Origin of the sequence: Ammoniphilus sp. YIM 78166, from assembly GCF_004522215.1 — a bacterium.
GTDB lineage: Bacteria > Bacillota > Bacilli > Aneurinibacillales > RAOX-1 > YIM-78166.
Genome location: NZ_SDLR01000008.1, coordinates 1 through 55963 on the forward strand (window position 1 = coordinate 1; position 55963 = coordinate 55963).

Annotated in this window: 59 protein-coding genes and 7 tRNA genes (1 of these 66 cut by a window edge); 58 read left to right on the top strand and 8 right to left on the bottom strand. The window is 44.6% G+C overall.

All coding sequences use genetic code 11. From position 1 onward, the window contains the following. Positions 1 to 96 precede the first annotated feature (96 nt). The 7 genes from EIZ58_RS27140 to EIZ58_RS27170 all read left to right on the top strand — a co-directional run bounded on the left by EIZ58_RS27140 (position 97) and on the right by EIZ58_RS27170 (position 720). Positions 97 to 172: transfer RNA gene (locus EIZ58_RS27140), tRNA-Ala, on the top strand. Between the two features lie 13 nt (positions 173 to 185). Continuing rightward, a tRNA-Asn gene (locus EIZ58_RS27145) sits at positions 186 to 260 on the top strand. 5 nt (positions 261 to 265) lie between these two features. Further along, positions 266 to 356: transfer RNA gene (locus EIZ58_RS27150), tRNA-Ser, on the top strand. Between the two features lie 5 nt (positions 357 to 361). Beyond that, positions 362 to 452, top strand: a tRNA-Ser gene (locus EIZ58_RS27155). 7 nt (positions 453 to 459) lie between these two features. Further along, positions 460 to 535: transfer RNA gene (locus EIZ58_RS27160), tRNA-Thr, on the top strand. Between the two features lie 31 nt (positions 536 to 566). Then, positions 567 to 643, top strand: a tRNA-Met gene (locus tag EIZ58_RS27165). A 3-nt stretch (positions 644 to 646) separates the two neighbouring features. Further along, positions 647 to 720 (top strand) — tRNA-Trp (locus tag EIZ58_RS27170). Positions 721 to 1614: 894 nt separating this feature from the next. Here EIZ58_RS27170 and EIZ58_RS27175 read toward each other — a convergent pair. Beyond that, positions 1615 to 1836 (bottom strand): hypothetical protein, encoded by a 222-nt coding sequence (locus tag EIZ58_RS27175; protein WP_134704123.1) that lies wholly within the window; start codon positions 1834 to 1836, stop codon positions 1615 to 1617. Between the two features lie 137 nt (positions 1837 to 1973). On the opposite strand from EIZ58_RS27175, the gene EIZ58_RS34605 reads away from it, so the two are divergent. Further along, positions 1974 to 4352: a DNA translocase FtsK gene (locus tag EIZ58_RS34605; RefSeq protein WP_370297820.1), complete on the top strand. Its 2379-nt coding sequence runs from the start codon at positions 1974 to 1976 to the stop codon at positions 4350 to 4352. Here EIZ58_RS34605 and EIZ58_RS27185 read toward each other — a convergent pair. Further along, the gene (locus EIZ58_RS27185) at positions 4349 to 4807 is read right to left on the bottom strand and encodes a L,D-transpeptidase (protein WP_240689434.1); all 459 of its coding nucleotides are present in this window, start codon (positions 4805 to 4807) and stop codon (positions 4349 to 4351) included. The two genes, EIZ58_RS34605 and EIZ58_RS27185, sit on opposite strands and share 4 nt — an antisense overlap. Positions 4808 to 4895: 88 nt before the next feature. On the opposite strand from EIZ58_RS27185, the gene EIZ58_RS27190 reads away from it, so the two are divergent. The 10 genes from EIZ58_RS27190 (at position 4896) to EIZ58_RS27235 (ending at position 13453) form a co-directional block, all read left to right on the top strand. After that, the gene (locus tag EIZ58_RS27190; protein WP_134704126.1) at positions 4896 to 5933 is read left to right on the top strand and encodes a TAXI family TRAP transporter solute-binding subunit; all 1038 of its coding nucleotides are present in this window, start codon (positions 4896 to 4898) and stop codon (positions 5931 to 5933) included. A 51-nt stretch (positions 5934 to 5984) separates the two neighbouring features. Further along, a complete protein-coding gene (locus tag EIZ58_RS27195; RefSeq protein ID WP_167577998.1) occupies positions 5985 to 6494 on the top strand; it encodes a DUF1850 domain-containing protein in 510 nt (169 codons plus the stop codon). Beyond that, entirely contained in the window at positions 6484 to 8439 is a 1956-nt protein-coding gene (locus EIZ58_RS27200) for a TRAP transporter permease (protein ID WP_134704128.1), read from the top strand. Before EIZ58_RS27195 ends, EIZ58_RS27200 begins: the two co-directional genes overlap by 11 nt. Before the next feature lie 109 nt (positions 8440 to 8548). After that, positions 8549 to 9043 carry a cyclic pyranopterin monophosphate synthase MoaC gene (moaC, locus tag EIZ58_RS27205; RefSeq protein ID WP_205672368.1) on the top strand — a complete coding sequence of 165 codons (495 nt, stop codon included), beginning with the start codon at positions 8549 to 8551 and terminating at the stop codon, positions 9041 to 9043. 3 nt (positions 9044 to 9046) lie between these two features. Then, positions 9047 to 9532 carry a MogA/MoaB family molybdenum cofactor biosynthesis protein gene (locus EIZ58_RS27210; RefSeq protein WP_134704130.1) on the top strand — a complete coding sequence of 162 codons (486 nt, stop codon included), beginning with the start codon at positions 9047 to 9049 and terminating at the stop codon, positions 9530 to 9532. A 25-nt stretch (positions 9533 to 9557) separates the two neighbouring features. Beyond that, positions 9558 to 9932, top strand: a complete 375-nt coding sequence (locus EIZ58_RS27215; RefSeq protein WP_134704131.1) for a molybdopterin-dependent oxidoreductase — start codon at positions 9558 to 9560, stop codon at positions 9930 to 9932. A 2-nt stretch (positions 9933 to 9934) separates the two neighbouring features. Continuing rightward, the gene (locus tag EIZ58_RS27220; protein WP_134704299.1) at positions 9935 to 10666 is read left to right on the top strand and encodes a (Fe-S)-binding protein; all 732 of its coding nucleotides are present in this window, start codon (positions 9935 to 9937) and stop codon (positions 10664 to 10666) included. Beyond that, entirely contained in the window at positions 10663 to 12069 is a 1407-nt protein-coding gene (locus EIZ58_RS27225; protein ID WP_134704132.1) for a LutB/LldF family L-lactate oxidation iron-sulfur protein, read from the top strand. The genes EIZ58_RS27220 and EIZ58_RS27225 overlap by 4 nt, the downstream gene beginning before the upstream one ends. A 5-nt stretch (positions 12070 to 12074) precedes the next feature. After that, positions 12075 to 12758: a LutC/YkgG family protein gene (locus EIZ58_RS27230; protein WP_134704133.1), complete on the top strand. Its 684-nt coding sequence runs from the start codon at positions 12075 to 12077 to the stop codon at positions 12756 to 12758. A 221-nt stretch (positions 12759 to 12979) separates the two neighbouring features. After that, positions 12980 to 13453: a hypothetical protein gene (locus EIZ58_RS27235; protein ID WP_134704134.1), complete on the top strand. Its 474-nt coding sequence runs from the start codon at positions 12980 to 12982 to the stop codon at positions 13451 to 13453. Positions 13454 to 13490: 37 nt separating this feature from the next. On the opposite strand, the gene EIZ58_RS27240 is transcribed toward EIZ58_RS27235, so the two are convergent. Together EIZ58_RS27240 and EIZ58_RS27245 are read right to left on the bottom strand one after the other, a co-directional pair. Continuing rightward, entirely contained in the window at positions 13491 to 14336 is an 846-nt protein-coding gene (locus tag EIZ58_RS27240) for a family 1 encapsulin nanocompartment shell protein (RefSeq protein WP_134704135.1), read from the bottom strand. A 16-nt stretch (positions 14337 to 14352) separates the two neighbouring features. Further along, entirely contained in the window at positions 14353 to 14880 is a 528-nt protein-coding gene (locus EIZ58_RS27245; protein ID WP_134704136.1) for an IMEF encapsulin system ferritin-like cargo protein, read from the bottom strand. 185 nt (positions 14881 to 15065) lie between these two features. On the opposite strand from EIZ58_RS27245, the gene EIZ58_RS33895 reads away from it, so the two are divergent. The 4 genes from EIZ58_RS33895 to EIZ58_RS27260 all read left to right on the top strand — a co-directional run bounded on the left by EIZ58_RS33895 (position 15066) and on the right by EIZ58_RS27260 (position 19027). Beyond that, positions 15066 to 15203, top strand: a complete 138-nt coding sequence (locus EIZ58_RS33895; protein WP_167577999.1) for a hypothetical protein — start codon at positions 15066 to 15068, stop codon at positions 15201 to 15203. 87 nt (positions 15204 to 15290) lie between these two features. Continuing rightward, the gene (thiM, locus tag EIZ58_RS27250) at positions 15291 to 16112 is read left to right on the top strand and encodes a hydroxyethylthiazole kinase (RefSeq protein ID WP_134704137.1); all 822 of its coding nucleotides are present in this window, start codon (positions 15291 to 15293) and stop codon (positions 16110 to 16112) included. Positions 16113 to 16269: 157 nt separating this feature from the next. After that, positions 16270 to 16578, top strand: a complete 309-nt coding sequence (locus EIZ58_RS27255; RefSeq protein ID WP_134704138.1) for a winged helix-turn-helix transcriptional regulator — start codon at positions 16270 to 16272, stop codon at positions 16576 to 16578. 127 nt (positions 16579 to 16705) lie between these two features. Next, the gene (locus EIZ58_RS27260) at positions 16706 to 19027 is read left to right on the top strand and encodes an S-layer homology domain-containing protein (protein WP_134704139.1); all 2322 of its coding nucleotides are present in this window, start codon (positions 16706 to 16708) and stop codon (positions 19025 to 19027) included. 46 nt (positions 19028 to 19073) lie between these two features. Here the strand turns inward: EIZ58_RS27260 and EIZ58_RS27265 are convergent, their stop codons facing one another. Next, on the bottom strand, positions 19074 to 19790 hold the full coding sequence (locus EIZ58_RS27265) for a S1C family serine protease (protein WP_134704140.1): 717 nt from the start codon (positions 19788 to 19790) through the stop codon (positions 19074 to 19076). A gap of 236 nt (positions 19791 to 20026) precedes the next feature. Here EIZ58_RS27265 and EIZ58_RS27270 point away from each other — a divergent pair, with 236 nt between their 5' ends. The 23 genes from EIZ58_RS27270 (at position 20027) to EIZ58_RS27380 (ending at position 42437) form a co-directional block, all read left to right on the top strand. Continuing rightward, positions 20027 to 21652, top strand: a complete 1626-nt coding sequence (locus EIZ58_RS27270) for an ABC transporter substrate-binding protein (RefSeq protein WP_134704141.1) — start codon at positions 20027 to 20029, stop codon at positions 21650 to 21652. Continuing rightward, the gene (locus EIZ58_RS27275) at positions 21645 to 22631 is read left to right on the top strand and encodes an ABC transporter permease (RefSeq protein ID WP_134704142.1); all 987 of its coding nucleotides are present in this window, start codon (positions 21645 to 21647) and stop codon (positions 22629 to 22631) included. Before EIZ58_RS27270 ends, EIZ58_RS27275 begins: the two co-directional genes overlap by 8 nt. 101 nt (positions 22632 to 22732) lie before the next feature. After that, the gene (locus EIZ58_RS27280) at positions 22733 to 23497 is read left to right on the top strand and encodes an ABC transporter permease (RefSeq protein ID WP_370297825.1); all 765 of its coding nucleotides are present in this window, start codon (positions 22733 to 22735) and stop codon (positions 23495 to 23497) included. 21 nt (positions 23498 to 23518) lie between these two features. Beyond that, on the top strand, positions 23519 to 24442 hold the full coding sequence (locus EIZ58_RS27285; protein WP_134704143.1) for an ABC transporter ATP-binding protein: 924 nt from the start codon (positions 23519 to 23521) through the stop codon (positions 24440 to 24442). Then, the gene (locus EIZ58_RS27290; RefSeq protein ID WP_134704144.1) at positions 24432 to 25058 is read left to right on the top strand and encodes an ABC transporter ATP-binding protein; all 627 of its coding nucleotides are present in this window, start codon (positions 24432 to 24434) and stop codon (positions 25056 to 25058) included. The genes EIZ58_RS27285 and EIZ58_RS27290 overlap by 11 nt, the downstream gene beginning before the upstream one ends. Positions 25059 to 25194: 136 nt before the next feature. Then, positions 25195 to 26367, top strand: coding sequence for an MFS transporter (locus tag EIZ58_RS27295; protein ID WP_134704145.1), 1173 nt, complete (start codon positions 25195 to 25197; stop codon positions 26365 to 26367). A 1-nt stretch (position 26368) separates the two neighbouring features. After that, positions 26369 to 27553, top strand: coding sequence for an MFS transporter (locus EIZ58_RS27300; protein WP_134704146.1), 1185 nt, complete (start codon positions 26369 to 26371; stop codon positions 27551 to 27553). A 97-nt stretch (positions 27554 to 27650) separates the two neighbouring features. Continuing rightward, positions 27651 to 28643, top strand: a complete 993-nt coding sequence (locus EIZ58_RS27305; RefSeq protein ID WP_134704147.1) for a PhnD/SsuA/transferrin family substrate-binding protein — start codon at positions 27651 to 27653, stop codon at positions 28641 to 28643. 37 nt (positions 28644 to 28680) lie between these two features. Continuing rightward, entirely contained in the window at positions 28681 to 29772 is a 1092-nt protein-coding gene (locus tag EIZ58_RS27310) for a zinc-dependent alcohol dehydrogenase (RefSeq protein ID WP_134704148.1), read from the top strand. Positions 29773 to 29782: 10 nt separating this feature from the next. After that, positions 29783 to 29965, top strand: a complete 183-nt coding sequence (locus EIZ58_RS27315; protein ID WP_134704149.1) for a hypothetical protein — start codon at positions 29783 to 29785, stop codon at positions 29963 to 29965. Between the two features lie 37 nt (positions 29966 to 30002). Then, entirely contained in the window at positions 30003 to 30488 is a 486-nt protein-coding gene (locus tag EIZ58_RS27320; RefSeq protein WP_134704150.1) for a rhodanese-like domain-containing protein, read from the top strand. 201 nt (positions 30489 to 30689) lie between these two features. After that, positions 30690 to 31451, top strand: a complete 762-nt coding sequence (locus tag EIZ58_RS27325; protein ID WP_167578000.1) for an IclR family transcriptional regulator — start codon at positions 30690 to 30692, stop codon at positions 31449 to 31451. A gap of 169 nt (positions 31452 to 31620) precedes the next feature. Continuing rightward, complete coding sequence (locus EIZ58_RS27330) at positions 31621 to 32661, top strand: Bug family tripartite tricarboxylate transporter substrate binding protein (RefSeq protein WP_134704152.1); 1041 nt, start codon at positions 31621 to 31623, stop codon at positions 32659 to 32661. 22 nt (positions 32662 to 32683) lie between these two features. Further along, entirely contained in the window at positions 32684 to 34186 is a 1503-nt protein-coding gene (locus EIZ58_RS27335; RefSeq protein ID WP_134704153.1) for a tripartite tricarboxylate transporter permease, read from the top strand. Then, positions 34183 to 34638 (top strand): tripartite tricarboxylate transporter TctB family protein, encoded by a 456-nt coding sequence (locus tag EIZ58_RS27340; protein ID WP_134704154.1) that lies wholly within the window; start codon positions 34183 to 34185, stop codon positions 34636 to 34638. Before EIZ58_RS27335 ends, EIZ58_RS27340 begins: the two co-directional genes overlap by 4 nt. Before the next feature lie 123 nt (positions 34639 to 34761). After that, positions 34762 to 36036, top strand: coding sequence for a Rieske 2Fe-2S domain-containing protein (locus EIZ58_RS27345; protein WP_134704155.1), 1275 nt, complete (start codon positions 34762 to 34764; stop codon positions 36034 to 36036). A 33-nt stretch (positions 36037 to 36069) separates the two neighbouring features. Beyond that, positions 36070 to 36609 (top strand): cupin domain-containing protein, encoded by a 540-nt coding sequence (locus EIZ58_RS27350; RefSeq protein ID WP_134704156.1) that lies wholly within the window; start codon positions 36070 to 36072, stop codon positions 36607 to 36609. Positions 36610 to 36635: 26 nt separating this feature from the next. Next, complete coding sequence (locus tag EIZ58_RS27355) at positions 36636 to 37247, top strand: cupin domain-containing protein (RefSeq protein ID WP_134704157.1); 612 nt, start codon at positions 36636 to 36638, stop codon at positions 37245 to 37247. Positions 37248 to 37377: 130 nt separating this feature from the next. Continuing rightward, positions 37378 to 38427, top strand: a complete 1050-nt coding sequence (locus EIZ58_RS27360) for a tripartite tricarboxylate transporter substrate binding protein (RefSeq protein WP_134704158.1) — start codon at positions 37378 to 37380, stop codon at positions 38425 to 38427. 29 nt (positions 38428 to 38456) lie between these two features. Then, complete coding sequence (locus EIZ58_RS27365; RefSeq protein ID WP_134704159.1) at positions 38457 to 39950, top strand: tripartite tricarboxylate transporter permease; 1494 nt, start codon at positions 38457 to 38459, stop codon at positions 39948 to 39950. Beyond that, a complete protein-coding gene (locus EIZ58_RS27370; RefSeq protein ID WP_167578001.1) occupies positions 39947 to 40435 on the top strand; it encodes a tripartite tricarboxylate transporter TctB family protein in 489 nt (162 codons plus the stop codon). Before EIZ58_RS27365 ends, EIZ58_RS27370 begins: the two co-directional genes overlap by 4 nt. 105 nt (positions 40436 to 40540) lie before the next feature. Then, the gene (locus EIZ58_RS27375) at positions 40541 to 41485 is read left to right on the top strand and encodes a LysR family transcriptional regulator (protein WP_134704161.1); all 945 of its coding nucleotides are present in this window, start codon (positions 40541 to 40543) and stop codon (positions 41483 to 41485) included. 22 nt (positions 41486 to 41507) lie between these two features. Further along, positions 41508 to 42437, top strand: coding sequence for a LysR family transcriptional regulator (locus tag EIZ58_RS27380; protein WP_134704162.1), 930 nt, complete (start codon positions 41508 to 41510; stop codon positions 42435 to 42437). Between the two features lie 130 nt (positions 42438 to 42567). On the opposite strand, the gene EIZ58_RS27385 is transcribed toward EIZ58_RS27380, so the two are convergent. Then, on the bottom strand, positions 42568 to 42813 hold the full coding sequence (locus EIZ58_RS27385) for a hypothetical protein (RefSeq protein ID WP_134704163.1): 246 nt from the start codon (positions 42811 to 42813) through the stop codon (positions 42568 to 42570). 219 nt (positions 42814 to 43032) lie between these two features. On the opposite strand from EIZ58_RS27385, the gene EIZ58_RS27390 reads away from it, so the two are divergent. The 12 genes from EIZ58_RS27390 to EIZ58_RS27445 all read left to right on the top strand — a co-directional run bounded on the left by EIZ58_RS27390 (position 43033) and on the right by EIZ58_RS27445 (position 54290). Next, positions 43033 to 44766, top strand: coding sequence for an ABC transporter permease (locus EIZ58_RS27390; protein ID WP_134704164.1), 1734 nt, complete (start codon positions 43033 to 43035; stop codon positions 44764 to 44766). A gap of 18 nt (positions 44767 to 44784) precedes the next feature. After that, on the top strand, positions 44785 to 45927 hold the full coding sequence (locus EIZ58_RS27395; protein ID WP_134704165.1) for an ABC transporter ATP-binding protein: 1143 nt from the start codon (positions 44785 to 44787) through the stop codon (positions 45925 to 45927). A 76-nt stretch (positions 45928 to 46003) separates the two neighbouring features. After that, complete coding sequence (locus EIZ58_RS27400; protein ID WP_205672370.1) at positions 46004 to 47152, top strand: ABC transporter substrate-binding protein; 1149 nt, start codon at positions 46004 to 46006, stop codon at positions 47150 to 47152. Between the two features lie 72 nt (positions 47153 to 47224). Further along, entirely contained in the window at positions 47225 to 48352 is a 1128-nt protein-coding gene (locus tag EIZ58_RS27405) for a cupin domain-containing protein (RefSeq protein WP_134704166.1), read from the top strand. Positions 48353 to 48514: 162 nt separating this feature from the next. Further along, a complete protein-coding gene (locus tag EIZ58_RS27410) occupies positions 48515 to 48742 on the top strand; it encodes a hypothetical protein (protein ID WP_134704167.1) in 228 nt (75 codons plus the stop codon). Positions 48743 to 48746: 4 nt separating this feature from the next. Beyond that, positions 48747 to 49706 carry a DMT family transporter gene (locus tag EIZ58_RS27415; RefSeq protein ID WP_167578002.1) on the top strand — a complete coding sequence of 320 codons (960 nt, stop codon included), beginning with the start codon at positions 48747 to 48749 and terminating at the stop codon, positions 49704 to 49706. 28 nt (positions 49707 to 49734) lie between these two features. Continuing rightward, positions 49735 to 50403, top strand: a complete 669-nt coding sequence (locus EIZ58_RS27420; RefSeq protein ID WP_134704169.1) for a class II aldolase/adducin family protein — start codon at positions 49735 to 49737, stop codon at positions 50401 to 50403. Positions 50404 to 50440: 37 nt separating this feature from the next. Continuing rightward, entirely contained in the window at positions 50441 to 51667 is a 1227-nt protein-coding gene (locus tag EIZ58_RS27425; protein WP_240689439.1) for an MFS transporter, read from the top strand. Between the two features lie 148 nt (positions 51668 to 51815). Further along, complete coding sequence (locus EIZ58_RS27430) at positions 51816 to 52451, top strand: energy-coupling factor ABC transporter permease (protein ID WP_134704171.1); 636 nt, start codon at positions 51816 to 51818, stop codon at positions 52449 to 52451. 1 nt (position 52452) lies between these two features. After that, entirely contained in the window at positions 52453 to 52731 is a 279-nt protein-coding gene (locus EIZ58_RS27435; protein WP_134704172.1) for a PDGLE domain-containing protein, read from the top strand. Beyond that, positions 52728 to 53456, top strand: a complete 729-nt coding sequence (gene cbiQ, locus EIZ58_RS27440) for a cobalt ECF transporter T component CbiQ (RefSeq protein WP_167578003.1) — start codon at positions 52728 to 52730, stop codon at positions 53454 to 53456. Before EIZ58_RS27435 ends, cbiQ begins: the two co-directional genes overlap by 4 nt. Before the next feature lie 21 nt (positions 53457 to 53477). After that, positions 53478 to 54290, top strand: coding sequence for an energy-coupling factor ABC transporter ATP-binding protein (locus EIZ58_RS27445; RefSeq protein ID WP_134704302.1), 813 nt, complete (start codon positions 53478 to 53480; stop codon positions 54288 to 54290). On the opposite strand, the gene nikR is transcribed toward EIZ58_RS27445, so the two are convergent. After that, positions 54282 to 54707: a nickel-responsive transcriptional regulator NikR gene (nikR, locus tag EIZ58_RS27450; RefSeq protein ID WP_134704174.1), complete on the bottom strand. Its 426-nt coding sequence runs from the start codon at positions 54705 to 54707 to the stop codon at positions 54282 to 54284. The two genes, EIZ58_RS27445 and nikR, sit on opposite strands and share 9 nt — an antisense overlap. A 141-nt stretch (positions 54708 to 54848) precedes the next feature. Then, positions 54849 to 55544, bottom strand: coding sequence for a class II aldolase/adducin family protein (locus tag EIZ58_RS27455; protein ID WP_134704175.1), 696 nt, complete (start codon positions 55542 to 55544; stop codon positions 54849 to 54851). 176 nt (positions 55545 to 55720) lie between these two features. Between EIZ58_RS27455 and EIZ58_RS27460 the strand changes: the two genes are divergently transcribed. Continuing rightward, positions 55721 to 55963 carry the 5' end (the start) of a LysR family transcriptional regulator gene (locus tag EIZ58_RS27460; protein WP_134704176.1) on the top strand. It continues 693 nt past the right edge of the window, so the window shows 243 of its 936 coding nt (coding positions 1-243); it begins with the start codon at positions 55721 to 55723; its stop codon lies beyond the right edge, outside the window.

The following is a 55963-nucleotide window of genomic DNA, read 5'->3' on the forward strand; positions in this document are numbered from 1 at the left end:
CATGGTTTCTGTTCAGTTTTGGAAGAGCATTCTTCCAAAAATTTAGTATTGAAGAGCTTGTCTCTACATGCTATATTGTTAACTAGTTAGTCTTAAGGGGCATTAGCTCAGCTGGGAGAGCGCTACACTGGCAGTGTAGAGGTCAGCGGTTCGATCCCGCTATGCTCCACCAAATTTCATATTATTCCTCAGTAGCTCAATGGTGGAGCAACCGGCTGTTAACCGGTAGGCTGGCGGTTCGAGTCCGTCCTGAGGAGCCAGAAGTAGAGAGGTGTCCGAGTGGTCGAAGGAGCACGATTGGAAATCGTGTATACGTGATGAGCGTATCGAGGGTTCGAATCCCTTCCTCTCTGCCATATATGGAGAGTTACCCAAGAGGCCGAAGGGGACGGTTTGCTAAACCGTTAGAGTGGGCAACTGCTGCGAGGGTTCGAATCCCTCACTCTCCGCCATCCTTAAGCTCCTGTAGCTCAGTCGGTAGAGCGCATCCATGGTAAGGATGAGGTCGCAGGTTCGATTCCTGTCGGGAGCACCAGGCTCTCGATATGATAGTTTCATAGTTAAATGGCGGTGTAGCTCAGCTGGCTAGAGCGTTCGGTTCATACCCGAAAGGTCGGGGGTTCGATTCCCTCCGCCGCTACCAAATAGGGGCATAGTTTAACGGTAGAACTGAGGTCTCCAAAACCTCCAGCGTGGGTTCGATTCCTACTGCCCCTGCCATTCATACATGAAGAGATAAACCGCTTAGGCGGTTTTTTTGTATGTATCTCTAAGTTTGTACGATGCTCACGAAAATTTGTTTTGCTCACGGAAAGATGGTCGATTCTCACGAAACCGAGCATTTTGCTCCCAAACCGGTAATGATTCCAGGACCTCGCTCACAGATTGGGAGTGATTTTGGTCTACTTTTTCTAAGAGCAATCTAACTTTAGTTTAGAGCCTTCAATCACAAGCTGCTTTTTTAAGTATTTTCTATCATCCCATGCCCGTACCGGGTTCGGGTGCTCACCAAATTTCTGATTTGCTTACATACCTGGAACAGCTCCAAATAACCAGTCCACTTTGATCAAGAAACTAAGGATTTTGCTTCAAAACCGGTAATGATTCCAAGACCTCGCTCAGCTTTTTTGAGATTGGGAGTAATTTTGGTCTACTTGTTCTAAGAGCAATCTAAACTTCGGGTTAGAGTATCTAATTTTTAACCTGCTTTTTTTAGTAATTCCGCTTTTTTTTATGATATTTGTCCGATCCTGGACCCCATTACTGGCGTCCGGGTCCGGATGCTCACAAAATTTTTGATTTACTCACGGAAAAGTGGCGTTTGCTCACGAGTTGGTATCGTTTGTTCACGTACCTGTAACCATTCCAGCTAATCTCGCGGGTTTGGTCACGATACTCGGGGAATTGCTCCCGAACTCGTAATGGATACAATTAAGATGGAGTCACTTGCTTTACTTTTTCTCGGGAAGCGATCGGGCATCCCGGATCACCCTGTGATCAAGCACCAACTTTAATGCCGGGGATTTTCATATAAACTCAGAATGATTCCAGAATTTGGAGCGCCTGAGTTACCGTAAGCCCGCGTTTTGTGCCCTGAACTTGGCAGATCGCTCGTTAGAGGTACCGTAAGCCCGCGTTTCGTGCCCTGACCCTAGCGGATCGATTTATACCTGTATGCTCACCGGTTTCTTCCGTTTGTCCACAAGTAAGTAAGCGATCCTCACCTACTCGAGCGATTTCAGATATCTCCTTAAATAGTGCCTCAATCGTGCATTTTGCTCCCAATCCGATAATCAATCCAACTAGCACTAGCTCCGCCTCTTTCTCAACAAACATTGATACTCCCTTACTCTAGATCCATTTACTTATTTCTTCCTTTATCATGCATTTAGACTTCAACAGGGGATAGAGTCGTGATAAGATAATGAAATGAATGAAATGGATAAGGTTTGCAAAAAAGGATGTGGCTTGATTTGAAGAAGTGGTGGAAGAAAATCTCCGATGCATTCGGATCTAATAATGAAGAACCTGATTTAGAAACAGCACACCATGAGAAAGAACCGATAGCTGAACGTTTCAGGCCCGAGGTTCAGGTCAGAACAAGGACTATCTATCCGAAGGGGGCTCCAGGTGCCTCTCCTTTTCGTTTTCCGATGATTCCGGATGAAGTGAGATTTCAAGAGCCAAGAGTGGCACCAATTCCTTCAACTGCTAGACCAGCACAGCCAGTGCCAGCAGAACCACCTAGGAGAATGGCCGAGCGTAGGCCAGTACAGCACCAGCCGAAGAAAGCTACCGAGCCTAGGCCCGCTCCTGCACAAGCCCCAGCTCCATCGAAAGAGAAGGTATCCTTCAAGCCAACGGTGATCGTGTCTCCTATCTATGGGACTATGAAAACTGAGCAGAGTACCTCAAGGACGATGGATGGCTTTATCCATACGGGTAAAAGAGAGATGCAAGTGGAACCTCCTCAAGCTCCAGATACTCCATCTTTAAGGACGAGCAATGAGCCTGTAACACAGTCTTTGCCTGTAGCTCAGCCTATACCCGTTACGAACTCTAAAAAGGATGAAGTCCCAGAAGTAAAAGTTCTGAAAGTAGAACCACCACAAGCAGAGCCGGTACTGGCTATTACCGAAGTAGAAGTGCAAGCTGTTACTTTCGAGGTGGAGAAAGAAGCTCATACGCCTACTCAACCGTTCAACCCAGTGGTTTCAATCCCTCAGGCACAACCTCAACCTGTTATGATCCCTATGGAAAAAACGATCGTTGAACCAACTGTGATTGAACCGCCTGCGAGTATTCAGGCGATCCCTCAGGCTTTAACGTATTTTAAACAAAATCAAGAAATACCAGTAGAATCTCATCAACCGACTGCCCCGGCTACTTTCTATTCATCGACAGGGGCAAGACCGGTTCCACCTGCAGCTAGTATCACGGAAACCTATCAGTTGCCTCATTTTCACCTTTTACGGAAAGAACCTCCTCAGCAGGGAGATGATGATGGGTTCACGGATGAGCAAATTGAAAAACTCACTGTTGCTCTGGAGAATTTTCATGTTAGTGCCGATGTGATTGGGGTGGTGAAGGGGCCGACGGTGACGCGCTATGAATTACAGCCCGCACCAGGGGTGAAGGTGAATAAGTTCACGAATTTGATTGATGATATTAAGCTGGCTTTGGCAGCTAAAGATATTCGAATGGAAGCACCGATACCGGGACGTTCTGCTATAGGGATTGAAGTTCCTAATGAGAAGGCTGCTCCTGTTTTTATTCGTTCGATACTCGAATCCGAGGAGTTTAGATCGAACCCGTCTCCGTTAGCGGTAGCGTTAGGAAAGGATATTGGTGGAATGCCGATCGTTGGCGACTTGAAGAAAATGCCGCACGGATTGATTGCAGGGTCAACAGGGTCTGGTAAAAGTGTGTGCATCAATTCAATTCTAGTTAGTCTTATGTATAAGGCTAAGCCTTCGGAGGTAAGGCTGATCCTGATTGATCCTAAAGTGGTTGAGTTAGCTCCTTATAATCATATTCCACATCTGCTCACTCCTGTGGTAACAGATCCTAAGCAAGCGACAGCTGCTCTTCGATGGGCCGTGGAGGAGATGGATGGACGATATGAAAAGTTTGCTGATAAAGGCGCAAGAGATATTGAGCGATACAATCAATTGGCTCAGCAAGAGGGGCTAGAGAAGCTTCCTTACATTGTCATTATTATTGATGAGCTTGCGGACCTTATGATGGTGGCACCTGGAGATGTAGAGGAGGCCATCTGTCGCATTGCCCAGAAAGCTAGAGCGTGTGGGATCCATTTGCTTGTAGCTACGCAACGACCTTCCGTTGATGTAATAACCGGTTTGATTAAAGCCAACATCCCTTCTAGAATCGCTTTTGCTGTGTCATCAGGCGCAGATTCCCGTACGATATTGGATATGGGCGGCGCCGAGAGATTGCTTGGGAAGGGGGACATGCTCTATTACCCAAGCGGTATGGCTAAGCCCGTTCGCTTGCAAGGGAACTTTGTATCGGATGATGAGATTGAATCCATTGTCGATCATGTTAAAAAGCAGCAGAAGGTCCAGTACGTCTTTGATAAAGAAGAGCTGTCCCGAGCTGTACATTCCAGTTCAGACAATGAGGACGAGTTATTTGAAGACGCGCTTTTGTTTGTCGTGGAACAAGGGCAAGCTTCAGCGTCCTCGCTACAGCGAAGATTCCGTATTGGATATAACCGAGCTGCGCGATTAATTGATATGATGGAAGCAGAAGGGTTTATTTCTGGACAGTCCGGAAGTAAGGCCAGGGAAGTTTTGATCACAGAAGAAGATTACAGAAACATGTTTGGCTAAGGTATGATGCGCACTTTGGTTCTTAGCGGGATGTGGCGGAAAAGCCATTCAACATCCCTGTTTCTCATCCGGATACAACCCTGGCTAGCATATCGACCGATGGAACTCGGGTCATTCGTTCCATGAATACCATACTTATACCCATTGGTACCGGGGACATCAATCCCCAGCCAGCGAGTGCCAATCGGATTGCTTGGGTCTCCCCCTGGTATATTCTTAGGAATATACCAGGGATTTTTTACTTTCCGGATAATCTCAAACTCGCCGATAGGGGTGGCTGCCTCGGACTTTCCAGTCGCGACTGGAAAATCGTAAACAGGGACTTCGTTTAGGATCACGGTTAATTTATTCAATGATTTATCAATAACAATGTAAACGCCTTCTTCCTGTGCGTATGAGGGAGAATACACCAGAATAGACAATGTTAAAGCAAGAAAACAAGCAAACCAGCGCAATTTTTTACCACCTCGACATTTGATAAAAGAGCCAAATTATAGTAAAATCTCTAACGAAATATAAAAATTTTTCAAAGGGGGTAAAGTTATGAAGAAAAAGAGTATGTTTTCCATGTTAGTATTAACTCTTGTCTTCGCATTATTTGCAGTAGCTTGTGGCGGAGGTAACCAAGCCCAACCGCAACAGCCTGCAGAACAGCCTGCTGAGCAACCGGCTCAACCTGAAGCACCAAAAGGCGAAACGCCAGATTCCATTATCATTGCTACAGGTGGGACATCTGGTACTTATTATCCACTTGGTGGAGGTATGGCTCAAATCTTTACCGACAAAGCTGGCGTTAACTCTTCTGCACAAAGTACAGGTGCTTCCGTAGAGAACATGCGTTTAATTAAGGACGGACAAGTAGATCTTGCCTTTACTCAAGGCGATATTGCTGATTATGCTTCTAAAGGTACAGTCATGTTTACAGAAGGTGGCAAGATCGAGAATCTAGCGGCTATTGCCTCTCTTTATAACGAGACCGTACAAATTATCGTAGCAAAAGATAGTGCCATTAAGTCTGTTGAAGACCTTAAAGGCAAGCGCGTTTCTGTAGGAGCTCCTGGTAGTGGTACAGAAGCTAATGCTCAACAAGTGCTTGAAGCCTACGGCCTAACCTTTGATGATTTAGGTAAAGCTGATCGTTTAGCTTTTGGAGAGTCTTCTAGCTTTATTCAAGATGGAACACTAGATGCAGCGTTTGTAACAGCAGGTACTCCTACTGCAGCGGTTAATGAATTAGCAGCAACAAAAGGTGTTCGTGTAATCAACATTGACGATACACATCTTGCTCAGATCATTGAGAAGTATCCATACTACGCTGAACAAACCATTCCTGCTGGTACTTATCCAGGATTTGATGAAGAGGTTAAAACAGTAGCGGTTAAAGCACAGTTGGTTGTTCGAGCTGAATTGGATGATACACTTGTGTACAACATGACGAAGGCCCTATTCGAGAACTTAGACCAAATGAAAACGGTCCACGCTAAGGCTGGAGAGATTGACTTGGCTAAAGCTCTAGAAGGTGTTAGCTTAGAAGTTCACCCAGGTGCTGCGAAGTATTTTGAAGAAAAAGGCGTAAAATAAGATCAGTGAGGTAGGGAGGTGTATTTTGACCTCCCTTCTGCTATTATCCATATGAAAATAAAGGTTGCATTCACCATTCTATTCCCTTTGCTCATCTTATTTCTCGCTTGGCCCACTCAGCTCGCTCTGACGATTACAGACGGAAAAAGCGGCCAGCAAAGATTCGCAGTCCCTATGGAATTGGAAGATTCTTTTGGTATAGAATTTGTTCATTCCATCCATAAAACGCCGGTTATCGAAGAATACTATATAGATGAACAATTAGATATTGTCTTGGATCAAGTAATTTACGAATCCTATGGCGTAGGCATGCCTTCTACTATAGAGCCGGGTCAGACTTATAAGCAGGAAAATGGAAAATATATTATAAGCAATATTCAAAGACGCCTAAAGTTTATTGATTTGGCGATTGGTCAAATGGTGGCCAACCACCAATTAAAAATACACAACCGTAAGGTCCCTTTTTCACAAATTAATCCTCCGGGGAGCTGGGTCCGTATACAAGTAAAAAATGTATCCCTTTTAACGATATGGAAAGGTGAATGGGAATATGGAAAATGACAAAAAGGCTCTTGCGGACACAGCTATGTCTGACGAGCAAGTCAAAGAAATGCTTTCAAAATATGATAAAGAATCTTCTTACAGGGATCTTAAAGGGGCGATGGGATGGGTTGTGACCATCTTGGCTATCACGTTCTCCCTTTATCAGCTGTACATATCTATCTTTCCTCCTCCGCCGGCTCAAGTTCACCGCTCCATACACTTGGCTTTTGCGTTGGGGCTTATCTATCTGTTATATCCCGCAACAAAAAAAGGGACGCGAAAAAAGGTTCCCATACTTGACGGGATTCTCGCTGTTCTTGCGATCTATGCCAGCTTATATTGGTATTTTAACTTTGATCAGCTAATTACCCGAATTGGTGCCTTTAATCAACAAGACTATATCTTCGGTGGGATCGTCATCCTCTTGGTGTTAGAAGCTACTCGCAGAGTAGTAGGGATTCCGATCGTAGTGATCGCAACGATCTTTCTCTTGTATGCTCTTTATGGGAACCATTTACCCGGCTTCTTAACCCACCGAGGAGTTTCTATCGAACGTTTAATCGGTCACATGTATTTTACGTTAGAAGGGATCTTGGGAACTCCACTAAGCGTATCAGCAACCTTCATCTTCCTCTTCCTGTTGTTTGGGGCTTTTTTAGAGAAGACCGGAGTTGGTGCCTATTTTAATGAATTGGCCATGGCCGTAGCGGGAAGAAGGGTAGGGGGACCGGCTAAGGTTGCCATCTTTTCAAGCGCCCTACAGGGGACCATAAGCGGAAGCTCCGTGGCTAACGTCGTAACCTCAGGCTCCTTTACGATACCGATGATGAAGCGGCTGGGCTATCGTAAAGAGTTTGCCGGTGGGGTAGAGGCAGCATCTTCCACCGGTGGACAATTAATGCCTCCAATCATGGGTGCCGCTGCGTTTTTAATGGCTGAATTCACGAATACCCCATACTGGGACATCGCCAAAGCAGCGGCCATTCCAGCGATCCTATATTTCACTGGGATTTGGATCATGGTTCACTTTGAGGCCAAGCGAATTGGGCTTCGTGGCTTAGCCAAAGAAGAGATGCCGGATAAGAAAGAGGTTTTGAGACGATCCTACCTCTTATTGCCCATCCTAGCTATCATCGGGTTCTTAATGGCAGGTGTTTCGCCAACTAGAGCAGCATTATATGGAATTTTAACAACAATTATTGTAGGGGCTTTCCGTAAGGAAACGAGAATGTCTCCTCGCGATATCCTTCAGGCCTTAGAAAATGGAGCAAGAGCAGCGCTTGGGGTTGCTGCAGCTACAGCCACAGCTGGTATGATCGTAGGAGTGGTGACCTTAACAGGAGTAGGCTTAAAGTTTGCCAATGGATTGTTATCCTTCTCTGGTGGAATCGTATTGTTGACCTTGTTCTTCACCATGATTGCCTCTATCATTCTCGGGATGGGTACGCCAACAACTGCAAACTATATCATCACTTCTACCATAGCAGCTCCAGCCATTATCGCTTTGGGTGCCCCAACTTTGTCTGCACACATGTTTACGTTTTACTTTGGGATCGTGGCAGACATTACGCCGCCCGTGTGTCTAGCTGCCTTTGCCGCTGCAGGGATAGCCAAATCAAGTCCCATGCGAACGGGACTCAATTCAACTAAGCTGGCGATTGCCGCCTTTATTATCCCGTACATTTTTGTCCTATCCCCTGAGCTCCTTCTTATCGATACAACAATAGGCGAATCTCTATTTGTTATCATGACGGCCACAGTCGGTATGTTGGGAATCAGCGCAGGATTAATCGGATATTGGATGGATCATATGAAGGTATGGGAAAGAATTTGGGCGATTTCTGCTGGACTTTGCTTGATTGTACCGGGACTATGGACGGACACATATGGCCTAGGCTCTTTGGCTCTAATATTTGCCTTGCAGGTCATGAATTCAAGAAAGAAGAAAATGGCTGTACAATAAGAATGGATTCAAAGCACTGTAATATTTTACAGTGCTTTTTTCTTTTTCTATAACAAATCAATGGTATAATGACTATTATTCAATTATTTAGATTTATCGGCATGGGGGAATGAGTATGGATGATAAATTAACACATTTTAATGAGCAACAACGAGCCAAGATGGTAGATGTATCGGACAAGCAAGAAACAGTAAGAGAAGCGGTAGCTGTAAGCCGTGTGGTAATGAATCCGGACACTATGCGCAGGGTTAAGGAAGGGAAGATCGGAAAAGGCGATGTGCTCGCTGTAGCTCAAGTGGCTGGCATTATGGCTGCAAAGAAAACAGCCGAGATTATTCCCATGTGTCACCCGATTCCTCTTAACGGCGTGAATATCCAATTCGACGATACATCGGATAATACCATTCATATCGAGGTCACGGTGAAAACCAAAGGAGTTACAGGAGTGGAGATGGAAGCTCTAACAGCTGCAAGTGCCACAGCATTAACCATCTATGATATGTGCAAGGCCATGGACAAAGGAATGATTCTAGGACCTACCTATCTGATGACCAAGACAGGCGGGAAAAGTGGAGACTATGCACGCCATTCCGAGGAGGGATAATCCATGGCACGGTGGAAAGTGGGCGTTTTGACTGCAAGTGATAAGGGGAGTGTAGGGGAACGAGAGGATAAGAGCGGGGAACTGCTAAAAGAACTAGTGAGAAGGATTGACGGCGAAGTAACGGAATACCAGGTGATTCCGGATGATCAATCTACGATTGAGGAACATCTCATCTTATTTGCTGATATGAAACGTTGTGACCTTATTCTCACTACCGGTGGGACAGGGTTCTCCCCTCGTGACGTCACGCCTGAAGCCACGAAGGCGGTTATTCATCGAGAAGTGCCGGGGTTACCGGAAAGGATGAGAGCGGCGACCTTGGCTAATACCAAATTTGCTGTATTATCAAGAGCAATGGCAGGGCTTCGGGGGAAAACCCTCATTATTAATTTTCCCGGAAGTCCAAAAGGTGTTAAGGAATGCTTCGAGGTGATCGAGGAGGTTCTCCCTCACGCCTTGCAGATCTTGATCGGCAACACCGAACATTAACAAACAAAGAAAGAGGAGAGGAAACATGGAGTGGAAGATAACCATCATCGATTTAGAGCAGCAGAACTATACTCTTAGCTTCGAACAAATGGAAGCTTGGAAGAATTCTGCCATTCCTGTAGAGGACGTTGTTCCGGGTAAACAGGCAGAGGCCGTATATCTGGCTAAGATATTCAATGAACTACAGATTTCTACCGACTTTGTGCAAGCTAAAGTGGAAGCAGCAGATGGATTCGTACAGCAGGTGGAGAGTGCAGATTTAACAACGGCTTTTCTCGTGTTTAAACAAAAAGGAGAGGCATTAGCGAAAGGATTTCCTGCTCGCTTGTTTGTTCCTTCTGCCGCAGATTGCTTAAACGTCAAGTCCGTTGTTCAAATTCAGCTTTTGGGAGCGTGTTGATGATGAAAGTCTCCTTATTTATCACCTGTTTAGCAGACGTGTTTTATCCACAAGTGGGAAAAAGTGTGGTAGAAGTTTTGAGGCAGTATGGAGTGGAAGTGGACTTTCCTGTCGATCAAACCTGCTGCGGCCAACCTGCTTTCAATAGCGGCTACCATGCAGAAGCCAAGGAAGCAGCCAAGCAGCTCATTCAAGCGTTTGAACAGAGTGAGAGGGTCGTGACCCCTTCCGGTTCGTGTGCCTCTATGATTCGGCACTACTACCCGGAGCTATTTAAGCAAGATGAAGCATGGCTGCAGCGAGCGGAGAACCTCGCTGATAAGACTTATGAGTTTTCCGAGTTTATGGTTCAAGTTCTAAATGTTAAGCTAGACGATCTCTATCTTCCGGCAAAAGCAACTTATCATCAATCCTGTCATATGAGCAGAGGATTGGGAGTGAAAGAAGAACCCCACCTGCTTCTCGCCCAAGTCCAGGGACTCGAGGTAAAGGAGCTGCCGTACTGTAATGACTGCTGTGGGTTTGGTGGTACGTTCGCTGCAAAGATGAGTGATATCTCAGAGAAAATGGTAGATGAGAAAGTAAAACATATTGAGTCAACAGGTGCGGACGTTTTAATTGGTTCAGACCTTGGTTGTTTAATGAATATTGGCGGAAGACTGAGCCGAACCGGGAAACCGATTTCCGTTATGCATGTTGCAGAAGTGTTGGCCAAGGGAGGTGTGAAGAAATGAGTGCTCATCCTTTATCTTTTGATCAGCGTGTGGAAAAAGCCATTGATGATCCGGTCTTGAAAAAAGCCGTGCCTTTTGCCCAGGATCGCCTCCGCGGAGGTCGCAATACCGCTGTTGAACAGCTAGGGAATGTAGAGGAATGGAGAGAAAGAGCCTCTGCTATTCGCAGTCATACGATCGAAAACTTAGACAGTTATTTGGAGCAGCTGGCAAATAACGTTCGCAAAAATGGAGGACATGTTCATTTCGCTGAGACCGCTGAAGATGCGATTGATGTCGTGACTCGAATTGCAAAAGAGAAAAACGCGAAGTCCATCATCAAATCGAAATCCATGGTATCTGAGGAAATTCATTTGAACAAGCATCTGGAAGAGATGGGCATTAAGGTGATTGAATCCGATCTAGGCGAATATATCATTCAGTTGGCAGACGAGACCCCTTCTCACATTATCGCACCTGCTATTCATAAGACGAGAAAAGAGATTGCCGAATTATTTTCTAAGGAAGCGGGAAGAAAGCTATCGGAAGACACAACGGAGCTCTGTCAATTCGCGCGTGAAACCTTGCGAGAGGAGTTTTTGCAAGCGGATATTGGCATATCGGGCTGTAACTTTGCAGTCGCCGAATCTGGATCCGTGGTTTTGGTCAGTAACGAGGGTAATGCCCGATTAACAACAACCTTACCCAAAGTTCACATTGCGATTATGGGAATGGAACGTCTAGTTCCCACCTGGGAAGAGTTGGACGTCGTGGTTTCCATGCTAACACGCAGTGCGACGGGCCAAAAAATTAGTGTTTATGTGACGGCTATCAACTCTGCCCGGCAGCTGGAGGATCTAGATGGGCCAGAGGAATTCCACTTAGTCATTCTAGACAACGGTCGATCGGATAGTCTAGGAACAGCCTATCAGGAAGTCCTGAAATGCATCCGCTGCAGCGCTTGTTTGAATGTTTGCCCGGTATACAGACATATTGGCGGGCACGCGTATGGTGGAGTGTACAGCGGACCAATAGGCGCAGTCCTTACTCCCTTATTAGAAGGCTATGATCAGTGGGAGGAGCTTCCGTATGCATCAAGCTTGTGTGGGGCCTGTACGGAGGTTTGCCCGGTTAAGATTCCTCTCCATGATCTATTAATAGAACATCGTAAGGATCAGGTGGAAGCAGGAAGACCGCCACTTAGTGAGAAGCTGGCATTCAAGGGTTTTGCTTTTGCTACCAGTCGACCATCCGTTTATGACTTCGCCATAAGTATGGCGCATAAAGGAACAGGGTTTATTGCCAAGGACGGCCTCATTACTCAAGGACCAGGAATGGTGAAGGGATGGACGGACGTTCGAGATCTTCCTCAACCAGCCAAGCAATCTTTCCGCGATTGGTGGAAGAAGGAAGGAAAGGAGTAGTTAAGATGGTACAACAAGAGGCCTTTCTGAATAAATTAGCAAAGAAATTGGGACGAGAACGGAAATCCGGGGTTACACCTCCTCACTGGGAAAGCCAGCCTTATAGTGGAATGTATGAAGATAAGACCAAAGAAGAATTGATCCAGCTCTTTATCCAGAATCTTAATACCTTAAATACAGAGGTTGACCGAGTAAATCGGGAGGAATTTGGGGCGGTACTAGAAAGAGTGATTCAAAAGTTTAACGTGAAGTCTAGTGTCCTGTGGGATGACGAAAGGTTGCATGGCCTCCAGATTCCGTCTACCTTCAACTCAAAGGGAATAGAGCATCTGGTTTGGAATTCATCCACCTCAGAGGCTATCTTGCGAGAAACGGCTGCAAGAGTGGATCTAGGAGTCACCTATGCGGACATGGGTTTGGCTGAAACGGGATCGGTGGTTTTGTTCAATGGAGGAGGAAAGGGAAGACCCGTGAGCTTGCTCCCTCCTGTCTACCTTTGCATTCTATCTGAAGACAGCATTGTTCCCCGGCTTACCCAGGCGATGAAAAGAATTCAGCAGCAGATGCCACAGGGATTGCCTGCGTGCATTAACTTTATTACCGGGCCTAGTCGAACGGGAGATATCGAGATGGACCTGGCTCTAGGGGTGCATGGACCAGGAAAGGTACATGTGGTTTTACTTAAGTAAGCACGGAAGTTTACAAGATCCGATATATCGGGTCTTTTTTTTGTTTTGATTTCCCCTCAACTGTCCATACTACGGGTAGTAGCAGCGAAATTTAGAAAAAAGAATTAAAAATCATTCTCAACTCTATTGACGAACTAGATGGTTAGCGTGTAAAATGATAGTGAGAATTGGTATCATTGATAACGACTTTAATTCTCACTTCTAATGAGGGGGACATAAGGATGTTATACCAGGTTAATGGTTTAAAGGATATTCATACGGTATTAACGAATGAAAGAAAGCTTGGAGGAGCTGTAGAAGCAGAATCCATTCGTCTACGTTCCGGCGAGGAATTTCGAAACATTGTTGTCACCCATATGGATATGGCTGGCTCCATTATCTACTCCGTTTCCTTCGTAACCGAAGAAGGTAAGAGATACATTATTCATGTCAATGATATCAGCTTAATTTCTCAACCCACCCACAAGCACATTAAGAGCGTGAATAACGCCTTTTATAAGCAATTTAAAACGGATGAAAAGATTAAGTATTTGTCTAAGCTCTGTCAATTGAATGAAGGCGGGTTTACAGCACCGGTTCTTAAAGAAGTCATGGCGATCGTTGAAGATATAGGAACAGAAGCGGCGAAGCAGCATGTAGATATGGATTTAGTAAGCGATACGAAAGTCGTGAAAATGGAAAAGCGAGTATCCTAAAGGTTAAAAAAGACCATCAGCCGATGGTCTTTTTGTTTTACTCGTGATCTTCTAAAGTGCAAATGGCGCTAGGGCGCTTAATTCTTAAGGCAACGCATTCATATACACGGAACAAGTGGTTCATGTGCTCATCACCTAGAAAAGCGGAGTCAAAGTCTTCTGCGATCGCTAAATCGAGATTATGTTGTCCTGTAGCCACCAGAACGCCTGCATTCCCTTTAATCACAGGGGTTTGGAACACACCGTCCGTCACCAATTCACGAATATGCTCAATTTCTAGCACATTCGTGCCAGGATGAACGCGATGAAGTAAAGCGTAAAGCTGAGGTGAAACAGCCAGGGCATAAGGCCCCGTATGGCCCATCTGCAACAGCTTATTGATGGCTTCCACAATATCGGCAAATGCTTTACCGGACTCCATCCAGTCACTGCGAATATGGGTAAGACGTCCTTTTACATTCATGAGCCCTGGCAAATCAAACTCCTCGGATCCATTGAAGATCAGATCATCCTCTAGTCGAGCGCACTGGATGGCTGCATTCGCCGCGGGGCCCATATCAATAGGCATGTCTAGGGTCTTGGCTTGCTGGAGATCTCTCCAATAGAGCATGAAGTCCTTGTATAGGATCGGAATGGTCAAATTCACACGCTTGATGGAAGTGGATAGAGAAAGCGTATCTCCTCTTAGACTAAGTCCACCCCCTTGGGATTCGGCATAGATATCATTTGTAACACTCTGTACTCCTTCGCCAAGTGGGCCATAGATATCAATGAATCGTCTCCCAACCAGTTGTTTTCTAGCTACGTTAACGATGGTTTCGTCTAACTGCGCCCATTCATTGGCACCCAGTGGGGAGTCCGGAAATCGATTATGTTTCGTCATGTTTAGTTCTCCTCCTCTATTTCATTTTTAAGCTGCCAACGGTCAGCTTCTTGCCTTGTTTTCTCTCAGATGGTGCTGATCCTGACCCAACTGCTAAATCCGTGAATACTTGGACTGGAGAAACATCTTCAATTCGATTGTTTAACTCTGTCATCAGTTCCTTAACCCTCAGGTAATCAGCTTGAGTTCTTTCTCTTGTGGTCTTTAGAAGTTCTTGTCTTTCTTCATCTTTAAACTCAAACATGGCCAAATCGAGATGTTCCCGGAAGTTGTGAAGGCCAAATTTTTCGAGATTGAGCTCTTGCAGTACCTGCACGAGCTGGCGATGGCTTAGATCTTCATCGAGGGATAGCTTAAGCATGGGTAAAAGCACCCCAAGGCGCTCTAGTCGCTGCTCTTCCTCTTCCAGGATATGATGAAAATAGAGACGTTCGTGTTCGTCCTTTGCATGATCCACGACGGGTTGAAGCATACTATTGAACATTTCAATGTCTTCTTTCGTCCGGTTGAAAATCGTAAATAGTTCGGAAAATGCCTGGTTCATATTTATCCCTCCTTATAATCGCGATTTCTAAGTCAAAACCTTATGTATGAGGACAGATTTAGTATGTACTCTAATCCCTTTAATCATCAATTATAGCATAAAAGCCGAAAGTACAAGGGTGAAACATAAGGGCAACGCTCTTAGGGGTAAACTATGTGTGAAGTATCAAAAAGGAGTTGTTACCTATGGATAAGTTCAATCACTTAGACGAAGTTCCCTTAGCAGACCTGACTGAGCAACAATTACAGATCTTACAAGAAGCAGAAAGTAATTTGAATGAAGAAGCCGAAGATGTGTATCTGATTGCGTTTCGCAAGAAGTAGAAAAAGCGAGCGACTCCGCTCGCTTTTTTCATTTCCTTGCCCTTAAGGAAATTTTCACATACAATTCCTTCAAGGAGGGGACTGTTAATGTTATATTCAAATGTAGAATTGGCACAAAAGCTGGATAAAGTTCGGAATGAAAATCCACTTGTACATAATATGACGAACGTTGTGGTTACTAATTTTACGGCAAATGGCTTGCTTGCCCTTGGAGCTTCTCCAGTCATGGCTTATGCGAAGGAAGAAGTTGCAGATATGGCAAAGATTGCTGGTGCCCTTGTTTTAAATACCGGTACGTTAAATGAAACTCAAATTGAAGCGATGATCATTGCTGGAAAATCAGCCAACGCAAACGGCGTTCCTGTTATCTATGACCCGGTTGGGGCAGGAGCGACTGGATATCGGACGGAAGCCGCTCAAAGAATTTTAAAAGAGGTACGGGTAAGCCTTATCCGCGGCAACGCGGGAGAGATCGCGAATGTGATCGGGGAGAATTGGAGCATGAAAGGTGTAGACGCCGGCCAGGGAGCAGGAAGTATGGTCGTTTTAGCCGAGAAGGCAGCCCGTTTGCTTTCCTGTCTTGTGGCCATTACAGGAAAAGAGGATATAGTTTCAGATGGAGCAACAACGGTGCTGGTTAAGAACGGGCATCCTATTCTGACGAAAGTAACCGGGACAGGGTGTTTGCTTACTTCGGTAATTGGTGCTTTCGCTGCGGTGGAAAAGAATGTGATGGAAGCAGCGATTGCTGCCCTTGCCTTTTATGGTGTCGCTGCTGAGCAAGCGGTCGGGCTTGTTGGGGCTAATCGGCCAGGCAGTTTTCAGGAGGAGTTTATAAATCAGCTCTCTCAAGTCACAGCCAATCAAGTGAGTGAGTTGGCATTAGTAGAAAGGGTCTCAAAAAAGTAACACGAGTACTAAAGGGCGTATCTATGGGTATGCCCTTTTACTGTGTTAAACAATTACCTTTAGCCAGTTGGAAAGAAGTTTTTTTCACTTACTTTTTACAATCTGTTCAATTTCAAGTATACTCTAAGTAAGAACATAGAGTGCAGGGGGGCTTACTATGAATTACTCGTCTATGTGCCCACGGTATGAAGCTGCCATGGAGATTCTAGGTAAGAAGTGGACAGGTCTTATCATTCGTGTACTGCTAGGTGGACCACGAAGATTTAAGGATATTAAAGAACAGATTCCCGAGATGAGCGATCGTGTTCTTTCCGAGAGAATGAAGGAGCTAGAGGACGCTCAGATCCTAACCCGAAAGGTGTACCCGGAGACTCCGGTTCGAATTGAATACGAGCTGACACCTAAGGGAAGGAGCTTGGAACCCGTAATCCAAGCGATTCAGTATTGGGGAGAGCATTGGATGTAGAGCACAATCTTACAAGAGGTTGTGCTTTTTTCTTTTTTCTTTTTTTCTCGACACCCAAAAAAATACAAACCTTAGCGAAGCATATGGTAACAAATAGAAAAGGCGCAATGCCCTAGGAGGAGTACATATGAATAAGTGGACACAAAAAATTCTTCCTGCTTTACTAGCAGGTACGTTAACGTTCAGTATGGCTGGAGCCATTGAGGCGAAAGAAAACAACGGTAATGGCAATAATGGAAAAGCTTTAGGAAAAGCAAATCAACAAGTTAAAGCGGCCAAGCAACTTAAGTTGAAGGATATTGATAATCACTGGGCAAAGCGAACTCTAGAACTTATGACAGCTCTGGAAATCGTCAAGGGATATGACGATAACACCTTCAGACCGCAAAACAACGTGACCCAAGCTGAAGCCATTGTGATGGTGGTTCGTCTATTAGGGTTAGAATCCTCTTCTTCCAGCAGCTTGTCTAACGTTCCAGTTTGGGCCCAAGATAGTGTACAGGCAGCCATCAAGAATGGGATAGTCACCCGTGCCGAAATTTCTCAACCGAATAAGCCAGCTACACGCTTGTTTGTTACGAAATTGTTAGTCAATGCTCTAGGCGCACAATTGAACCAAGATGATAAAGCTGGATTATTTTTTAAAGATGTAGCGAATTTAACGAGAGAAGACCAGTCCTATCTTGTTTATGCCATTCTTAATTCTTTAGTTGTCGGGTATGGGGACAAGACCTTCCAGCCTAATAAGCCCGTAACTCGTGCAGAAATGGCGGTCTTTATTGAAAGATTAAAGACCAACAAAGAGAAGCAAGGGACAAAAATTGGAAATTCCGTTGAGGCGACCATCTCTTCTATCAGCGGTGATAGCGTAACCGTTACCCAAAATGGCCGAAATGTAACTTATACCGCCGATGATGATGTGATCGTTTACGTAGATAAAAAATTGGCGTCCTGGAGCACTCTCAAGGCGGGCATGAAAGTATATCTTGTTTTACAAGCCGATGGAGAAATTGGATTTATTGATGCGTTTACGAGCGAGCAAGTAGACCAGCCTGAGCAAGGGATCATGCAAGCGGTTAAAGACTTTAATGTAGAGTTGCGAAGTGGCGATAAGAAGCTTGAATTTAAGTATCAACAGAAGTCTAGCGGATATGATGCCAAGATTGAGGTCACCTCTGGTTCTAAAAAGGTAGAGAGCAAAGGGTATGCCGCTATGGTTGAAATGAAAGAGCTACTTGAAGCCTCTGGTGTAAAAGCATCGGGCCAAGATTTTAACCTAACCAAATTTGTTCAAAAGGCTGCCCAAGTTTATAAACTTGAAGATCAAGTGAATGTCGAATTAAAGTTGTCCATTGGAGATGCATCCTATAACGTTAAAGAGAGAGTAAATCTATCAACGGACACTAGCGTCAATTGGGGAAGCCTAGACAAAGTTTCCGAGTTTTCATTGGATGTGGTAACTTCCGATGAAAACGTGAAGTTATTCTTTGAGAAAACTGGAACCAACTCGTATAATGCCTGGGTGGAAAATAAAGTCGGATCCCAAACGGTAAAGCAAACCGGGTCTCAAGCACTCGACACCATCAAATCTATTATGACAGCTGCAAGAGTGAACGAATCTATTGATCTGGATAAAGCGGTGGCCAAGGTCGATGCCCTATATGACTTAAGCGGAACAGCAACGGTGAAAGGCAGCCTATCATTTAATGGAACCCATTACAGTATTGATAAGGAAGTAAATCTTTCTCCAGAAGTAGCTTGGGGGACTTTAGCTCAAGTAGCCCAGTTCCAAATCAATGTCGTTACACCAGATGAAACGGTGAAGGTTTACTTCAAGAAGGATTCCGCTACCACCTATACAGCATGGGTGGAAAATATCGTAGGCTCAAAGACAACGAAGAAAACGGGCACGGAAGCCTTTAGAGAAATTCAAAGCATTGTGGGAGCAGCCAACGCGACAAATACCCTTCAGTTAGAGAAAGCAGTGGCGAAAATTGATGACCTCTACGATTTAAGTGGCGTAGCAGATGTTAGCGGGGAACTAGTCATGGGTGGAACCACTTACTCTGTGGATAAAAAAATCAATGTTTCTCCTGAAGATGAAGTGCTAGGCAGCTTAAAAGCGGTTCAGGAGTTCACGTTTAGTTTTGAATCCCGAGCCAAAACCGTTCGTCATAGCTTCAAACAAACCAATGCCGGGTATGAAGCTCAAATTGAAGTAACGGAAAATGGAATCAAAAGGACAACAACCGGACAGACATTATTACCTGAATTCCAAAAACTAAAAGAACTGGTCACCCTGTCTGATCAATCCATTGATCTAAATCGTGCTATCGATTGGGTAGACGAGAAGTATGAACTGACTGGAAACACTAAAATTACAGGGTATCTTAAAGTGAATAACTCGGCTTATTCTCTAGATAAAACGATGGATTTGAGTGATAAGTAAAACAACACAGAAAAGGCGTTCCAACTTAGGAACGCTTCTTTTCGTTTTATCTTGCCAGGAATCTCCCCGCTCTCTCTTTAATCGCATCAATGCCCACAGCAAATCCCAGTCCTTGATTATTCTTAATAATGAAGGCATTCATCCCAATCACTTCTCCGTTCATGTTAATGAGAGGACCTCCACTATTTCCGGGGTTTATCGCACAGTCTGTTTGGATGATATCTTCATAAAGTTTGTTCGAGATCCGTACAGGACGGTTTTTGGCACTGATGATTCCTTTTGTTACCGTATGTTCAAGTCCCATAGGATTACCTATAGAGAGAACGAACTCTCCGACCTTGCTATCTGAAGAAGAACCGATAGGGATTGGGGTAAGCGGTTTACGGGTGGAGATCTGTAGAACGGCTAGGTCCCTTTTTTCATCACTCCATACCACTTTCGCGGTACGCTGTTCACCACTATAAAGACGAACCAAAATTTGTTCAGCATTGTGAATGACGTGTTCACTGGTCAGGATATACCCATTGGGGTGAACGATGAAGCCGGTACCGAAGCTCTTCGTTTGACTAGACATGGATTCCGTGGGGGGAAAGAGAAAGGAAAACAAGAAATCGCTTTGCCGAGCTGTTTTTCGATCACGTGTCTCAATCGAGATGACGCTGTGTTTCGCACGCTCCACAATCGGCACGAAGTAATTACCCGGATGATCACAAGCAAGATTTCTGGACTTTATATTGGTAAAGTAGATGGGTTTGCGTTTCAATGGCCAATCCTCCTTCCACTATCTGTCTAAGGATTTTAACGAGAACGGGTCTTTACCTTCAATATATGTAGGAGGGGCATTGGCTGACATGGGCGGAAGGAATATGTGCGGGTGTCCATTTTATACTCTGAACCAACTTTTATTTACTGTTCCGTTATACGGCACGAAAAACTAACTTTTCGAAGTGGTTTGTGTTACGATTTTAGATAATTGTAACACAGAGGGGGAGGGGTATTATGGAAAAGAAGTTATTATTATTTGTCCTGGTATTTGGATTCGTACTGTCTAGTATTCTAGTAGGGTGCTCCGGCTCATCTGTTCCAGGTAATAGTGCAGAGCAAGTAGAAAAAGAAACGGATACAAAAAAAGATGAGTTAATTCTTGCCGTCGGCTCCGAACCAGAAACTGGTTTTGACCCTACAACAGGTTGGGGGCGTTATGGAGCTCCGCTTTTCCAAAGTACGTTACTTCAAAGGGATAATGAACTGAAGGTGGTAAATGACCTGGCAACAAGTTATGAAATAAGTAGCGACGGAAAGGTTTGGACAGTAGAAATTCGTACTGATGTGAATTTTTCGGATGGCAAGCCGCTTACAGCAGCGGATGTTCAGTATACATATGAAACGGCAGCAAAAAGTGGGTCTGTGCTAGACCTTAATGTGATGGAGAAAGTAGAGACAATTGGAGATTACTTGGTCAAGTTTACTCTAAAGGAAGCTCAGTCAACTTTTATCCAATCGCTGATTACTACCGGTATAGTTCCTAAGCATGCTCATGGCAAGGATTACGCGGAAAAGCCAATAGGTTCTGGTCCTTTTGAGCTGGTGCAATGGGATAAAGGGCAACAGTTGATCGTAAAGGCGAACCCGTTATATTACGGAGAAAAGCCTTCCTTTCAAAAAATGACGTTTTTATTTTTAAATGAGGATGCAGCCTTTGCAGCAGCGAAAGCAGGGAAGGTAGATGTGGCTTATATTCCTTCATCATTCAGTAAACAAGAAGTAACCGGAATGCGCCTTGAGGCAGTCAAGAGTGTAGATAATCGAGGAATAGCTTTTCCATTTGTTCCGTCTGGAGAAGTGACAAGCGATGGATTTCCTAAGGGGAATGATGTCACAGCAGACCCTGCTATTCGTAAAGCAATTAACTTAGCTGTAGACAGAAAAGCACTTGTTGAGGGTGTGCTTGAAGGGCACGGTACGCCAGCCTATACATCAAGCGATGGACTTCCTTGGTGGAACCCTGAATCTATAATAGTAGATGCTGATATGGCGGGAGCGAAAAAGCTACTGGAGGATGCTGGGTGGAAGGATCACGATGGAGACGGTATCCTGGAGAAGAAATCCTTAAAGGCTGAATTTACTTTGGTTTACCCTTCCAGTGATTCAACACGCCAATCCCTTGCCATAGCCGTTGCAGACTTGATCAAACCACTTGGAATTCATATCGTCGTTGAGGGAAAGAGCTGGGATGAAATCAAAACCATGAAGCACTCCAATGCCGTACTTTTTGGCTGGGGCAGCCATGACCCGCTTGAAATGTATAATCTATACAGCAGCTTGTACGCAGGGGTTGAGTATTACAATACAGGCTTCTATCAGAATGAAACCGTGGACGATTATATGAACAAGGCACTTGCAGCTATCAGTGAAGAAGAAGCAATGGAATATTGGAAGAAGGCGCAATGGGATGGAGAGACCGGATTCAGTGCAAAAGGAGATGCGCCGTGGGCATGGTTAGTCAATATTGATCACTTATATCTGGTTAAGGAAAAGCTTGATATCGGAAAACAAAGAATTCATCCGCATGGGCATGGTTGGCCTGTGACAGATAACATCAAAGAGTGGAAATGGAATGAGTAGAGTCGTCACATTTCTATTCTGGAAAAGTCTCCGGTTCGCATCCCTGCTTTTTGCGATATGCTTGTGTTCTTTCTTGCTCATCAAGCAATCCCCTATTGACCCTATCCAGGCCTACGTTGGAGCTGACATGATGCGAGTCGGCCCCGAGCAAAGGGTGAAGATCGCTGAATACTGGGGCTTGGATAAACCGGCATTTGAACAGTTTTTAGTTTGGGGATCGGCAGCTTTAAGCGGCGATTTAGGAACGTCCATGATTTTCCGGCAGCCTGTTTCTACGATCATTCATGAACGGTTCTTTAACTCGCTTGCCCTGATGAGTACCGCCTGGCTGCTATCTGGACTCATCGGCTTTGCCATAGGGGTCATTGCTGCCATGAAAAGAGATACATGGGTAGATCGTCTTATTAAGTGGTATTGCTATACGCTGGCTTCTACACCTACTTTTTGGATGGGGCTTCTCCTTCTTATGATCTTCTCGGTTTGGCTGGGCTGGTTTCCTATCGGGCTGGGTGTGCCAGCAGGAGTTCTGGCGGAGGAAGTTACAATGGGAGATCGCATTAAACATCTTATACTGCCTGCTTTAACCTTAAGCATCATTGGAGTGGCCGGGGTGGCATTGCACACGCGCCAGAAGCTGATTGACGTGTTATCCAGCGACTATATATTATTTGCTAGAGCAAGAGGAGAAAAAGGATTGATCCTGTTTTGGAGACATGGCCTGCGGAATGTGGCGCTTCCCGCCATCACGCTGCAGTTTGCATCCTTCAGCGAGCTTTTTGGGGGAGCCGTTCTTGCGGAACAAGTTTTTTCTTATCCGGGCCTAGGGCAGGCGACAGTAGAGGCAGGGTTAAGAGGGGATGTTCCCCTCTTGCTCGGACTTGTCATTTTTAGTGCTTTGTTCGTTTTTGTTGGGAATTTCTTGGCCGATTTGATCTATCGCATAGTCGACCCAAGGATAAGGGAAGGGGGATCGATATGAATACCATCACCAAACTACAGAATTTCCGTGCCCTCGGACGCCAACTGAAAATGAATCGTAGACAACAGACTTTGTGTATCATCTTTACTGCAGCGGTGTTCATGTTCAGCGTGGCGCTGGGTGGCTGGATAACAGGAAATGAAGGGGTGGCGACAAACTTAGAGCTTCGCAATGCCCCACCCTCATTAGAAAATCCATTTGGAACGGATTGGCTTGGTCGGGATATGTTTACTCGAACATTGAAAGGTCTCTCTTTAAGTATTGGGGTGGGTACGCTAGCAGCGCTTTGCAGCGTCTCCATCGCACTCGTTCTAGGAGTTATGGCTGCAACGATGGGCAAGGCCGTGGATAGCGTAATTTCTTGGTTCATTGACTTGTTTTTAAGCGTACCGCACTTAGTTATCCTCATTCTCATCTCGTTTGCCATGGGGGGCGGAATGAAAGGAGTAGTAATTGGGGTTGCGCTGACACACTGGCCTTCCCTAACCCGAGTTATTCGTGCAGAAGTAATGCAGATCCGCTCCTCGGAATTTGTTCAGATCTCCCGAAGACTGGGAAAGTCTCGCTGGTGGATTGCTTCACGGCATATCACACCGCATCTTCTTCCTCAATTTTTAGTTGGCGTTTTGCTTCTGTTTCCCCATGCCATTTTGCATGAGGCAGCTATCACGTTTGTAGGAATGGGATTGTCACCCCATCAGCCCGCTTTAGGCATTATCCTTTCTGAATCCATGAGGTACCTGTCGACAGGGATGTGGTGGCTAGCCTTTTTTCCAGGAATCAGCTTGCTTATTATAGTCAGAGTGTTTGATCTAATTGGGGAAAATTTACGTTTATTAATTGATCCCCATCGGGCTCAACACTAGATAAAAGGAGGTAGTGCGAGGATGCCTATTCTTGAAGTGCGAGATTTGTCCATATCCTTTCAGCAATACAAAAGTGGATTAAGGCAGGAGAAGCTCAATGTGATCACGAATCTTAGCCTGGAGATTCAAGCGGGTGAAATACTTGCGGTAGTCGGCGCAAGCGGATCAGGTAAAAGTTTGCTTGCCCATGCCATACTTGGAATTTTACCTAGTAATGCCGCTGTCAACGGAAGTATGCGCTTTGCTGGTGAGGAGCTAACCCTTGCTCGACAGGAGGAATTAAGGGGAAGGGAGATCGCTCTGATTCCCCAATCTGTCAATTTTCTTGACCCCCTGATGCGCGTAGGAGCGCAAGTACGAACAGCTGTGAGGCAGGGAAATGCAACTCAGGTCCAAAAGGAAGTATTTCATCGGTACGGATTGGGGTCTGACGTGGAAAAGCTGTATCCGTTTCAATTATCCGGAGGGATGGCTCGCAGGGCTTTAGTATCAACAGCCGTGATAAGTGGTTCGAAATTGATTATTGCTGATGAGCCTACGCCCGGTCTCGATTCGAAAGTTATTCAAGAAGCTCTCCGATCCTTTCGAGAACTTGCCGATCAGGGTTGTGCTGTCATGATGATCACGCATGATATCGAATCGGCGCTGCAGATTGCTGATAAAATTGCTGTATTTTATGCTGGAACGACGGTAGAAGTGGCTCCTGTTCAGGACTTTTCCGGAAGAGGGGAATCGTTAAGACATCCTTACAGCAGGGCTCTATGGAGGGCGCTACCGCAAAATGACTTTATGCCGATTCCTGGCTCGCAACCTCTTGCGAATGCCTTGCCGCCCGGATGTTTGTTTGCTCCTCGCTGCAAAATGGCTAAAGAGGAATGCAGTCATTCTAGGCCCCCTATGAGAGAAGTACGACAAGGACTTGTGAGGTGTTTTTATGCTTCTTGAAGCCCAGGGCATCAGTTATCGTCATCAGCATAATCCATGGTTGTTCCAAGATTTCAGTTTAGCCGTGAAAGCGGGGGAAATTGTTGGCCTGGTGGGACCGAGTGGATGTGGGAAGAGTACATTGGGACGAATATTGGCAGGATATGAGCAGCCACATGAAGGAAGAGTCGTGATAGATGGGGAGCCTATCGTTTCTTCAGGTTACCATGCCGTCCAGCTCGTTTTTCAGCATCCAGAGAAAGCCGTGAATAGTCGGTGGACGATGGGCAGAATTTTAAAGGAGGGCGGAGAACAAGACCCTGATTTGCTTTCTTCCTTGGGCATTGAGCAACAGTGGTTGAGCCGATGGCCTAATGAGCTTTCAGGGGGGGAACTTCAGCGTTTTTGTGTGGCAAGAGCGTTGGGGACGAATACCCGCTTTTTGATCGCTGATGAGATGACAACCATGCTGGATGCGATTACGCAGGCGCAGATTTGGCATGCGGTTCTGTCCTTCGCAAAAAAGAGGAATATGGGAGTACTTGTGATTAGCCACGAGTGGAACCTTATTCAACGGATTTGCGACAGAGTCATTGATTTTCAGAATAAAAATACAATGATTTTAACACAAGGGTAATTCATACTTATGGATTGCCTCTTTTCTGTTCATAACTTAAGGACGTTCCATATAAAAGAACTGTTGCTATCCTAAGTTATTCCGTTCTAGATAAGATAGAAAGGTAAGAGTATATAGGTAGAGGAGAGGAATCGATATGATTCTATATTACTTTTTGGTGATGCATACCTTGTACAGTATTGCACTGATAGGTACGAGGCCCATTGTTTCCTTATTTGCTGATTACCATGGGGCCAGCCCCGTCATTATTGGTCTCCTGGTTTCCGCTTATGCCTTTTTTCCCATGTTAATGGCTATTACCGTTGGCAAATGGCTTGATCACTATGGTGCAAGAAAAATTACGCTTCTTGGTGGAGGGGGGATGGCCTTAGCCTTATTGATTCCTGCTTGGTTTCCACGGATAGAAGCTCTTTTTTTATCTCAGGCTTTATTTGGCTTCACACAGCTTTGCGTATTGTTGGCTCTTCAAAAAACCGTAGGAAACCTGCCTGGAAATCGGGATAAACTGATGGCTGCCTTTAGTTTAACAGGCTCGACGGGTGAGCTTTTAGGTCCGTTACTAAGTGGTTTTGTGTATGAGCATTATGGATTTCAAATGACTTATGGTACGGCATTCCTATTGGTATTAGTAGGAGTTGGCATGGGGTTGCTCTTGAAGCAAGATCATTGGAAAAGTGCCTCGCCCGTTACGGCTTATAAAAAGCAGGATCTAGGATCTACCGTTCGCCTCCTTACTCACGTAAACCTTCGCAAAGCTTTAATTATTAGTGGTTTAGTTCTGCTTTCAAAAGATCTATTCATAGCCTATTTTCCGGTCTATGCCACGAGTCGCGGTTTAGGTCCAAGCCAAATCGGAATGATCTTATCCATTATGGCTGCCATGGCGATGATGATTCGAATCTCTCAATTTTATCTCGTACAGAAGTTTGGGAGGGGAAAAGTCTTGACTACGACCTTGCTGATCAGCAGCTTTTCCTTTATCTTCATTCCTTTTTCATCTCAAATGCTGATATTGGGAGTAGTCGCTGCCCTTCTTGGCGCCGGTTTAGGGTTAGGCCAGCCCTTAAGTCTTGTTTACGCGCTGAACCATAGTCCTCAGGAAAGACAAGGGGAAGTGCTGGGACTTCGTCTTACTTTTAATCGAACTTCTCAGTTCGCAGCCCCGTTCTTATTTGGAGCGGTTGGGGGAATGGCAGGGGTATCTCCTATTTTTTGGGTAAGCGGTGTAATCCTGATGATGGGTGCAGTCTTTACAAGATTGACACCGGCTACTAGTAACGAAAAGATCTCGATCAGAAAAGAGGCATAGCATGCAGGAGAGGAAGCTCTACATTTCGGCTCTAGGGTTGCTCGTCATTCATTTTCTATTTTCTTTTACGATTCAAGGAACACGCCCCAATATTTCTTTATATGCCCATGATATCGGAGCATCGGAGTTCACGATTGGTCTCTTGGTATCGACATTTGCCTTTCTTCCGATGCTCTTTGCCATTCAAGTAGGAAAGTTACTGGATACCTATGGGGCGAGAAGGATGTTATTCGTTGGGGGGGCTGGCATCAGTAGTGGCTTACTCATCCCCCAGTTCATTCCTACTCTTCCATCCTTGTTTGTCTCGCAGATGTTCATGGGCATCTCCCACCTCTTCGTTGTCGTTTCCTTGCAGAAAAGCATTGGCAATCTCCCAGGTAACCGAGATAAAAGGATTGCTTCTTTAAGTTTAATCGGCTCCTTGGGTGGGATGACGGGACCGTTAGCAAGCGGATTCAGTTACGAGCACTTAGGGTTTAGTGCCACTTTCTTTGGTGCCTTGTTGGCCGTCCTAACCGCCGTCGTTATTAGCGGACTCCTCTATCGTGAATCTTGGAACGGGGGTAACCCTAGAGAAGGAAAGTCAGGGAAAGAACCTTCCTGGCACTTGTTAAAGGATACGTCATTACGACACGCGTTGATCATTAGTGGATTAGTTCTATACTCTAAGGACATATTCAGTGCTTACTTTCCTGTTTATGGTACGAAGTTGGGTATGACACCAAGCGAGATTGGTTTATTATTATCTGTCATGTCAGCCATGGCATTAGTAGTGAGAATTTCGCAATTTCACTTAGTTGAATGGCTTGGAAGAAGGAAGGTGCTAGTCCTTACATTGGCTTTAAGCGGGTTGGCCTATGTGCTAGTACCTATAACAAGTCACTTTGGTCTATTGGTATTCCTGATTATTATTCTGGGAGCGGGCTTGGGATTGGGGCAACCACTGAGCCTAGCCTACTCGCTTCAGGTTAGTCCACCGGATCGCCAAGGTGAAGTATTGGGAATGAGGTTGACTTTTAATCGCGGTTCTCAATTTGCAGCCCCGCTTTTTTTTGGCGCAATTGGGGGGACTCTCGGATTGTCCCCGATCTTTATTGTAGGCGGGGTGATATTGCTACTTGGCGCATTAAGGACGAAAAAGGAAGTCGGTCTGGATAAAGACGCAGAAAAGCCCATTAATTTTTAATTGAAGGTTGTGCCGCATAGAAGAACTTATTGTTTTTATTTAAATTGGCAGAAGTCATAATAAATTTAGAAAACAAAAACAACGTGAGGTGAGTCATATGTCCAAGTTGCCTTTGAGCTTTGCTTGTTGGGATTATGATAGAATTCGAGCTTTAACGGATGGAACTGTACAGGTGAAAGGGATAGAGTTGAATTGGCTGAATATGCCCGTGGAGGAAACCTTCTTTAGAATGATGAGACATCAGGAATTTGATGTTTCAGAACTGTCTTTATCCTCTTACCTCATTGCGAAGGATCGTGGGTATCCGAATTTTACGGCCATTCCGGTATTTATGTCGCGCTTTTTCAGACATTCAGGCATCTATATCAATAAGCATTCTGGAATAAAAGAACCTCAGGATCTGAGGGGAAAGCGAGTGGGGATACCAGAATATCAGCTAACAGCATGCTTGTGGATTCGAGGAATTCTACAACATGATTACGATGTTCATCCTTCTGATATGAGGTGGTATACGGGGGGACAAGAACAGCCAGGAAGAATTGAAAAAGTGAAACTGGACTTGCCTTCAGATATCCAAATCCAGTCTATCAATGATCAGCAGACCTTAAACCAAATGTTGGAAATTGGCGAGATCGATGCCCTGATTGCTCCTCGTGCCCCGTCTTGTTTCCTTAACGGTTCACCAAATGTGGATCGATTATTCCCGGACTTCGTTTCTGTAGAGAAAGATTATTACCGTAGAACCGGCATTTTCCCGATCATGCATGTAGTCGCCATAAAAGATGAAGTTTTAGAGAAAAACCCTTGGGTGGCCGCCAATCTTTACAAGGCGTTTGTAGACGCAAAGCAGAAGGTGTATGACGGCTTCAACCAAACCGCGGCATTGAAAGTGACCATGCCATGGTTCGTTTCAGAGTGGGAAAGTACAAAGGAATTAATGGGAGAAGACTTCTGGCCATACGGTTTGGAAAAAAACCGCAAGACCCTGGAAGCAGCGGTAGCTTACTCTTATGAGCAAGGAATGATTAAGAACAAGCTGACGGTAGAGGACCTCTTTGTAAAGTCCGCACTTGAAGAATACACATTATAGCAGTTTCCTGCTGCAAAAGGAGTAAGGGGGAACGAGTGTGACTGTAAAAGTTCTAGCAGCGGTTGCTGTGGGCGAAAAACAAACGGAGATTCAGGAATTCGATATGCCGGACATCTCTTCAGACGAAGGGCTTCTGAAGGTGGAAGTGGTTGGGGTTTGCGGAACCGATGTTTCTTATTATAAAAAACAGCAAGAGGCCAGAATTCTAGGTCACCATGTGGTAGGCTACATTGAGAAGATTGGAACAGAGGCTGCAAAGAAATGGGGTGTAAAAGAAGGGGATCGCGTAGCCATGGAAGAGTATATTCCATGCGGACAATGCGAGCACTGCCGTACGGGTTCGTATCGTTCTTGTCTTTATACGGATCCCCGATCGGGGGGGATCCGTTACGGCGCCACCCCAGTGTCACTAAAACCTTCCCTATGGGGAGGGTTTAGCCAATACCTATATCTGCATCCCAACGCAGTTGTACATAAAATGGCAGGCTATGTACCGGCAGTGGAGGCAGCCTTAACCCTGCCCCTTGCCAACGGATTTGACTGGATGTGCATCGAGGGCGGAGCTGCTCCAGGTAAAATTGTGGTGATCCAAGGGCCGGGCCAGCAAGGTTTGGCTTGTTGTCTAGCAGCTAAGGCTGCTGGTGCCGAAGTCATCATGACCGGCAGGAGTACGAGCTTGCGCCGTTTGGAACTCGCAAAAGAACTAGGGGCAGATCATATCATCAATGTTCAGACAGAAGACTTGGTGTCCCGCGTCCGTGAGATTACCGGAGGAAAGATGGCAGATGTCGTGTTGGATGTCACATCGGGCGGAACTGCTCCGATCCTTTCATCGTTAGAAGTGGCCAATAAAGGTGGAAAAGTCATTCTTGGAGCTTATAAGTACCAAGCCATACCAGAGCTTAACGCTGATCTTATCATTCAAAAAACCTTGACGGTTAAAGGCGTACGAGGGCATAGCTATCAATCCGTAAAAATGGCTACAGAGTTCATAGCGTCAGGTCGATTCCCACTGAGTAAGATGAATTCGCATAACTATAGCCTAGAGCAAACGGATCTCGCACTCAAAACGGCAGGGGGAGAGGGCGAGCCTTCTCCTTTACTCGTAACCGTATCCCCATGGGAGTAGGTGGGAAAAAATGAGTGCTAACTTATATAATATCGGAGATCTTCTTACCGACCGCAAGGGAAAAGGTGTCATATTAAAAGTTGTCGCAAGATTGGGTGATAACATCATCAGGTATAAGACAAATAACGGGGAAACAGGCGAAATTCCTCTGGATTTATTAAGGTGGAATTATGTGAAGCTAGAGGATGCGTAAATGACGAATCAGGGGCGAAAAAGGGGGAAGGAAGGCAATGAAGGTTAGCGATACTTTTAATGTTCTTCACAGCCACGGTAAGCATCATCATGGCCATCACCATCATGATCACCATGGTCACGGCCACCACCATGACCACGATCACGGGGATGAATATCAAAACGAGTTTGATATTTATCCTATAGAATTAATTGAACGGCTCTCTCTCGAGGATTTTTCCTCAAAAATATTAGATATAAGAGAGGAGTGGGAGTGGGAGCAAATCTATATCGAGGGTAGTTACTGTCTTCCTATGAAAACATTAACTAAAGATATTGACAAGCTAGATCCAGAACAGCCTTGGTATGTTTTATGCACACAAGGAATTCGTTCGAGTTTTGCGGCCATGTATTTGGTTTCCCAAGGATTTAAAGAGGTATATAATATACAGACAGGTATCTATGGAGTCTATGAAGCTATGAAGGGAGATCAACCTGAATGGCTGAAAGTAAAGCCCGGCTGGGATTTAAACTTAAATAAGTAGAATTTGGTACTGTTGAATGACTTCAACAGTATTTTTTTTGTTTACTGATAAGTTAATCTTCTTTGTATGATTAATAGTTGTAATGGTTGGAAAAATACCCCTATAAAAGTAAAAGATTATACTTTTGTGTATTGTATAGTTTGTAGATTTTTGTTATTTTAAATATTAAAATGCAGTATGGTATACAAGGGGAGAGTGAACATGGCAAAGGAACAAGAAGTGTTGTCATCAGTCCATAACGCAATCCGCATTTTGCAAAATTTTTCTCTCACAGAAACAGAGCTGGGTATCAGTGAACTTAGCGTACGTCTCGGATTAGCTAAGAGTACCGTGTTTCGTTTAATGAAGACGCTTCAAGAAAACCATCTTGTAGAAAAAAATGAAGAAACACAAAAGTACCATTTGGGAATCGGGGCATTTGAGTTAGGATTTAGAGTTTATCATTCTATGGAATTGAGACGCATAGCAGTTCCAATTTTAGATCGATTGGCAAAATCAATCCGGAGAGTTGCTAGGTTGAGTGTGTATGATAAAGGTGGGGCTGTCTATATTTGCAAGCGCATTCCAGATGATGATAATGGCACCATCTCAAAAATTGGTGACCGTGTTCCCTGCTACTGCTCTGCTGTCGGGAAGGTTCTCCTTTCCTATCAGGATGATATTGAAATTGACCGTGTCTTAGATGGAGAGTTGACCCAATATACCAGCAAAACCATCGTCTCTCCAACGGTTCTCAAGCAACAGCTAATTGAAGTTCGAAAAAACGGCTATGCGTTGACGAATGAGGAGCTAAGGGTTGGTGTTTGTTCTGTGGCAGTCCCAGTACAAAATGATATGGGCAAAGTTATAGCAGCCGTGAGTGTTACAGGTCCGAAAGCCTTGTTCTATCCTAATCAAATCAACCAATATGTCCAAGAACTTAAGGTTGCCAGTAGATTAATTACAGAACGCATAGGTATGTAATATTTTTGGTGGGAATAGCGGGTTATTCCCTTTTTTTTATTTCAAAAGAGTCGAGAAAAAAATTACCTCAATCGTGCCGTATAGAAGAACTAATAGTCTCGAGCATATTCAAACTTATAGTAATATTCTAATAACACTATTAACACTATGCAAATATAGGAGGGGCTATATGAGAAAGAGATTGGGTAAGTGGGGTTCTTTTCTATCCGTAGGGGTGATGATGTTTGCTTTAACCATGGGTTGCAGTTCCAATCAATCCAACACACAAGAAGCAAGCAATACACCTGCTCCGTCAACAAGTGAAAAACAGGAGGCTGTGAACTATCCGACCAAAGAGATCAAATTAGTAGTACCTTACAGTCCGGGCGGGGGATTTGATACATCCGCAAGGTTAGTGGCTCCTTTTATGGAAAAATACTTACCGAATAGTGTAAGCGTTATCGTTGACAACAAACCTGGAGGACAAGGGAATATTGGATTGGGTGATGTTTATAAGGCAAAACCCGATGGATACACGATAGGTATTATTAATCTTCCAGGGAATGTAGTTAAACAAATTCAAGGCGACGCTAGTTATGATGTGACGAAGTTCGAGTACATAGGGCGAATTACCGACACCATCTATGTAGCCGCTGCTTCTAAGAAGTCCGGGTTCAAGACTCTTGACGATTTAAAGAATGCCAAAGCGATTAACGCAGGAATTACGAACATCTCTTCATCTGATGGCTTAGGTGTTGTCGTTACGGCAGAAAAGCTAGGGTTTGATGTAAAAACGATTCCGCATGAGGGGAGTACTGAGGCTGTGTTATCCGCCGTTCGAGGGGATGTAGACTGGATTCAGTTCCCAATGGAGAGTATTCGTGCTTCCGTTATTGATTCGAAGGAATTGGTTCCGCTATGGGTTTATTCGAAGGAAAGACATCCGGATTTACCCGATGTGCCAACGATCGTAGAATTAGGCTATGGGGAATTGCTGGATACCGTTTCGGGTCATCGCGTTTTAATTGCATCTCCTGAAACGCCACAAGAGGTCTTAACGATCCTTCGCGACGCTTTCCAAAAGGTAGTTCAAGATCCTGAATACCAAAAGAAAGCAATTGATGCCAAGAGTGATGGTAATTCTGGTGATCATGAATTAGCGAAACAAATAGCGGAATCTTCCTTGAAGCAGCTAGAACCGCTGAAGGAAAAATTGAATTCTTCCAAGTAATCTAGAAAGGAGGTATGAGAAGGTGATAGAACATATTCTTCCATCCCTTGCAGATATATTCAGTTGGCCATCCCCACTATATCTCGTACTTGGGACGTTAATTGGCTTACTATTTGGGATATTACCAGGGCTAGGAGGGCCACAGGTACTAGCCCTCCTTCTACCCATTACATTCAGTATGCCGGCTGCCCACGCTGTGACCTTACTGATCGGTGCCGCAGGGGCAGTTGCGACCGGAGGGTCATTGACTGCAATATTAATGAATACACCGGGAACGGGTCAGAACGCTGCAACGATGTTTGATGGATTTCCTCTAGCAAAGCAAGGAAAAGCTGGAATGGCCATTGGAGCAGCGGCATTCGCATCCGTCATGGGAGGGATCTTTGGGGCAGTGATCCTAACGATGATCCTGCCGGTAGGAAAGTATGTGGTTCTTGCTTTTTCTTACCCGGAATATTTCATGATGGCATTGATGGGTCTAGCCATGATTGCCGTGATGTCTGAAGGCTCGCTCTGGAAAGCTATGATTGCTGGGGGAATAGGCCTTATGTTTTCCTTTATCGGAACCGATCCCGTAACGGGAGTGGATCGATTTGCCTTTGGAACCGATTATTTGGTGGACGGAATCAAACTTGTACCTGCACTCATAGGCGTATTCGCTGTAGCCGAAGCCATTACGCTCTTTCAGCGTAAAGGGGCTATTGCAACAGAACGAGTTAATACTAGCTTAAATGGAGTGGCTAGCGGAATCAGATCGGTATTTACTCATTTTGGCGTGTTTCTCAAAAGCTCCTCCATTGGTACCTTAATAGGGATTATTCCGGGGGTTGGAGGCGCTGTAGCGAACTTTTTAGCTTACGGTCAGGCGGCATCCACAAGGAAAAATCCAGAGAACTTTGGTAAAGGGGATATTCGAGGCGTTATTGCTCCTGAAGCTGCAAATAATGCAAAGGATGGGGGAGCCTTAGTTCCGACACTTATCTTCGGTATCCCTGGAAGCTTGGAGATGGCTATTCTTATGGGAGCGCTTATGCTTCACGGTATTCAGCCCGGCCCAAGGCTAATGATGGATCATCCTCAGATTGCGCTCACGCTCATTTATGCCCTGGTCTTTGCCAATATTATAGCAGGTGCCGTGACAATCCTAGCCGCTGCTCCACTCACGAGATTGACGACGATAAAAACAGTCTATATAGCTCCCGTTGTCTTAATGCTTGCTCTTGTAGGTGCCTACGCGTCGGATGGATCAATTGGGGACGTTATTACGGCTTTAGGGTTTGGTTTGTTAGGTTTCGCCATGCACCAATACGGTTATTCCCGCGTAGCTCTCATTATTGCCCTGGTCTTGGGAGAATTAATGCAAAAAAGCTTCCACCAGACCTTAGCTTTATCGGGTCCAAGCGGTTTTTTTGTACGGCCAATTTCTCTTACCCTCTTCCTCATCACGGTTCTTTTGCTTATATGGCCGCTGGCTAAGAAAGTGATAAATGAAAGAAACAAAAAGTCTTCGGGGGCAAGTCTATGATTAATGGACGAAGTATATTCAGTTTCCTGCTTGTGGTCGTCATGGCTATATTTAGTGTTTACTCTCTTAAATATAATCCGACTGCTCGTTCCATCCCGCTTGCAGTTGGAAATGCCGTTCTTATCATGGCATTTATTCAATTGTTGAGTGATGCCCTTCCCTCCTTTTCTCAGCGAATCATGAGCATGATAAGCAAAAACAAACCGAAGGCTGTGGAGATGAGTGAAGACGATGAAATCAAATGGTCTAAGGTATCAATTATTTTTATTTGGCTTATCGGTTTTACCTTCCTATTGCACTGGACTTCTTATCTCGTGGCCGTACCTGTGTTCCTACTATTGTTTATATGGAAGGTAGGAAAAGCTCCCTTCATTCCGTCATTAGGTGTAGCCTTTGGAATGCTGACATTTATGTATGTTTTATTTGATGTATTATTAGGGGCCAGATTCTAGATTTAAAAAATGAAACGAAAATTTCTGATTATTGTTCCGTATGTAAGAACCGATAAGTTTCTACTTAAGCCACATTGCTTATAATCAAAATATGAAAATTACATACTGAAAGGGAGAGTCCTAATGTTAAAGAAAGAAGATAACGAACGTTTATGCAAAACAGGCCCTGGTACTCCGATGGGGGAAGTATTTCGAAGATACTGGATACCGGCTATCCTGACTGAAGAAGTGCCTGAAGCAGATTGTCCGCCAGTGCGAGTGACCTTATTAGGCGAAGACTTGGTCGCTTTTCGCAACACGGAAGGGAAGGTTGCGTTACTGGATGCCTATTGCCCCCATCGTCGAGCGCATTTGTTCTGGGGACGAAATGAGGAGTGCGGGTTACGGTGCGTGTATCACGGCTGGAAGTTTGATGCGGAAGGGAATTGTGTCGACACGCCAAATGAACCGGATGACAGCAACTTTAAGCATAAAGTAAAGTTAACGTCTTACCCGACATGGGAAAAAGCAGGGATTGTCTGGACGTATATGGGACCCAAGGATGAACAGCCGAGCTTCCCGGATTATGAATGGCTGAGAGCTCCTGAAACCCATGTGCAAGTTTCTAAGACTTTTGAAGGATGTAATTGGCTGCAAGCCCTTGAAGGGGGAATAGATACTTCCCATTCTTCCTTTGCCCACAACAATAATATTCAAGATAAGAATTCCATGCGAAGCAGAGCCACGAACCCCAAGTTAGAAGTAGAAAAAACCAATTACGGATTTAAATACGTAGGAATTCGCGATTTGAAGGACGACGGAAACTATATCCGCGCCTATCAGTTTATCATGCCAGCTCAGCAAATGCGTGGACAGATGATCAAGTGGCATGATGGAAGCCGAGAAGATTATCCTACAATTCGCGGTCATGTATGGGTTCCGATCGATGATGAAAGCGTCTGGGTGTGGAATTTTAAATATACCACAGAAGCATCGATTCCGCTGGATCCTGAATTTGCCCATCAACAGGAAGTTCTGTTCGGGCGGGGTCCAGAAGATGTCCTTCCCGGCTATCGCTTGAAGCGGAACCCTTCCAATGATTACTTAATCGATAGAGAAGTACAGCGCACCAAGACGTTTACCGGTATTGCAGGAATCAACACACAGGATTATGCTCTGCAGGAAACCATGGAGAAGCCATTTGCAGATCGAAGCAAAGAACGATTAGGTACGGCTGACCTGGCCATCATTGCTGCGCGGCAAATGCTTCTTGAGGCTTCAAGGGAGGTGGAAAATGGTAAGCAGCCAAAAGGAGTAACCCCAGAAACGTATAGGAATGTACGGGCATGTGATCGCTTTTTGCCGCAAGGCGTGGATTGGAGAATAGGTTTGAAAGAAGACATGACAGCAAAATTCTGATTTTAAAATCTTTTTTGAAAAGAGGGAAAATAAATGGCGTTGGAATCACATTACCATAGTAAAAAGGATCGTATTTTCGTACGAGGAATTCAAGGGTCCTATGGCTTAAAGCAAGAGCTTGATCGTTTAAGATCCGCACCGCGTGTGTTTAGAGGAGATGAAATCAAGTTTAGTGATGGACCTCAGGCGTTCAGCAAGCATTATGTCGAGCCGGAAGATGGCGTGACGCAAACGCTTCATATTCACTTAGAGGAATACGGACCAGGCGGGAAATCCCAAAAACATGGCCACGTGAATGAAGCTGCCTTCTATATCCTCGACGGGAAGGGATACGAAATTCACGATGAGATTAAATATGACTGGGAAGCAGGAGATGTTGCCATTGTCCATAACAATTGCGTCCACCAGCATTTTAATGCAGATAAATACAAGCCGGCTCGTGCACTCGTTATTAAAACGAAGCCGATGTATATGTTCTTGAACATGCTCTTCCAGCACCAAGTGGAGCCGCGTGCAACCGAGGCTACACCGGAGGGTGTAGGCTTCAAGGCAAGAGAAGAAGGAGAAAAATAAGAGGTTATAGAGGAGGAGATTAAAAGATGGCATGGGACGAGTCAAAAGTATGGAGTCAAGGTGAAGTAAGCGGAACTTATTATCAGGATTTATTGGATGATGCAACAAACAAGCCGATCGAGGATGCAAAGCGCAAAAAGGTTGTAAAGCCGGCTGATATGCCCTGGGAAATGGCTAGGCAAGGGTTGCTGAAGCACTTGCTTAACGAGCAGATGAACACAAGAATGGAAACTGTGGATGCTTATATGCAGATCATACCCCCGGGAAGCAAATCCGGAAGACACCGTCATTTGGCAGAAGAGTGCTTGTACGTATTAGAAGGGGAAGGATTCGATCTTCATCAGGACTGTGATGTAGAGATTACTGACACCTATCATTGGAAGCCTCAGGATGAGATCAAGAGGTTTGAATGGAAAGCGGGGGATGTGATTTATATTCCGCCAAATACGATTCACCAGCATTTCAATAAAAATCCAGATAAGCCAGTTCGTTTAATATCTGCTATAAATCGAATCTATAAATATTGTGGCTTAAATGATATGGAACAATTGGAAAATGCCCCTGAATATGATCCTAGTGTAACGTTGACAGCGGACAAAGTGAAGGAGTACATTCAGAAGGCACAGGAAACCAAATAGCTGAAAGTCCCCCCTATGTGTGGAAGACATGAGGGGGACATCTTACCTACTATTCTATTATTTTATTCTATTGACTGAAATCTGGCAATAAGTAAGGCACACAATAAGATTTAAGGGGGCCGTCTCGTACATGAAGAAGCTGTTTTCTTCGAGTCTTGCAATTTTTCTATTAGCCATGTTGGTAGGATGCGGTTCTAGCCCAACCACCGGAAACACAACAACAGGAGCAAATCAGGGCACTACGACGGCAACGCAATCGGATCAGGAGAAGCCTAAGTCCAAATTTCCAGAACGAAATATTGAGCTAGTTGTAGGCTATAAGCCTGGTGGAGGTTACAGCGATTGGGCTCAAGCGATTGCCCCCTTTATTCAAAAACACTTGCCTAATAAAGTGAATGTGAATGTTCGGCATATGGAGGGAGCAGGGAGCGCGATTGCGGCCAATTATGTTCAAAAAGCAAAGCCTGATGGCTATACCATAGGGATCTATAACTTGGGAGGCCTGGCAGGTACTCAACTTGCCCAAAAAGTAGATTATGACCTGAGCAAAGTGACGTGGCTAGGGCGTCTATCATTAGACCCTACAATTGTAACCGTTAACAGCAAGAGTCCCTATCAAAGTATAGAGGATTTTAAAGGCAAAGAGAAAGTTGTTATGTCTACGAAAGGTCTTGCAGCGAATGCGACACTGACAGGAGCCGTCACGTTTGACAAGCTTGGGGTAAAGTGGCAGCCGTTGAACCATAACGGAACAAGCGAGACGATACTTTCTGTAATCCGTGGCGATGCGGATGTAACCTGGGGATCCATCGACAGTCAAAAGCAATATATCCAAAATGGGGATTTAAGGATGTTGCTCTATTATGATTCTGAACGCCATCCGGATTACCCAGATGTACCGATTCCTTCGGATGCGGGAATGCCGGAATTAAATGAAGCCTTCAACACTCACCGGCTAATCGGAGCACCGCCAGAACTACCTGCTGATGTTCGCGCTATACTGGAGGAAGCCGTTCAAAAATCCCTTGAAGATCCAGAGTTTCATCAGGTCTTGCAGAAAATGGAGCTTACCTCGAGTTATTTGAATGGGGATGATACACAAAAGCTTGTTAATGAAACGTTGAGCAGTTTTGAGGCCTATAAGCAAGTGGTTACAGAATTAATGAGCAGTGATAAATAGGATAAAGTATCGAAAAGAGGGGGAGTACAATGGGCTTTCTTTCCGTAATACCGAGTCTTCTGCAATGGGAACTCATTCTCATCATGCTCGCCGGTTCTATGTTTGGACTCATTGTCGGGATCTTGCCGGGGCTAGGGGGGAGCGTCACTTTAGCCCTTCTTATCCCCCTTACCTTCAGCATGAGTCCGGAAGCGGCTATAGTCCTCTTATTATCCGCCTACAGTTCGGTTAATTATGGAGGATCAATTACATCCATTTTAGTGAATACTCCTGGGGATGCGGCCAATGCGGCTACGACATTCGACGGATTCCCGTTAGCTAAACAAGGAAAAGCAGGAATGGCCATTGCAGCTGCCATTGTAGCTTCCGTCATGGGCGGCTTCATCGGACTTCTCGTGTTGGATTTATTGATTCCTGTGGCTAGAAAATTAATTCTTTCTTTCTCTTATCCTGAGTTTTTTATGCTCGCGCTATTTGGGTTAACCATTATCGCCATCGTAACGCAGGGAAATACGTTTCGCGGATTGATCTCGGGCCTATTTGGTTTGATGCTAGCTTATATAGGAACCGACCCGATTATGGGGAACACACGATTTACGTTTGGGGCAGACTTTCTATGGGATGGAATTGCTTTAGTTCCCGCTATTATCGGTCTATTTGCCATAGCTGAGGCTTTTAGCCTATTTAGGCAGAATACTCCATTAGGTAGTGAGATGGTTAAGTTTGATACCAAGAATTCTGGGGTATGGGATGGAGTTAAGGCCGTATTTACAAATTTCACGTTGTTCATCCGTTCTTGCTTTCTTGGGATATTTGTTGGGATTATTCCAGGAGTGGGCGGGTCTGTTGCCAGTTTCTTGGCTTATGGGACAGCGGTGCAAATGTCAAAGGACAAGGAAAAGTTCGGTAAGGGGGCAATCGAAGGAGTCATCGCTGTGGAGTCGGCAAACGACGCTAAAGAAGGAGGGGCTTTGTTGCCCACGATTGCATTTGGGATCCCAGGCAGCTCCGCAATGGCTGTCCTTGTTGGCGGCCTAATGATGCATGGATTGGCACCTGGACCTGAAATGCTGACTAAAGATATTCACCTGACGAATATGCTAATTGCCGCTGCTTTTGTAGGGAAGGTTTTCGCAGCCATCATATCCTTTGTTATCGGTACGCGTTTGATCTTTGTTACGAAAATAAGAGGTTCCTTAATGGCGCCAGGGATTATCGCCATTGCCTTGGTCGGTTCTTTTGCTGAAAATGGCCACTTTAGTGATGTGGCGCTAGCCTTGGTATTTGGTCTGATCGGTTTCTACATGAAGAAGTACGGTTATTCGAGAATTGCCTTGATTATTGCCATGGTCTTGGGTGCTCTGCTCGAGTCTTCCTACCACCAGACGATGACCACGTTTGGAGCCTCTGGCTTTGTGACTAGACCCATTTCGTTGGTACTTCTATCCTTAACGCTTCTTTCTTTAACTTGGCCTATCATCCAAAAGAAAATGAAGAAGGGAAAGGGAGGTATTGCAGCTTGATACAAGTCAATGAAAAAACGGTGTTCTCAGGATTTATTTTCTTGGTCGCGGTTGTTCTTTTATCAAGTACAGGAGAATTGAGAACGGACGTAGCTTCTGTTCCCAAACTCGTGGGTACCTTGCTGCTTCTATTCTCAGGGATCCAATTTGCCAACGATCTGTTCCCTGGTGTCCGACGCTTTTTCCCTCTCTTAAACAAGAAGTTGACGGCTGAGGAAGCAATTGGAGGAGAAGGGGTAGTAGATGATTCAGAGGAAACCAAAGAAGAAAAAATGGCTAGATTTATCTTTATCTCTTGGTTAATTTTATTTGTCCTATTAATCTATTTAGTCAATGTCATTGCTGCTATCGCCGTTTGCTTACTAATTTATTTAAAGTGGATATCAAAGGAGACGTGGAAGCTGTCGGTTCTGTATTCTCTTGTCTTTACTTTAGCGATTTATTTGATATTCGTAGTCGCCTTGGATATCTATTATTTTGTTTAAGGAGCATATAGTTGTGTTACGATTTATAAATATCGTAACACAACTATGCTAAATAAAGAATGCCTCTGTTCCATATAGAAGAACAGTCCAAGGAGGGAACCTTCATTGGAAATTGAAAGCTTAAAAACATTTCAATGTGTGGCGAGAATCGGAAGTATCTCCAAAGCGGCGGATGAATTATTTTTGTCCATTTCGACCGTAACCAGCAGAATCAAAGGTTTAGAAGAGGAGCTGGGAAAAAGCTTGTTCCATAGGGCAGGCCGCCGAATTGAATTGACAGAAGAAGGCTTGGAGTTTTTGCATTGTGTAGATCGCTTCATAGAGATGCTTGCAGCTGGCCGCAAGAAAATGAGGGATTGGAAACAAAGGCATACTGGAGAGCTATGCCTAGCGGTGAACACAACTCTAGCCAATTATATCTTCCCCTTGCTTTTGTTTCGCTTTAAAAAAGAATATCCGCATATTCGCATCAAGATGATGGCTGGCACGAATCAAGAAGTTATAAAACTAGTTCATCAGGGGACTGCAACACTAGGCATTGTTGATGGAGGGATCGAAGAGGAAGGAATGAAGAAAGTAGACTGGTTTATTAACCAAATGGTACCGGTTATTCCCGCTCGTCACCCTCTTGCGAAACTAAAACGTCTACATATCCGGGATTTTCTCTCGTATCCTATGGTAGCGTATACTTCAAGCAAACAGGAAGAGCAGTTGCTAATACGTGCATACGAGAGAGCTGGATTTAAGCCGTCGGCTATGCTGCACCTAGCAAATATTGAAATGGTAAAAAAATTGATGGAGGAAGTGGATGCTTTGGCTTTCCTTCCGCTCATTTCCATAAGAGAGGAAATAAGTGAGGGGAAGCTGGTTGAGGTATCCATTCAACCTCCGGTCATGATGAGAAGACAGGTTCAATTTGCCTATCGATCCAATATTGAAGATTCTTTGTCTCTAGATGTTTTTATTGCTTTTTCCAGATCGTTTGATACTGGGTTCTTGACATGGAAGCCAGAGGAAAAGAAACCTATGGGAGTACAAAGCTCGGGTTAACTCACCGGAGAAGAGGGATCGTATGGACTTGATTCATTTGGAAACCTTTATTTGCCTTGTCCAGCAGGGAACCTTTAGTCGTACGGCAAAGTTTATGGGAGTTTCCCAACCTACGGTTACGATTCGGATAAAGGCCTTGGAAGATGATCTAGGGTTAGCCCTTATTTTAAGGGCAGGGAATAAAGTAGGATTAACTCCTGTTGGTCAGCTTTATTATGATGATATTGAGCGTTCCTTGCGCGTGTTAAGAAATGGGTTGGATACTTTAGCCGTATCCCAAGGTTCAAGCCAAAAAAGATTGAATGTATGGGCCACACCTACAGTGGGGACCTACGTAGCTCCATATTTCTTAGGTCAGTTCTGTAAACTTTATCAGGATTGGGAAATTTCACTAAATGTCGGAAATACCAAGGATATTGCAGAAATGGTGTTGGATGAGGTCGCGCATATTGGGTTTATCAGTTCCTTTTTTGATCACCCAGATCTCTTTCGCATGCCAATGTATCATGATCAATTCTATCTCGTTGCAAATCCGGGCCATCCCCTTGCCCAACGGACTTCTATTGATATTTTTGAGCTGCGCACAGAAAGACTCATTACTTATGAGAAGGGGTGCAGCATGTCATACAGGATTGAAAGCCTGTTTAGAGAAATAGGCTTGCAAGCCGAAGTTGCGATGGAGCTGAATCACTCCGATACGATCAAAAGAATGGTTCTAGCAGGGCATGGTCTAGCTTTTTTACCGTGGATTTCAATTGAAGATGAAGTGCATAAAAAGAAGCTAGCGATCCTTCCTCTTCACATGCCGAAGCCGCTGTATCGGGAGACAAGTATTATTTTCAAGTCCAAAAATAAAGATTGGTTTCCAGTTTCTGAATTTATGAGCATCTTTGATAAGAAGTTCGTGGAATTTACGGGGTTGCACAATTTGCCGGTTTCTCAGACAACATGAGAAAACCGGCTTATTTGGCGTATAAGAATTTATAAGTTATATCGAATTCATAATCCGCATAAGTGCAACTAAGGCAGCCGCCTGCGCCTTCTAGGCTTGGCACCAGCCAAGTTTTCTTTATGTTCCATGCCTACATGATTGGCGGCTGGCAGGAAATTTGATCTCCAGTAGGATTCCCTTGGCCAATAAGCCATTCGCAGTTTCTGCAATTTTCTCTTTGGACGTTTTGCTTCATGAGGGGGCAAGAAACTTGATCCTGGTGAATAGGTAGTATTCGTTTAAGGAAAATCAGTTTCCAGGCATACTGAACTTCATCTCGAAAGGAAGGGTGGCACGATTCCATCATGTCTATCATTCGCTTGGGCAGCTGTTCCATTTGGGGTCTCTCCTTCGTAATTTTGTTAAGACCATTGTATTTCGCTTTTCGTAAAAATGTTGTGAGAAAAATCACACAAAAGTTAGCTGTTTATAGCGAATTATTAATAACCTCTTTAATAATCGGCGATTCAACACCAACAAAAATAGATATATAATTCAATTAAGTTAAAAGATAAAGAAAATTAAATGATTAAAAAAAGAAAGGAGACAAAAAGATATGGCTTTGCCAAAGCTGAACTCCCCTCCCGATTTACAGCATGAGGCACAAAAGAGAAGAGGAGGGTTTGATTCCAAATGGCTGGTAATTGGAACCGCCATCATACTGGTAACTTACTTCGCCATTGTACCTTTGATCTTTCTTCTCTGGCAAAGTTTTAAGGGAGCTTCAGGGTTTACTATCGCGCACTACGTAAAAGCCTATACCAATCCAGAAACCCTAACTTTATTCTTCAATTCCATTCAATTCGCTGTTGGAACAACACTTGTGGCGTTTACAATCGGGTTGCTGCTCGCTTGGATGAATGAGCGCACGAATACACCGTTTAAATCGCTGTTCTATGCTTTATCCATTATACCGCTCATTATCCCAGGTATCTTGTTTACCGTTTCCTGGATCTTACTGGCTAGCCCGGAAATCGGACTGTTCAATATCGCGCTTCAAAAGCTTTTTAATACGGACATGGTATTCTTTAACATCTACTCGATGGGCGGGATGATTTGGGTAGATGGATTGCATTACTCGCCAATGGCTTTCCTCCTCTTGTCCGCTGCTTTCCGATCGATGGACCCATCCCTTGAGGAGTCCGCTATGATGAGTGGGGCTGGGATACTAAAAACAGCCTACAATATCACCTTGAAGCTGTCTTGGCCCGCTATCTTTGCTACAATGCTTATTTTATTCGTCAGAGCAATCGAATCATTTGAAGTTCCAGCTTTGCTAGGGTTGCCGGTGGGCATTCAGGTATTCACATCTTCCATTTATAAGGCGATTCATAGTTACCCAAGCAACATAGGATTAGCCTCAACGTACGCCATAACATTGATCCTGATTACTACCGGCGGAATTTACTTGCAGTCCAAGCTCTCGAGTTCAGGAAGTAAGTATTCCACGATGACCGGAAAAGGATTCCGACCGCGAACGATGGATTTGGGAAAGTGGAGATATTTCACAGCAGGATTGTTTATCGTTTACTTCTTGCTTATCGTCATCCTGCCTTTCCTGGTCTTGGTTTGGTCCTCCTTACAGAAGTTCTATAGCGTTCCAACGGTAGAAGCCTTGAAAAGTCTGAGTTTTGATAACTACAAGTATATCTGGTCTTATCCGACTATCGGCAGATCTGTTTGGAACAGCTTCATCTTAGCAGTCGGTAGTGCAACGACGATTATGCTTTTGACTGCAGTGATTTGCTGGATCGTGGTCAAGACGAACATTCGTGGTCGTTGGATATTGGATAATATCGCTTCCTTACCGATGGTCTTCCCTGGTATCGTTCTTGGTTTGTCTATCATGGTTCTTTATCTAAACTTTGATATCGGGGTTTACGGAACACTCTGGATTCTGTTTATCGCCTATCTTACTCGCTTCTTACCTTATGGGCTTAGATACAATACGACATCCATGCTGCAAATTCATAAGGAATTAGAAGAATCAGCTGCCATGAGTGGAGCTGGTTGGGGAACGACGTTTAGGAAAGTGATTCTTCCTTTACTTAAGCCAGGGTTCATTGCAGGCTGGATCTACATTTTGATTGTTTCCATCCGGGAGTTATCCGGCTCTATCTTACTCTATAGCCCAGGTTCGGAAGTTATTTCCATCACGATTTGGGAATTGTGGGAAAATGGCCAATATGTTCAGCTAAGTGCTTTAGGCGTCATGTTTATCATCGGCTTATTCATTCTTGTCATGTTATCCCAAGTGTTAAGTAAAAGATACGGTGTGAAAGAAATGTAAAGACTGGGAGGTGCTTTAATGTTAAGAGTAAACGCTTTATATAAGGAATATCCCAATGATGCGGGTCAAGTGGTAAAAGCTGCGCAGAATATCACCTTTGAAGTGCCACAGGGAAAGCTCTTTACCTTACTTGGGCCAAGCGGATGCGGAAAAACAACAACGCTTCGATCCATTGCTGGCCTTGAGAAACCAAGTGGTGGAGAGATTAATATCGGGGAAGATGTCGTATATTCATCCAAGAAGAACATTTTTGTTCCTCCTAATCGCCGTGATATCGGAATGGTGTTTCAGTCTTATGCGATTTGGCCTCATATGAATGTATATGAAAACGCTGCCTTCCCGCTGAGAGTGGGTAAAACGAAATATTCCAATAAGCAGATCGATGAGAGAGTCCTGCGTGCACTGCATGTCGTTGCACTCGATGGCCTAGAATCAAGATCGGCTACGAAGCTTAGCGGCGGGCAGCAACAGCGTTTGGCCTTAGCGCGTGCCTTGGTGATGGAACCTAAATTGCTTCTCTTGGATGAACCGCTAAGTAACCTCGACGCCAAGCTGAGAGAGCGAATGAGATTTGAATTAAAAAGACTGCAGCGAGATTTGGGAATTACCTCGATCTACGTCACGCATGACCAGAGTGAAGCCTTAGCTCTCTCAAATCAAATTGCGGTCATGAATGCAGGTCATATTATACAGCTAGGTTCGCCGAGGGAGATCTATGAGCAGCCGAAAAGTGAGTTTGTAGCTGACTTTATTGGGAGTACTAACTTTGTCTACGGCACGATCGTTGGTACCGGTGAAAAGCAAGGTTTATACCATGTCAAAACCGAATGCGGCCTTATAATGGCCTATTCACTAGAGACGCTGTCAAAAGGTCAAGATGTGTTGCTCTCCGTCAGACCAGAAAACCTTCATGTTACTTCTGAACGACCGCAAACATCCAATGTGTGGGAAGGAGTTTTGGATACAAAGATATTCCTTGGAGAATACCTGGACTTTCAAGTCAAAATTGGTGAAACCATCCTGCAGGCAAGGGTGCATCCATCCATCCGAATTGATACGGGGCAAAAAGTCTTCTTAGAGGTAGATCCGCTAAAATGCATTGTCATTCAAGATGCTCAGGCTTCAAAAGAAAAAGTAGAGGTCATTAAAGAGGTTTCATAAGGTGGGATGCGTCAGGAGTGTGGTTTAGAAATGAATGAAAGTTGATTGTAACAACTTTAATAGGGGGTTATCAGACATGATGAGAAGAAGGATGCGTTTTCCAATTGCTATGCTCATTATCGCTATGCTTGTTTCCTTAATGACAGCTTGTGGACAGTCAACGAGTTCTCCTCCGCCAGCAAGCAGTACCCAACCTACAAGCTCTACGCCTACCCCTGCTGACTCTCCCGGGGGAACAGTTGAATTGAAGACCGCAAAAGACATTGCGCTCTACGAAGGGGCTGATCGGGAGCAAAGACTGATTGAAGGGGCTAAAAAAGAAGGAAAACTGACCATCTATACTTCAATGGCGATTGAAGATATGCAAAAAATGGTTGCTGCTTTTGAAGCAAAGTATGGAATCAAAGTGGATGTTTGGAGAGCCGGCTCAGAGAAGGTTGTGCAAAGGGCCGTAACAGAGACCCAGGCGGGACGACATGACTTTGATATTGTGGAAACGAATGGACCTGAACAAGAGGCTTTACACCGGGAGGGCTTACTGCAAGAAGTCAAATCACCATACTTAAATGATTTGATTCCGGAAGCCATTCTGCCGCATAAGGAGTGGGTGGCTACGCGTCTGAATATCTTTGTCCAGGCGTATAACACACAAAAAGTAACCAAAGAGGAACTTCCAAAAACGTATGAAGACCTGCTTGATCCGAAGTGGAAGGGACGATTGGCGATTGAAGCAGAGGATTTAGACTGGTTTGCAGAGGTTATCAAGGATACAGGTGATGAAGAAAAGGGATTGCAGCTATTTAAGGACATTGTGGCTACGAATGGCTTGTCCGTTAGAAAAGGCCACACCCTGTTAACCCAAATGGTAGCATCTGGTGAAGTGCCTTTGGCCCTAACCGTTTACAACTATAAGGCTGAGCAGTTAAAGAATGAGGGTGGACCAATTGATTGGTTTGCTATTGAACCGGCTATCGCACGACCAAATGGCGTGTCCGTATCTAAAAATGCTCCACATCCATTTTCCGCTGTACTGTTCTATGACTTTATGATCAGTACCGAAGGGCAGCAAATGCTGGGCGACTTCAGCTTCGTTCCAACAAGCAATAAGGTAGATACAAAACTGAATGATATGCCAATGAAGTTTGTCGATCCGGCCGTTGTACTCGATGAAAACGAGAAATGGTCTAAACTTTACGAAGATATCATTGTGAAGAAGTCTAATTAAGGGGAGTAACAGGGGGTGTAAACCCCCGATTCATACACTAAATTGAACAGAATAGATGGGAGGAGCAATAACATGGCACAAGCGAAAGATGCAGTAGTTTCAGAGGATCTAGCGAAAAAGTTTGCGACCGAAAAGGAGTCGGCTTACACCCGATGGGTTAAAAGGGAAGGACTAGACATTATTGCTGGACATTATATCCCTAATCTTCATACCGTGGAACTCAAGCCTTGGGCAAGACGTGGAGGTTCTGGAGTCTTCATTAACCATGAAGCATCAAGACATTCTAATGATTGTTATGTGTGCGAGATTCCCCCAGGCAAAAAACTAGAGCCGCAGCGGCAATTGTTTGAAGAAATGATCTATGTCCTGGATGGCAAAGGATCTACTTCGGTATGGACGTCAGAGGGCAAGCGGGTTACCTTTGAATGGCAAGCGGGTTCACTTTTTGCGATTCCGATCAATGCCTGGCATCAGCACTTTAATGGTTCGGGTTTAGCTCCTGCCCGTTTTCTTTCGGTAACGAATGGTCCGATTGTGATCAACATCTATGATGATGAGGAATTCATCTTTAATACCGAGCATGATTTCAAGAATCGCTTTAATGGCGATCCGGATTACTTTAATAATGGGGGAGAGCAGAAAGGCCTGCTTCTTGAGACGAACTTTGTAGCGGATGCACGCAGCTTGCAGCTCATCCATGCCAAAGAACGCGGAGCGGGAGGAGGACATATCCGATTTAATATGGCTAAGGGATCGATGAACAGCCATATCTCCCAGTTCCCCGTAGCCACCTATAAGAAAGCCCACCGTCACGGTCCAGGAGCTCATGTCATCATTCTGGATGGTGAAGGATATAGCTTAATGTGGCCAGAAGACTCCGAGATCAATCGTTATGATTGGCAGGAAGGAAGTATGATTGTTCCGCCGAACATGTGGTATCACCAGCACTTTAATACAGGTCAAAAGCCTGCTCGCTATTTAGCACTAAAGTATGAAGGCACTTCGATTCGCAATAGCAAAGGAGTCCCTAAAGCCTGGATTAGCCAGCGGGTGGGAGGAGACCAAATCGACTATGCGGATGAAGAGCAAGCAGTACGCGATATGTTCAGAGAGGAACTAGGCAAGTATGGACTAGAGCCACGGATGGACGAAGCCTACACGAATGAATTATCAGATCTTCCGCCTAAGCCTTCAAAATAATAGGTAAAAATAGCCGAATGGGTATATTGCCTATTCGGCTTTCATCATTTTTATTAGAAATGTTCCGTATAAAGGAACTCCTTCAACTTTTCTAATGAGTAACCTTGTAGAATAAAATTACTCATAACATTTTTAATTAACAGAAAAGTGGAGGTTATCATTATGGAAAATGTAAACATACCCAACTATTTAACCGGAAAAAGAGTCGCCATATTAGGCTACAGCACCGGAGGGAAATCCTTTGCAGAGGAACTCAGGAATCAGCAAATCTCAGTGATCATTGGTCTACGCCCCGTAGATGATGAGTGGAGTCTTGCCGAGCAGGATGGTTTTGAGGTGCGAACACTATGGGAAGCCGTTGAAGCGGCGGATATTATCCAGGTCTGGTAAAAGCGTGGGAGAATGGTTTGCTTTATTGGCTGCTCTTTCTTTTGCCAGCTCGAATGTCATGGTGAAAAAAGGAACGACACCTCAGTCCCGTGAGAATGGGGCATTTCTTTCCATTCTTCTCACAGCTGTTATTTCTGGAATTTTCTTTTTGGGAGCAGGATGGTTTAATGGATTTCCTGATTTTACTTCAGAAGGTATGCTGTGGTTTGCACTAGCAGGAGTCCTAACATCTTTTATCGGAAGGATCCTTCTGTTTAATTCGATTCAGCATCTGGGTTCTGTCAGGGCTTCAGCGATTAAGCGGTTAAACCCCTTTTTTACAGTTATGATCGGTATTCTCTTCCTACAGGAGACACTTACTAGCTTCATTATTTTAGGAATGGTCTTGATTTTTGGCAGCACCGTTGTGTTGGTCGGAGAATCCTTGGCCAATTGGCGGAACGCCAAAAAAGAAATAGCCGCTGCAATTGAACCAAGTTCTCCACCCCAACGAAGACTAGTGGCAAAAGACTTGTGGAAACTAATTGCCAGCCTTGGCTATGTGTATGGGATCGTTTCGGCCTTGGCCTATTCTGTCGGATATGTTGTGAGAAAACAAGGTTTAACGGAAATTCCAGATCCCTTTTTTGGAACCCTATTGGGAGCGATAGTGGGCATGTTGATTTTCGGACTGATATCTCTTTTTAAAGAGGCTAATCGGAGATCGATCATATCCACCTTTACCGAATTTAAGCCTTGGCTTTTTGGGGCAGGAGTTGCCACTTCCCTAGGGCAAATTTTCTACTTTATTGCTCTTCAATATAGTGGAGTTTCCCAAGTTGCCCTTATCGCTTCTACCGATGTCATATTGACCATTTTCCTTTCGGCATGGGTGTTTAAAACGCAAGAAGGAATTACGCGTACGGTTATTCTAGCCTCACTTGTAGCGATGACCGGAGCTGGATTCATTGCGTTAGGTTCATAGAGGAATAAACGTGGGAAGGAGCAGGAAAATGAGTTCTGATTTAAAGCAGATGTTAGCGGATGCGATTCGAATGATGGAAAAAGCAGAGCATCTTGATTTTAACGGGCACTTTAGCGTGCGCATACCGCATAGCGAATGGATCCTTATTAATTCGGCCTCGGCGAGCAGGAGTGCCTTAACCAAAGAAGATATTATCGCTATTGACTTAGATGGAAACGTAGTAGAAGGTGAGGGTCGCCCCCCTAATGAGTATCCCTTGCATACACAGATTTACAAGCGCAGACCAGATGTTCAAGCGGTGGCACATACTCATCCCAAATGGTCTACTCTGTTTACCATTTCTAAAATTCCGTTGAGGCCGGTAACGATCCAAGGAGCTGTGCTGGGTCATGTACCGGTGTTTGCGAAATCTCATTCTATCAGTAACACTCAGATTGCGGATGAATTAGCGGATAAGCTTGGGGAAAATAACATGGCTCTCATGAAAGCACACGGAGCTGTTATTGTCGGGGAAACGATTGTAGATACATTTGTACGGAGCGTATTTCTTGAAGAAAATGCCTATCGTCAATATATGGCTGGGCAGCTTGGTTATCCCCATTCCTTGGAAGAACAGGAGATTGAGGAAATGTCTAAGTTTATATGGCAGCCAAGAAATATTCAAAAAGTATGGGACTACCATTACAGTAAACTATAAAATCTGAGACGAAAGGAGAGGTTTACATTTGAACCCTGTGATCTCCGAGCCGGAGCAGAGACCCCAGATCAAACCCGTTAAGGATCCTCCTTTCTGGGGGATATGTTTGGGCCATACCTTTACCCACTGGTATCCTGCATCCTTTTATATCATGCTGCCTTTCATCTCTCTAGAATTTGGATTTTCGATCACCCAAGCCACCTTTCTTATTACCTTTATGTATTTGGTGAAGTCCTTTGTTGGCTTGCCAATCGGGGCCGTTACCGATATGGTAAGCCGAAAGAGTATCATGATGGCCATATCCATTAGCCTTGCAGGACTTCCTTATTTATTTATGGGGATGGCTAGTACTTATTGGATGTTTCTTATCTGGGTGGCTATTATGGGGATCGGTAATGAATTATGGCATCCTGCTTCGTTTTCCAGTTTATCCGCTCTTTATCCTGGACAGCGGGGATTTACCTTTGGTGTTCATGGAATGGCGGCTAACTTAGGTGACCTGTTGGCGCCGGTCATCATTGGAACTCTGTTAGTTTCCATGAGCTGGAAGACAGTCATCTACTGGAATGTGTTCCCTGGCCTTTTGGTTGCCGGCTTTATCCTTATCCTCTTGAGAAATTTGAATGCTCCAGGGAAGCAGAAGAAAGAAGGTCAAGGTGCTAGCTTTGAGGAATATAAGCTAGGACTAGTGGAGTTATTTAAGAATCGATCTGTTTTATTCATAGCATTGGCGAGTGGAATCCGATCTATGGCCCAGAATGGTCTGCTTACGTTTATCCCGTTATATCTGGCCTTTGAATTATCTCTTTCTCCATTATGGGTGGGGATTTATGTTACCATTCTGCAAGCAGGGGGCATGCTGGCAGCTCCGGTTGCGGGGCACTTTTCCGATAAAGTAGGAGCTAGGAAAGTCATCATGTCAGGAATGGTCATGACTTCGATTATGATTGTAGTTTTTGTGTTGGTGCAAAACGATTGGTTATTAATCATTTGTATTGGTTTATTAGGGTTCTTCCTTTATTCCTTAAGACCAGTTATGCAAGCATGGGCCATGGAGCGGACATCGCAAAAAATGGCAGGAACCACAACAAGCCTTCTATTTACAACTCAGTCCATTCTGTCTTCTTCATCCCCATTAATTGGCGGGCTTCTTGCTGACCAATTTGGCATGATGGCTGCCTTTTACTTTGTTGCGGCTGTGATCTTGCTAGGTAATATTGTTGTAGCTATGATTCCAAAAGAGGTAACAACAGCTTCATCCTAGATGGATGAGGCTTTTTTCATTAATCGAATTATTGAAATTATTACTTCGAATTGTTCCGCATAAAAGAACGCATGAAACCTAAGTGCTCCTATATCGTGCTACTATTAATGTAATTCGTAGTACCGATATGACTAGAGGAGGAAAATGTATGCATATTCCTGACGGAATCTTAGATCCAAAAGTCTGGGTGGGCACGGCTGCTGTGACTGGATTTGTGTTAGCCAAGAGTGTCAAGTATTCAAAGGAAAAGCTCGATCATAGGGCAGTGCCTGTCCTGGGGGCTATGTCCGCCTTCATCTTTGCAGCGCAGATGATTAATTTTCCCTTACTCGGCGCAGCTGCTTCCGGACATCTTATCGGTGGAGCATTGGCAGCTATCCTGTTCGGTTTCTGGCCGGCTACTTTAATCATGACAACGGTGGTTGCTATTCAAGCCCTTGTCTTTCAGGATGGTGGAATTACCGCAATGGGAGCCAATATCTTGAATATGGCCATTATTGCCCCGGGGATTGCAGCATTGGTTTATAAGATGCTTGAAAGGCTGTCATTGCCTGAAGCGGGAAGAGCTTTTATCTGCAGCTGGTTTTCTGTCATGGGCGTTGCTGTTATAGGGGCAGTTCAATTAGCGCTTTCTGGCGTGGTTTCCCTCGATTTGGCGATGAGCTCTCTATTATTCTGGCACGCTTTCATCGGGGTTGGGGAAGGCTTGATAACGGCAGCAGTACTGCCATTTGCATTAAAGTCTTCATTTGGTGCAATATTTGAGGAAAGGGCGGCTTCATAAAATGAACAAACAAGTGAGGATTTGGCTGGCACTATCGTTTGTGGTGGCAGGAGTACTTTCTTTGTTCGCTTCTTCCCATCCTGATGGATTTGAGAAGGCGGGGGAAGATACCGGCTACATTCACACGGCTACTTCTTATCTCTCCTCTCCCTTTCCAGACTACAGCTTACCTAACGTTGATTCTTGGCTATCCGATAGTTTAGCTGGTGTGATAGGAGTATTTTTAACCTATGTCCTATTTGTCTTGTTTGGGAAATGGGCAGGGAGAAATACAAGATGACAGGATGGATTCAAAGTCCGCCACTAAAGGTGATTGGGGCCCTTCTAATCATTGTAATGGGGGTCTCTATCACTTCCTTGGAAACGCTATTTTGGTTGCTCTTATTGGGACAGGGCTGGCTGACACTGGAGAGAATTCCTCTTAAATTCCTTGGGAAGAGGCTTCGTCTGATTCTGCCATTCTGCTTGTTTACTTTCGTTTTTTTTCCTCTTTACGAAGGGGCAAAGGAGATATGGATCGGCGATGTTTTTTCTATTTCTGCTGTTGGCCTTGAAAAGGCATGCCTCTATTCAGGTCGACTATTGTTTACTGTCCAAATACTCACGTTTATGTTTTATCAAATAACGTTACCCGTCTTCTTCCAATCCTTACTTCAGTTAAAGGTTCCTCCCATATTTGTGGAGATGATTCTTTTTACTTTACGCTATATGGAGGTTTTCGGGGCCGAAGCAAGAAGTATGCTGAAAAGCTTGAAAAGCAGGGGATTTAAAACCAGGCATTGGTTCTCTCTGTCCAGTTACGTAACGCTTTCACGCTTAATTGGAGCATTGCTCATTCGTTCGTTTAGCCGTGCTGAGCGAGTGTATATTGGAATGTTATCAAGAGGGTACCGTGGCATTGTCGTGACCAGGATATCTGCGAATATTCGATTAAAAAGTGATATGTGGAAAGTAGCTTGCTGGGTACTGCCTGTGTTTGGACTGTTTATTTTAGATAAATGGTAGGGAGGAAAAATGGTGGAGCCGATGATAGAATTTAGGAAAGTCACGTATAAATATAAGGGGGAACGTCCGGCATTGGAGGACGTTTCTTTGTCGATTAGCGAAAAGAAAAAAACAGCGATTGTTGGGGCAAATGGGGCAGGTAAGTCTACTTTGCTGCTCCATATGAATGGCTTATTCTTGGCCAGTTCAGGTGAGGTCCGATATTGTGGTCAATCCATTACGAAAAAAAATCGAGATGAGATGACGGAACGCGTAGGCATCGTTTTCCAAGATCCAGATGATCAGATCGTTTCGCTGACGGTAAGAGACGATATCGCTTTTGGCCTTGCTCAAAAGGATATGTCACGAGAGGAGCTAGAAAGAAGAACGGATTATTATCTGACTCTATTAAATCTATCACACTTAGCAGAATGTAACCCTAGTGAGCTCAGTTATGGTCAAAAAAAAATGGTGGCAATCGCTGGAGTGCTCACCCTGGAAACGGATGTGGTTATTTTCGACGAGCCTATGGCATTTCTAGACCCGGTCGGTAAAAGGGAAATTCAAGGTGTTATGGAGTTGTTAGCAAATAGGGGTAAAACAGTAGTCGTAGCGACTCACGATATGCAGCTGGTTGCCGAATGGGCAGATGAAGTGGTTGTCATGAAAGCGGGATCCTGTTTAGGGACGTACTCTCCCCATAGACTTTTTTCAAATCATGAATTGATTAAAGAAGCAAATCTTCAGCGCCCTATCGCCGCTCAGTTGCTGGAGGAGGTTTGGGATGGACCTCCCTCAGAGATTCCGATTCGACTGGAAGAGGCCCAAAAATGGCTGAAGCAAAAACTAGGTTAATGTATCCGTAATCGGAGCGACGGTGAATTTTCCATACTTAACGCCCTTAATGCTAATGAGTTGGTCACTGAACTTGCGTAATGTTTTGGATTTTCCTTTAACTACAATTATTTCTAAACAATTATGGTGGTCTAGATGGAAATGGGTGGTGGCTAGGATTGAGTCATGCATCTGATGCTGGATATCCGTAATTTCATGCAATACATCTCGCTGGTGGTGATCATAGAATAGCAGGATACTGCCAGCGACGAATTGCTCATCATCCTCCCATGACTTCTTTACTAACGCATCGCGGACTAGGTCGCGGACGGCCTCGGAACGATTTTCATAGCCTTTTAATTTAACCAGCTCATCAAATTGTTCCAGCAGTTTTTCATCCATTGAAACGCCAAACCGTTTTAAGGTTGAATCAGACATCGTTATTCACTTCCCCATGTGTTTCTACTAGTTCTCATTATATCCTTCCGACCAAGCCAAAGATAGGGAGATAATTTGTCAGAAGGGAAGCAAAAAAATCGCTCCTTGCTGGAATGGCAAGGCAGCGATTTTTTTATTGGGCTAAATCTCCGAACTATATTTGGAATAGTAATAGTCCCAGATCTTTTTAAATTTTTCCTGCCTATAGCCTGAACCGATAAGATCCAGCTGTTCGTTCGACGATAGAGGCTTCGGTTCCCCTATGGCTAGGGCTTGATAGTATCTCCTGGCATTCTCCTCTAGGCAAATGCTTAGGAAGAACACTTCCTCTACCGTTTTTCCCACAACAACGACGCCATGCCCCCTGAGCAGAATGGCTTTTCCATCCCCAAGCGAAGTAGCGAGCGCGTCGCCTTTCTCTATGGTATTGATATGGCGAGGATTGTCATGGACCGGAACGGGGCCAACCATGGCTCCCTTGAGGAATACGGGGATTAGGGGACGATCCAGAACGGAAAATAACACGGCATTCGGCGGATGGAAATGCGCTACGCATCCTACATCCGGGCGATGCTTATAAATTTGAGTATGGATGGCAATCTCTGAAGGCGGAATATCGCTTCCTTGCAGTTTTGCTCCTTCCATCGTGCATAAGAGAATATCGTTGGGGGTCAGCGCAGCCCTGCTGGTTGTCCGTCCATTAATATAGAATCCGTCCAATTCCGGTACCTTCATGCTCACATGGCCGCTGTAATCCCCTAATCCACTTTCATTAATCAGCCGACAAGCGGTGCTTACTTTTGTCTTCGCATCTAGTAATGTACTGGCGGAATTCATATAAAACCCCCTCTTTTCGTGGTATTACCATCATAATACAAATACAGTATGCAATTTCGGTCGGATTTCTAATAGGTTTATTAATAAAACGATTTCTTTCATCTATTCTTTCGGAAAGGTTAATATCGGCATGTGTAGAATTTAAATAGGAAATGCCTAAAAATGGAGGGTTCTGATTGGAAATAGAGCTTCTGAAAACGTTTCAGCATGTCGCTCAGCTAGGCAGTATTTCGAAGACGGCCGATGAAATGTATCTTTCCGTTTCAACGGTAACATCGAGGATCCAAAAGCTGGAGGGCCAATTGAATATTGAACTCTTTCACCGGGTTGGCAGGCGACTGCAAATCAGTGCGGACGGCAAAAAATTCTTAGTCTATGTGGAGCGTTTTCTGAACATTCTTGATGAAGGCTGCGAAAAA

Excerpts from the sequence above, each read along its gene's own strand:
- EIZ58_RS27390 (WP_134704164.1), top strand. The coding sequence starts at position 43,033 with ATGGCTTTGCCAAAGCTGAACTCCCCTCCCGATTTACAGCATGAGGCA.
- cbiQ (WP_167578003.1), top strand. The coding sequence starts at position 52,728 with ATGACAGGATGGATTCAAAGTCCGCCACTAAAGGTGATTGGGGCCCTT.
- EIZ58_RS27435 (WP_134704172.1), top strand. The coding sequence starts at position 52,453 with ATGAACAAACAAGTGAGGATTTGGCTGGCACTATCGTTTGTGGTGGCA.
- EIZ58_RS27200 (WP_134704128.1), top strand. The coding sequence starts at position 6,484 with ATGGAAAATGACAAAAAGGCTCTTGCGGACACAGCTATGTCTGACGAG.
- EIZ58_RS27355 (WP_134704157.1), top strand. The coding sequence starts at position 36,636 with ATGGCATGGGACGAGTCAAAAGTATGGAGTCAAGGTGAAGTAAGCGGA.
- EIZ58_RS27410 (WP_134704167.1), top strand. The coding sequence starts at position 48,515 with ATGGAAAATGTAAACATACCCAACTATTTAACCGGAAAAAGAGTCGCC.
- EIZ58_RS27255 (WP_134704138.1), top strand. The coding sequence starts at position 16,270 with ATGAATTACTCGTCTATGTGCCCACGGTATGAAGCTGCCATGGAGATT.
- EIZ58_RS27220 (WP_134704299.1), top strand. The coding sequence starts at position 9,935 with ATGAAAGTCTCCTTATTTATCACCTGTTTAGCAGACGTGTTTTATCCA.
- EIZ58_RS27290 (WP_134704144.1), top strand. The coding sequence starts at position 24,432 with ATGCTTCTTGAAGCCCAGGGCATCAGTTATCGTCATCAGCATAATCCA.
- EIZ58_RS27240 (WP_134704135.1), bottom strand. The coding sequence starts at position 14,336 with ATGACGAAACATAATCGATTTCCGGACTCCCCACTGGGTGCCAATGAA.
- EIZ58_RS27455 (WP_134704175.1), bottom strand. The coding sequence starts at position 55,544 with ATGAATTCCGCCAGTACATTACTAGATGCGAAGACAAAAGTAAGCACC.
- EIZ58_RS27315 (WP_134704149.1), top strand. The coding sequence starts at position 29,783 with ATGAGTGCTAACTTATATAATATCGGAGATCTTCTTACCGACCGCAAG.
- EIZ58_RS27285 (WP_134704143.1), top strand. The coding sequence starts at position 23,519 with ATGCCTATTCTTGAAGTGCGAGATTTGTCCATATCCTTTCAGCAATAC.
- EIZ58_RS27385 (WP_134704163.1), bottom strand. The coding sequence starts at position 42,813 with ATGGAACAGCTGCCCAAGCGAATGATAGACATGATGGAATCGTGCCAC.
- EIZ58_RS27280 (WP_370297825.1), top strand. The coding sequence starts at position 22,733 with ATGTTCAGCGTGGCGCTGGGTGGCTGGATAACAGGAAATGAAGGGGTG.
- EIZ58_RS27365 (WP_134704159.1), top strand. The coding sequence starts at position 38,457 with ATGGGCTTTCTTTCCGTAATACCGAGTCTTCTGCAATGGGAACTCATT.
- EIZ58_RS27430 (WP_134704171.1), top strand. The coding sequence starts at position 51,816 with ATGCATATTCCTGACGGAATCTTAGATCCAAAAGTCTGGGTGGGCACG.
- EIZ58_RS27215 (WP_134704131.1), top strand. The coding sequence starts at position 9,558 with ATGGAGTGGAAGATAACCATCATCGATTTAGAGCAGCAGAACTATACT.
- EIZ58_RS27400 (WP_205672370.1), top strand. The coding sequence starts at position 46,004 with ATGATGAGAAGAAGGATGCGTTTTCCAATTGCTATGCTCATTATCGCT.
- EIZ58_RS27275 (WP_134704142.1), top strand. The coding sequence starts at position 21,645 with ATGAGTAGAGTCGTCACATTTCTATTCTGGAAAAGTCTCCGGTTCGCA.
- EIZ58_RS27190 (WP_134704126.1), top strand. The coding sequence starts at position 4,896 with ATGAAGAAAAAGAGTATGTTTTCCATGTTAGTATTAACTCTTGTCTTC.
- nikR (WP_134704174.1), bottom strand. The coding sequence starts at position 54,707 with ATGTCTGATTCAACCTTAAAACGGTTTGGCGTTTCAATGGATGAAAAA.
- EIZ58_RS27260 (WP_134704139.1), top strand. The coding sequence starts at position 16,706 with ATGAATAAGTGGACACAAAAAATTCTTCCTGCTTTACTAGCAGGTACG.
- EIZ58_RS27325 (WP_167578000.1), top strand. The coding sequence starts at position 30,690 with ATGGCAAAGGAACAAGAAGTGTTGTCATCAGTCCATAACGCAATCCGC.
- EIZ58_RS27245 (WP_134704136.1), bottom strand. The coding sequence starts at position 14,880 with ATGAACCAGGCATTTTCCGAACTATTTACGATTTTCAACCGGACGAAA.
- EIZ58_RS27340 (WP_134704154.1), top strand. The coding sequence starts at position 34,183 with ATGATTAATGGACGAAGTATATTCAGTTTCCTGCTTGTGGTCGTCATG.
- EIZ58_RS27270 (WP_134704141.1), top strand. The coding sequence starts at position 20,027 with ATGGAAAAGAAGTTATTATTATTTGTCCTGGTATTTGGATTCGTACTG.
- EIZ58_RS33895 (WP_167577999.1), top strand. The coding sequence starts at position 15,066 with ATGGATAAGTTCAATCACTTAGACGAAGTTCCCTTAGCAGACCTGACT.
- EIZ58_RS27380 (WP_134704162.1), top strand. The coding sequence starts at position 41,508 with ATGGACTTGATTCATTTGGAAACCTTTATTTGCCTTGTCCAGCAGGGA.
- EIZ58_RS27330 (WP_134704152.1), top strand. The coding sequence starts at position 31,621 with ATGAGAAAGAGATTGGGTAAGTGGGGTTCTTTTCTATCCGTAGGGGTG.
- EIZ58_RS27405 (WP_134704166.1), top strand. The coding sequence starts at position 47,225 with ATGGCACAAGCGAAAGATGCAGTAGTTTCAGAGGATCTAGCGAAAAAG.
- EIZ58_RS27350 (WP_134704156.1), top strand. The coding sequence starts at position 36,070 with ATGGCGTTGGAATCACATTACCATAGTAAAAAGGATCGTATTTTCGTA.
- EIZ58_RS27445 (WP_134704302.1), top strand. The coding sequence starts at position 53,478 with ATGATAGAATTTAGGAAAGTCACGTATAAATATAAGGGGGAACGTCCG.
- EIZ58_RS27235 (WP_134704134.1), top strand. The coding sequence starts at position 12,980 with ATGTTATACCAGGTTAATGGTTTAAAGGATATTCATACGGTATTAACG.
- EIZ58_RS27230 (WP_134704133.1), top strand. The coding sequence starts at position 12,075 with ATGGTACAACAAGAGGCCTTTCTGAATAAATTAGCAAAGAAATTGGGA.
- EIZ58_RS27295 (WP_134704145.1), top strand. The coding sequence starts at position 25,195 with ATGATTCTATATTACTTTTTGGTGATGCATACCTTGTACAGTATTGCA.
- EIZ58_RS27175 (WP_134704123.1), bottom strand. The coding sequence starts at position 1,836 with ATGTTTGTTGAGAAAGAGGCGGAGCTAGTGCTAGTTGGATTGATTATC.
- EIZ58_RS27395 (WP_134704165.1), top strand. The coding sequence starts at position 44,785 with ATGTTAAGAGTAAACGCTTTATATAAGGAATATCCCAATGATGCGGGT.
- EIZ58_RS27225 (WP_134704132.1), top strand. The coding sequence starts at position 10,663 with ATGAGTGCTCATCCTTTATCTTTTGATCAGCGTGTGGAAAAAGCCATT.
- EIZ58_RS27360 (WP_134704158.1), top strand. The coding sequence starts at position 37,378 with ATGAAGAAGCTGTTTTCTTCGAGTCTTGCAATTTTTCTATTAGCCATG.
- EIZ58_RS27195 (WP_167577998.1), top strand. The coding sequence starts at position 5,985 with ATGAAAATAAAGGTTGCATTCACCATTCTATTCCCTTTGCTCATCTTA.
- EIZ58_RS27210 (WP_134704130.1), top strand. The coding sequence starts at position 9,047 with ATGGCACGGTGGAAAGTGGGCGTTTTGACTGCAAGTGATAAGGGGAGT.
- EIZ58_RS27320 (WP_134704150.1), top strand. The coding sequence starts at position 30,003 with ATGAAGGTTAGCGATACTTTTAATGTTCTTCACAGCCACGGTAAGCAT.
- EIZ58_RS27345 (WP_134704155.1), top strand. The coding sequence starts at position 34,762 with ATGTTAAAGAAAGAAGATAACGAACGTTTATGCAAAACAGGCCCTGGT.
- EIZ58_RS27300 (WP_134704146.1), top strand. The coding sequence starts at position 26,369 with ATGCAGGAGAGGAAGCTCTACATTTCGGCTCTAGGGTTGCTCGTCATT.
- thiM (WP_134704137.1), top strand. The coding sequence starts at position 15,291 with ATGTTATATTCAAATGTAGAATTGGCACAAAAGCTGGATAAAGTTCGG.
- EIZ58_RS27305 (WP_134704147.1), top strand. The coding sequence starts at position 27,651 with ATGTCCAAGTTGCCTTTGAGCTTTGCTTGTTGGGATTATGATAGAATT.
- moaC (WP_205672368.1), top strand. The coding sequence starts at position 8,549 with ATGAGTATGGATGATAAATTAACACATTTTAATGAGCAACAACGAGCC.
- EIZ58_RS27420 (WP_134704169.1), top strand. The coding sequence starts at position 49,735 with ATGAGTTCTGATTTAAAGCAGATGTTAGCGGATGCGATTCGAATGATG.